56 protein-coding genes and 1 pseudogene (1 of these 57 only partly in view) are annotated in these 56,406 nt (G+C 55.5%); 32 read left to right on the top strand and 25 right to left on the bottom strand.

What is annotated here, in order from left to right:
- The 5 genes from tkt to FHS21_RS27805 all read left to right on the top strand — a co-directional run.
- Positions 1-1,863 carry the 3' portion of a transketolase gene (tkt, locus tag FHS21_RS27825; RefSeq protein WP_112524602.1) on the top strand. Its footprint begins 123 nt before the window's first position, so only the last 1,863 of its 1,986 coding nucleotides appear in the window; the start codon falls outside the window, past its left edge; it ends in the stop codon at positions 1,861-1,863.
- A 57-nt stretch (positions 1,864-1,920) separates the two neighbouring features.
- Complete coding sequence (gene gap, locus FHS21_RS27820) at positions 1,921-2,928, top strand: type I glyceraldehyde-3-phosphate dehydrogenase (protein WP_112524599.1); 1,008 nt, start codon at positions 1,921-1,923, stop codon at positions 2,926-2,928.
- Positions 2,929-3,169: 241 nt separating this feature from the next.
- Positions 3,170-4,366: a phosphoglycerate kinase gene (locus tag FHS21_RS27815; RefSeq protein WP_183665178.1), complete on the top strand. Its 1,197-nt coding sequence runs from the start codon at positions 3,170-3,172 to the stop codon at positions 4,364-4,366.
- A 174-nt stretch (positions 4,367-4,540) separates the two neighbouring features.
- Positions 4,541-5,566 carry a class I fructose-bisphosphate aldolase gene (locus FHS21_RS27810; protein WP_112524596.1) on the top strand — a complete coding sequence of 342 codons (1,026 nt, stop codon included), beginning with the start codon at positions 4,541-4,543 and terminating at the stop codon, positions 5,564-5,566.
- A gap of 162 nt (positions 5,567-5,728) precedes the next feature.
- A complete protein-coding gene (locus FHS21_RS27805) occupies positions 5,729-6,478 on the top strand; it encodes an SGNH/GDSL hydrolase family protein (RefSeq protein WP_112524593.1) in 750 nt (249 codons plus the stop codon).
- On the opposite strand, the gene FHS21_RS27800 is transcribed toward FHS21_RS27805, so the two are convergent.
- Positions 6,475-6,639, bottom strand: a complete 165-nt coding sequence (locus FHS21_RS27800; RefSeq protein ID WP_183665176.1) for a hypothetical protein — start codon at positions 6,637-6,639, stop codon at positions 6,475-6,477. The genes FHS21_RS27805 and FHS21_RS27800 overlap by 4 nt on opposite strands.
- 122 nt (positions 6,640-6,761) lie before the next feature.
- Between FHS21_RS27800 and FHS21_RS27795 the strand changes: the two genes are divergently transcribed.
- The 4 genes from FHS21_RS27795 to FHS21_RS27780 all read left to right on the top strand — a co-directional run bounded on the left by FHS21_RS27795 (position 6,762) and on the right by FHS21_RS27780 (position 10,376).
- On the top strand, positions 6,762-8,669 hold the full coding sequence (locus FHS21_RS27795; RefSeq protein WP_183665174.1) for a propionyl-CoA synthetase: 1,908 nt from the start codon (positions 6,762-6,764) through the stop codon (positions 8,667-8,669).
- Between the two features lie 82 nt (positions 8,670-8,751).
- On the top strand, positions 8,752-9,051 hold the full coding sequence (locus FHS21_RS31025) for a DUF1127 domain-containing protein (RefSeq protein WP_246411254.1): 300 nt from the start codon (positions 8,752-8,754) through the stop codon (positions 9,049-9,051).
- A 28-nt stretch (positions 9,052-9,079) separates the two neighbouring features.
- Entirely contained in the window at positions 9,080-9,679 is a 600-nt protein-coding gene (locus tag FHS21_RS27785; RefSeq protein WP_183665172.1) for a DJ-1/PfpI family protein, read from the top strand.
- Complete coding sequence (locus FHS21_RS27780) at positions 9,666-10,376, top strand: helix-turn-helix transcriptional regulator (protein ID WP_112524584.1); 711 nt, start codon at positions 9,666-9,668, stop codon at positions 10,374-10,376. Before FHS21_RS27785 ends, FHS21_RS27780 begins: the two co-directional genes overlap by 14 nt.
- A 51-nt stretch (positions 10,377-10,427) precedes the next feature.
- On the opposite strand, the gene FHS21_RS27775 is transcribed toward FHS21_RS27780, so the two are convergent.
- Positions 10,428-11,123: a DUF1013 domain-containing protein gene (locus FHS21_RS27775; RefSeq protein ID WP_112524581.1), complete on the bottom strand. Its 696-nt coding sequence runs from the start codon at positions 11,121-11,123 to the stop codon at positions 10,428-10,430.
- A gap of 228 nt (positions 11,124-11,351) precedes the next feature.
- Here FHS21_RS27775 and FHS21_RS27770 point away from each other — a divergent pair, with 228 nt between their 5' ends.
- Positions 11,352-13,550 (top strand): esterase-like activity of phytase family protein, encoded by a 2,199-nt coding sequence (locus FHS21_RS27770; RefSeq protein ID WP_183665170.1) that lies wholly within the window; start codon positions 11,352-11,354, stop codon positions 13,548-13,550.
- Between the two features lie 63 nt (positions 13,551-13,613).
- Here the strand turns inward: FHS21_RS27770 and FHS21_RS27765 are convergent, their stop codons facing one another.
- Complete coding sequence (locus tag FHS21_RS27765; protein ID WP_183665168.1) at positions 13,614-14,618, bottom strand: NAD(P)H-quinone oxidoreductase; 1,005 nt, start codon at positions 14,616-14,618, stop codon at positions 13,614-13,616.
- A 96-nt stretch (positions 14,619-14,714) separates the two neighbouring features.
- Here FHS21_RS27765 and FHS21_RS27760 point away from each other — a divergent pair, with 96 nt between their 5' ends.
- From FHS21_RS27760 to FHS21_RS27750, 3 genes are all read left to right on the top strand, one after another.
- Positions 14,715-14,900: a DUF1192 domain-containing protein gene (locus FHS21_RS27760; RefSeq protein WP_112524575.1), complete on the top strand. Its 186-nt coding sequence runs from the start codon at positions 14,715-14,717 to the stop codon at positions 14,898-14,900.
- 384 nt (positions 14,901-15,284) lie between these two features.
- The gene (locus FHS21_RS27755) at positions 15,285-16,526 is read left to right on the top strand and encodes an MFS transporter (protein ID WP_376772228.1); all 1,242 of its coding nucleotides are present in this window, start codon (positions 15,285-15,287) and stop codon (positions 16,524-16,526) included.
- 56 nt (positions 16,527-16,582) lie between these two features.
- Entirely contained in the window at positions 16,583-16,846 is a 264-nt protein-coding gene (locus FHS21_RS27750) for an ArsR/SmtB family transcription factor (RefSeq protein WP_112524569.1), read from the top strand.
- Positions 16,847-16,951: 105 nt separating this feature from the next.
- Here FHS21_RS27750 and FHS21_RS27745 read toward each other — a convergent pair whose 3' ends face one another.
- Entirely contained in the window at positions 16,952-17,131 is a 180-nt protein-coding gene (locus tag FHS21_RS27745; protein WP_112524566.1) for a YdcH family protein, read from the bottom strand.
- Positions 17,132-17,357: 226 nt separating this feature from the next.
- Here FHS21_RS27745 and FHS21_RS27740 point away from each other — a divergent pair, with 226 nt between their 5' ends.
- The 5 genes from FHS21_RS27740 (at position 17,358) to FHS21_RS27720 (ending at position 20,184) form a co-directional block, all read left to right on the top strand.
- Positions 17,358-17,561 carry a YdcH family protein gene (locus FHS21_RS27740; RefSeq protein WP_099997693.1) on the top strand — a complete coding sequence of 68 codons (204 nt, stop codon included), beginning with the start codon at positions 17,358-17,360 and terminating at the stop codon, positions 17,559-17,561.
- 89 nt (positions 17,562-17,650) lie between these two features.
- Positions 17,651-18,148 (top strand): 5-(carboxyamino)imidazole ribonucleotide mutase, encoded by a 498-nt coding sequence (gene purE / locus FHS21_RS27735; RefSeq protein WP_112524563.1) that lies wholly within the window; start codon positions 17,651-17,653, stop codon positions 18,146-18,148.
- Positions 18,149-18,150: 2 nt separating this feature from the next.
- On the top strand, positions 18,151-19,224 hold the full coding sequence (locus tag FHS21_RS27730; RefSeq protein ID WP_183665166.1) for a 5-(carboxyamino)imidazole ribonucleotide synthase: 1,074 nt from the start codon (positions 18,151-18,153) through the stop codon (positions 19,222-19,224).
- A 166-nt stretch (positions 19,225-19,390) separates the two neighbouring features.
- Positions 19,391-19,516, top strand: coding sequence for a type B 50S ribosomal protein L36 (gene ykgO / locus FHS21_RS27725; RefSeq protein ID WP_091880250.1), 126 nt, complete (start codon positions 19,391-19,393; stop codon positions 19,514-19,516).
- Positions 19,517-19,578: 62 nt separating this feature from the next.
- Entirely contained in the window at positions 19,579-20,184 is a 606-nt protein-coding gene (locus FHS21_RS27720) for a tetratricopeptide repeat protein (protein WP_112524557.1), read from the top strand.
- A gap of 273 nt (positions 20,185-20,457) precedes the next feature.
- On the opposite strand, the gene pyk is transcribed toward FHS21_RS27720, so the two are convergent.
- The gene (gene pyk / locus FHS21_RS27715; RefSeq protein WP_112524554.1) at positions 20,458-21,894 is read right to left on the bottom strand and encodes a pyruvate kinase; all 1,437 of its coding nucleotides are present in this window, start codon (positions 21,892-21,894) and stop codon (positions 20,458-20,460) included.
- Entirely contained in the window at positions 21,891-22,316 is a 426-nt protein-coding gene (locus FHS21_RS27710; protein ID WP_112524623.1) for a DUF1036 domain-containing protein, read from the bottom strand. Before FHS21_RS27710 ends, pyk begins: the two co-directional genes overlap by 4 nt.
- A gap of 380 nt (positions 22,317-22,696) precedes the next feature.
- Between FHS21_RS27710 and FHS21_RS27705 the strand changes: the two genes are divergently transcribed.
- Together FHS21_RS27705 and FHS21_RS27700 are read left to right on the top strand one after the other, a co-directional pair.
- Positions 22,697-23,002: a DUF1244 domain-containing protein gene (locus tag FHS21_RS27705; protein WP_183665164.1), complete on the top strand. Its 306-nt coding sequence runs from the start codon at positions 22,697-22,699 to the stop codon at positions 23,000-23,002.
- Between the two features lie 249 nt (positions 23,003-23,251).
- A complete protein-coding gene (locus FHS21_RS27700) occupies positions 23,252-23,518 on the top strand; it encodes a DUF2312 domain-containing protein (protein ID WP_376772227.1) in 267 nt (88 codons plus the stop codon).
- Positions 23,519-23,731: 213 nt separating this feature from the next.
- Here FHS21_RS27700 and FHS21_RS27695 read toward each other — a convergent pair whose 3' ends face one another.
- The 5 genes from FHS21_RS27695 to FHS21_RS31725 all read right to left on the bottom strand — a co-directional run bounded on the left by FHS21_RS27695 (position 23,732) and on the right by FHS21_RS31725 (position 30,161).
- Complete coding sequence (locus FHS21_RS27695) at positions 23,732-23,932, bottom strand: hypothetical protein (protein ID WP_183665160.1); 201 nt, start codon at positions 23,930-23,932, stop codon at positions 23,732-23,734.
- A gap of 196 nt (positions 23,933-24,128) precedes the next feature.
- The gene (locus tag FHS21_RS27690) at positions 24,129-26,486 is read right to left on the bottom strand and encodes a hypothetical protein (protein ID WP_183665158.1); all 2,358 of its coding nucleotides are present in this window, start codon (positions 26,484-26,486) and stop codon (positions 24,129-24,131) included.
- A complete protein-coding gene (locus FHS21_RS27685) occupies positions 26,464-27,966 on the bottom strand; it encodes a site-specific integrase (protein ID WP_183665156.1) in 1,503 nt (500 codons plus the stop codon). The genes FHS21_RS27690 and FHS21_RS27685 overlap by 23 nt, the downstream gene beginning before the upstream one ends.
- A complete protein-coding gene (locus FHS21_RS27680; protein ID WP_183665154.1) occupies positions 27,953-29,140 on the bottom strand; it encodes a tyrosine-type recombinase/integrase in 1,188 nt (395 codons plus the stop codon). Before FHS21_RS27680 ends, FHS21_RS27685 begins: the two co-directional genes overlap by 14 nt.
- 769 nt (positions 29,141-29,909) lie before the next feature.
- On the bottom strand, positions 29,910-30,161 hold the full coding sequence (locus FHS21_RS31725; protein WP_183665150.1) for a helix-turn-helix transcriptional regulator: 252 nt from the start codon (positions 30,159-30,161) through the stop codon (positions 29,910-29,912).
- 173 nt (positions 30,162-30,334) lie between these two features.
- Here FHS21_RS31725 and FHS21_RS27665 point away from each other — a divergent pair, with 173 nt between their 5' ends.
- The 5 genes from FHS21_RS27665 to groL all read left to right on the top strand — a co-directional run bounded on the left by FHS21_RS27665 (position 30,335) and on the right by groL (position 36,766).
- Positions 30,335-30,718 carry a DUF6634 family protein gene (locus tag FHS21_RS27665; RefSeq protein WP_183665148.1) on the top strand — a complete coding sequence of 128 codons (384 nt, stop codon included), beginning with the start codon at positions 30,335-30,337 and terminating at the stop codon, positions 30,716-30,718.
- 22 nt (positions 30,719-30,740) lie between these two features.
- Positions 30,741-33,332, top strand: a complete 2,592-nt coding sequence (locus FHS21_RS27660) for an AAA family ATPase (RefSeq protein WP_183665146.1) — start codon at positions 30,741-30,743, stop codon at positions 33,330-33,332.
- 223 nt (positions 33,333-33,555) lie between these two features.
- Positions 33,556-34,041, top strand: a complete 486-nt coding sequence (parS, locus tag FHS21_RS27655) for a type II RES/Xre toxin-antitoxin system antitoxin (RefSeq protein ID WP_183665144.1) — start codon at positions 33,556-33,558, stop codon at positions 34,039-34,041.
- A 734-nt stretch (positions 34,042-34,775) separates the two neighbouring features.
- The gene (locus tag FHS21_RS27650) at positions 34,776-35,069 is read left to right on the top strand and encodes a co-chaperone GroES (protein ID WP_183665142.1); all 294 of its coding nucleotides are present in this window, start codon (positions 34,776-34,778) and stop codon (positions 35,067-35,069) included.
- A gap of 71 nt (positions 35,070-35,140) precedes the next feature.
- On the top strand, positions 35,141-36,766 hold the full coding sequence (gene groL, locus FHS21_RS27645) for a chaperonin GroEL (RefSeq protein ID WP_183665140.1): 1,626 nt from the start codon (positions 35,141-35,143) through the stop codon (positions 36,764-36,766).
- Positions 36,767-37,105: 339 nt separating this feature from the next.
- On the opposite strand, the gene FHS21_RS27640 is transcribed toward groL, so the two are convergent.
- Positions 37,106-37,381 (bottom strand): hypothetical protein, encoded by a 276-nt coding sequence (locus tag FHS21_RS27640; protein ID WP_114432726.1) that lies wholly within the window; start codon positions 37,379-37,381, stop codon positions 37,106-37,108.
- A 166-nt stretch (positions 37,382-37,547) separates the two neighbouring features.
- Entirely contained in the window at positions 37,548-37,757 is a 210-nt protein-coding gene (locus FHS21_RS27635) for a cold-shock protein (protein WP_183665138.1), read from the bottom strand.
- Between the two features lie 552 nt (positions 37,758-38,309).
- Between FHS21_RS27635 and FHS21_RS27630 the strand changes: the two genes are divergently transcribed.
- From FHS21_RS27630 to FHS21_RS27620, 3 genes are all read left to right on the top strand, one after another.
- The gene (locus tag FHS21_RS27630; protein WP_183665136.1) at positions 38,310-38,681 is read left to right on the top strand and encodes a response regulator; all 372 of its coding nucleotides are present in this window, start codon (positions 38,310-38,312) and stop codon (positions 38,679-38,681) included.
- A gap of 156 nt (positions 38,682-38,837) precedes the next feature.
- Positions 38,838-40,280 carry an ATPase domain-containing protein gene (locus FHS21_RS27625; protein WP_183665183.1) on the top strand — a complete coding sequence of 481 codons (1,443 nt, stop codon included), beginning with the start codon at positions 38,838-38,840 and terminating at the stop codon, positions 40,278-40,280.
- Positions 40,280-41,320: a sensor histidine kinase gene (locus tag FHS21_RS27620; protein ID WP_183665134.1), complete on the top strand. Its 1,041-nt coding sequence runs from the start codon at positions 40,280-40,282 to the stop codon at positions 41,318-41,320. Before FHS21_RS27625 ends, FHS21_RS27620 begins: the two co-directional genes overlap by 1 nt.
- 752 nt (positions 41,321-42,072) lie before the next feature.
- On the opposite strand, the gene FHS21_RS27615 is transcribed toward FHS21_RS27620, so the two are convergent.
- Positions 42,073-42,387, bottom strand: coding sequence for a plasmid stabilization protein (locus FHS21_RS27615; RefSeq protein WP_183665132.1), 315 nt, complete (start codon positions 42,385-42,387; stop codon positions 42,073-42,075).
- Positions 42,388-42,635: 248 nt separating this feature from the next.
- Between FHS21_RS27615 and FHS21_RS31720 the strand changes: the two genes are divergently transcribed.
- Together FHS21_RS31720 and FHS21_RS31715 are read left to right on the top strand one after the other, a co-directional pair.
- The gene (locus tag FHS21_RS31720; protein WP_183665130.1) at positions 42,636-43,004 is read left to right on the top strand and encodes a con-10 family general stress protein; all 369 of its coding nucleotides are present in this window, start codon (positions 42,636-42,638) and stop codon (positions 43,002-43,004) included.
- A gap of 87 nt (positions 43,005-43,091) precedes the next feature.
- A pseudogene (locus tag FHS21_RS31715) lies at positions 43,092-43,561 on the top strand (DUF4142 domain-containing protein).
- A gap of 119 nt (positions 43,562-43,680) precedes the next feature.
- On the opposite strand, the gene FHS21_RS27605 reads toward FHS21_RS31715, so the two are convergent.
- Positions 43,681-44,430, bottom strand: a complete 750-nt coding sequence (locus FHS21_RS27605) for a sulfotransferase family 2 domain-containing protein (protein ID WP_183665128.1) — start codon at positions 44,428-44,430, stop codon at positions 43,681-43,683.
- Positions 44,431-45,111: 681 nt separating this feature from the next.
- On the opposite strand from FHS21_RS27605, the gene FHS21_RS27600 reads away from it, so the two are divergent.
- The gene (locus tag FHS21_RS27600; RefSeq protein ID WP_183665126.1) at positions 45,112-45,285 is read left to right on the top strand and encodes a hypothetical protein; all 174 of its coding nucleotides are present in this window, start codon (positions 45,112-45,114) and stop codon (positions 45,283-45,285) included.
- Between the two features lie 122 nt (positions 45,286-45,407).
- Here the strand turns inward: FHS21_RS27600 and FHS21_RS27595 are convergent, their stop codons facing one another.
- The 6 genes from FHS21_RS27595 to FHS21_RS27575 form a co-directional block, all read right to left on the bottom strand.
- The gene (locus tag FHS21_RS27595; protein WP_183665124.1) at positions 45,408-46,952 is read right to left on the bottom strand and encodes an arylsulfatase; all 1,545 of its coding nucleotides are present in this window, start codon (positions 46,950-46,952) and stop codon (positions 45,408-45,410) included.
- An 838-nt stretch (positions 46,953-47,790) separates the two neighbouring features.
- On the bottom strand, positions 47,791-48,102 hold the full coding sequence (locus FHS21_RS27590) for a DUF982 domain-containing protein (protein WP_183665122.1): 312 nt from the start codon (positions 48,100-48,102) through the stop codon (positions 47,791-47,793).
- Between the two features lie 241 nt (positions 48,103-48,343).
- Positions 48,344-48,466, bottom strand: a complete 123-nt coding sequence (locus FHS21_RS31275; protein WP_281386178.1) for a hypothetical protein — start codon at positions 48,464-48,466, stop codon at positions 48,344-48,346.
- Positions 48,467-48,690: 224 nt separating this feature from the next.
- Positions 48,691-48,939: a hypothetical protein gene (locus tag FHS21_RS27585; RefSeq protein ID WP_183665119.1), complete on the bottom strand. Its 249-nt coding sequence runs from the start codon at positions 48,937-48,939 to the stop codon at positions 48,691-48,693.
- 368 nt (positions 48,940-49,307) lie between these two features.
- The gene (locus tag FHS21_RS27580; protein WP_183665117.1) at positions 49,308-49,547 is read right to left on the bottom strand and encodes a hypothetical protein; all 240 of its coding nucleotides are present in this window, start codon (positions 49,545-49,547) and stop codon (positions 49,308-49,310) included.
- 127 nt (positions 49,548-49,674) lie between these two features.
- Positions 49,675-49,953, bottom strand: a complete 279-nt coding sequence (locus FHS21_RS27575) for a hypothetical protein (RefSeq protein WP_183665115.1) — start codon at positions 49,951-49,953, stop codon at positions 49,675-49,677.
- A 167-nt stretch (positions 49,954-50,120) separates the two neighbouring features.
- Between FHS21_RS27575 and FHS21_RS27570 the strand changes: the two genes are divergently transcribed.
- Positions 50,121-50,849, top strand: coding sequence for a Crp/Fnr family transcriptional regulator (locus FHS21_RS27570; protein WP_183665113.1), 729 nt, complete (start codon positions 50,121-50,123; stop codon positions 50,847-50,849).
- A gap of 214 nt (positions 50,850-51,063) precedes the next feature.
- Here FHS21_RS27570 and FHS21_RS27565 read toward each other — a convergent pair whose 3' ends face one another.
- The 4 genes from FHS21_RS27565 to FHS21_RS27550 all read right to left on the bottom strand — a co-directional run.
- Positions 51,064-52,890 (bottom strand): PAS domain-containing HWE histidine kinase family protein, encoded by a 1,827-nt coding sequence (locus FHS21_RS27565; RefSeq protein WP_376772226.1) that lies wholly within the window; start codon positions 52,888-52,890, stop codon positions 51,064-51,066.
- A gap of 1,128 nt (positions 52,891-54,018) precedes the next feature.
- Complete coding sequence (locus FHS21_RS27560) at positions 54,019-55,041, bottom strand: quinone oxidoreductase family protein (RefSeq protein WP_183665111.1); 1,023 nt, start codon at positions 55,039-55,041, stop codon at positions 54,019-54,021.
- Positions 55,034-56,119 carry a Gfo/Idh/MocA family protein gene (locus FHS21_RS27555; protein WP_183665109.1) on the bottom strand — a complete coding sequence of 362 codons (1,086 nt, stop codon included), beginning with the start codon at positions 56,117-56,119 and terminating at the stop codon, positions 55,034-55,036. Before FHS21_RS27555 ends, FHS21_RS27560 begins: the two co-directional genes overlap by 8 nt.
- Positions 56,116-56,406 (bottom strand): nuclear transport factor 2 family protein (locus FHS21_RS27550; RefSeq protein WP_183665108.1); only part of this gene is annotated, 291 nt, incomplete at its 5' end. The genes FHS21_RS27550 and FHS21_RS27555, both read right to left, overlap by 4 nt.

Below are 56,406 nucleotides of genomic sequence, written 5' to 3'. Positions count from 1 at the left end.
GTGCTTTTCACCCGCTTCCTCAAGTTCGATCCGAAGGCGCCGCATTGGCCCGACCGCGACCGTTTCGTGCTTTCGGCCGGCCATGGCTCGATGCTGCTCTATTCGCTTCTGTACCTCACGGGGTACGAAGACATGACCATCGAGCAGATCGAGAACTTCCGGCAGCTTGGCTCGCGTACGGCCGGTCATCCGGAATATGGCCATGCCGCCGGTATTGAAACCACGACAGGTCCTCTTGGACAAGGTTTGGGCAACTCCGTGGGCATGGCGCTTTCCGAGCGCATCATGAATGCGCATTTCGGCGACGATCTGGTCGACCATCATACCTATGTCATCGTTGGCGATGGCTGTTTGATGGAAGGCATCAGCCAGGAGGCGATCGCGCTTGCCGGTCATCTCAAGCTGAACAAATTGATCGTTTTCTGGGACCACAACAATATTTCGATCGACGGCCCGGTTACCCTCGCCGACAACACCGATCAATGTGCCCGCGTCGAAGCTTCAGGCTGGAATTCCATAAGCGTCGACGGTCACGATCAGGATGCGATTGCTGCTGCAATCGAGAAGGCACACAAGTCCGATAAGCCGACATTCATTGCATGCAAGACGACAATCGGTTTTGGTGCGCCGACGAAGGCTGGTACCAACAAGGTTCATGGGTCGCCGCTTGGGGCCGAAGAACTCGCCGGCGCGCGCAAGGCGCTGGGCTGGACGGCGGAGCCTTTCGTTGTCCCTGCCGATATTCTCAATGACTGGCGTGCCGCAGGTCAGCGTTCCAATGAGGAACACAAGGCCTGGGAAGAGCGCTTGGCCAAAGCCGATTCAACTATTCGTTCCGAGTGGGATCGCCGTTTGAGTGGTGATTTGCCGGATAATTTCGAAGCAACTATTTCGGCCTACAAAAAGAAGCTTTCCGAAGACAAGCCCAAGGTTGCGACCCGCAAGGCTTCCGAGATGGCGCTCGAAGTCATCAACGGAATTGTGCCCGAGACGATTGGCGGTTCCGCAGATCTGACAGGTTCCAACAATACCAAGACCAGCCAGACCAGCAACATCACTCCCGAGGACTACGGTCAGCGCTACGTGCATTATGGCATTCGCGAGCATGGGATGGCTGCAGCGATGAACGGTATCTCGCTGCACGGCGGCCTCATTCCCTATTCGGGGACGTTCCTGACGTTCTCCGATTACGCGCGCGGCGCCATGCGGCTTTCAAGCCTGATGGGCATTCGCGTTGTCTACGTGATGACACATGATTCAATTGGTCTTGGTGAAGACGGGCCGACACACCAGCCGGTCGAACACCTTGCCGCTCTGCGTGCCATCCCCAACAATTACGTTTTCCGCCCGGCCGACGTCGTTGAAACAGCGGAATGCTGGGAATTGGCACTCAAGTCGCGCAAAACGCCCTCGACAATCGCTTTGACCCGCCAGAACCTTCCGACGGTTCGCACCGAATATATTGCGGAGAATATGTGCGCCTATGGCGCCTATGAACTCGCAGCGGCAAGCGGCAAGGCCGAAGTCACCATCTTTGCGACAGGTTCGGAAGTCGAAATCGCTCTCAATGCCCGCACGCAGCTGGAAAAGGACGGCCATCCGACGCGGGTCGTTTCCGTTCCCTGCTTCGAACTTTTTGAACAGACGAGCGACGAGTACAAGCGCGTCATCCTTGGTGATGCGCCGGTGAAGATTGCGGTCGAAGCTGCCATCCGCATGGGCTGGGACAGGTTCATCGGTATCGATGGCATCTTTGTCGGGATGACCGGCTTTGGTGCCAGCGGCCCGATCGAAGCACTGTACGAGCACTTCGGTATCACTGCGGATCATATCGTCGCAGCGGCGGAAGCCAAGTTGAAATAATCCAGACCATTCCTGCATAATCCATTCAAGGGCCCCAAAACCCAGGGAGACATACAAATGACAGTTCGCGTTGCAATCAACGGATTTGGCCGCATCGGCCGCAACGTTCTTCGCGCCATTGTGGAATCCGGCCGCACCGATATTGAGGTCGTTGCGATCAATGATCTCGGACCGGTCGAGACCAACGCCCATTTGATGCGCTATGACAGCGTCCACGGCCGTTTCCCCGGAACCGTGACGGTTGATGGCGACACGATTGACGTGGGCCGTGGACCGATCAAGGTCACTGCCGTGCGCAACCCTGTCGAATTGCCGTGGAAAGAGCTCAATGTCGATATCGCGCTCGAATGCACCGGTATCTTTACTGCGCGTGACAAGGCCGCTGCTCATCTTGAAGCCGGTGCCAAGCGGGTTATCGTTTCGGCGCCCGCCGATGGTGCGGACCTGACCGTCGTCTTCGGCGTCAATGACCACAAACTGACGAAAGACCATATGGTCATTTCGAATGCTTCCTGTACGACGAACTGCCTTGCGCCGGTCGCCTACGTTCTCAACGAAGCCGTCGGTATCGATCATGGATTCATGACCACGATCCACAGCTACACCGGCGACCAGCCAACGCTCGATACGATGCACAAGGATCTCTATCGCGGCCGCGCTGCAGCCCTGTCGATGATCCCGACCTCGACCGGTGCGGCCAAGGCTGTGGGCCTCGTTCTTCCTGAACTCAATGGCAAGCTGGACGGTACTTCAATCCGCGTTCCGACCCCGAATGTTTCGGTTGTGGATTTCAAGTTCGTCGCCAAGAAGCCGACGACGGTTGCGGAGATCAATGATGCCGTCAAATCGGCTGCCAATGGCAAGCTCAAGGGTATCCTTGGCTATACAGACGAGCCGAATGTTTCGATCGACTTCAATCACGACCCGCATTCTTCTGTGTTCCATATCAGCCAGACCAAGGTTCTGGAGGGCACATTCGTGCGCGTTCTGTCCTGGTACGACAACGAGTGGGGCTTCTCGAACCGGATGGCTGATACGGCTGTGGCTTTCGGCAAGGTTATATAATTTATAGTGCGACAGTAGATGCCGATTATCTCTCCCCTTGTGGGAGAGAAAGCGATTTCAGCATCTTGAGCCTTTCGCTCAAGTGCTAGAAATCGCCAGAGAGGGGATTATTATTTGAACTACCCCCTCACTTGGATTTTCTAAGAATTTAGCAAAGCGGCTAAATCCAAGAAAATCCTTTCTCTCCCACAAGGGGAGAGATATGCACCGCACCAGCCATTTCCGCGACGAGGATAAAATCATGACTGTTTTCAAGACGCTAGACGATGCCGATGCCTCTGGAAAACGCGTGCTTGTGCGCGTTGATCTGAATGTCCCCGTAGCAAATGGCGAAGTAACCGATGCTACCCGCATCGAGCGGGTTGCGCCGACCATTCTGGAACTGTCGAAAAAGGGCGCGAAAGTCATCCTATTGGCCCATTTCGGCCGCCCGAAGGATGGTCCGACGCCGGAATTCTCGCTGAAGCCAATAGCACAGGCGGTGTCGAAGGTTATTGGTCACAGCGTTCAATTTGCCGAAGACAGCGTTGGCGACAAGGCTGCGGAAGCGGTTGCCAGATTGAAAAATGGCGACATTCTGCTTCTGGAAAACACCCGCTTCCACAAGGGAGAGGAAAAGAACGATCAGGCTTATGTGGAAGCTCTGGCCGCGCTGGGCGATATCTACGTGAATGACGCATTCTCGGCTGCTCACCGTGCGCATGCTTCAACCGAGGGGCTTGCGCGCGCGCTTCCCGCCTATGCGGGACGCACGATGGAGGCAGAACTTCAGGCGCTGGAGAAGGGCTTGGGCAATCCAAAACGCCCGGTCGTTGCCATTGTCGGCGGCGCCAAGGTATCTTCCAAGCTCGACCTTCTCGGCAACCTCGTTCAGAAGGTCGACGCGCTGGTTATTGGTGGCGGCATGGCCAATACGTTTCTCGCCGCGCAGGGCGTGAATGTGGGGAAATCCCTGTGCGAGCACGATCTTGCTGCGACAGCGCGGGAAATTATGGCCAAGGCGAATGCGGCCAATTGCACCATCATCCTGCCTGTCGATGCCATCGTCGCATGGCATTTTGCGGCTAATGCACCGTTCCATGCATATGGTCTTGATGCCATTCCAGATGACGGCATGATTCTCGATGTTGGCCCGCAATCGATCGAGCGTATCAAGGCTGCCATCGATGATGCTTCCACATTGGTGTGGAATGGGCCACTCGGCGCTTTCGAACTGCATCCGTTCGATCATGCCACGGTTGCCGCTGCACGTCATGTGGCCGCGCGGACGAAGACGGGCCACCTCGTGTCAGTCGCCGGCGGAGGTGATACCGTCGCTGCGCTCAATCATGCTGGCGTAGCAGACGACTTCAGCTATGTTTCGACCGCAGGAGGAGCATTTCTCGAATGGATGGAGGGCAAGCCTCTGCCTGGTGTGGATGCTCTGACAAAGCACTAGATATTTATCCCTATCGAGGATCAGTCGCCCGCTACGGTTAATGAACAACAGAAAATGTTATCTCTCTAAATCGGTTGAAAAAATTTCAATCGTTTCAATAAGTTGGTGTATAGTTCCGTTTGTCATTTGCTTCTGCTATGGCCCACGATGTGGGAAAATGGAGTGATATAACTGATGAGCGAACGCCTGGAAGATATCGCGATTGCAATGGTTGCCGACGGCAAGGGTCTGCTTGCTGCTGATGAAAGTACAGGAACAATCAAGAAGCGGTTCGACACGATCGGACTTGAATCAACCGCCGACAGCCGGCGGGATTATCGCGAAATGCTGTTCCGTTCAGATGAAGCGATGAAGGATTACATCTCCGGGGTCATTCTTTACGACGAGACCATTCGGCAAAGTGCCAAGGATGGCACGCCGTTCGTCAAACTTCTCCAAGCTGATGGCTGCATTCCCGGCATCAAGGTCGATGCGGGTGCAAAACCACTTGCCGGTTTTACCGATGAGACCATTACCGAAGGTCTCGACGGACTGCGCGAACGGCTTGGCGAATATTACAAGCTTGGTGCGCGCTTTGCCAAATGGCGCGGCGTGATCGGTATTGCCGACGGTATCCCGACCTGGGGTGCTGTCAAGCAGAACGCACAGGCACTGGCGCGCTATGCCGCGCTTTGCCAGGAGGCCGGTATCGTGCCGATCGTCGAGCCGGAAGTGCTGATGGATGGCAAGCCTGCGACGCATTCCATCGAACGCTGCTATGAAGTCACCGAATGGGTTCTGAAGACGGTTTTCGATGAACTCTATGATGCGCGCGTTGTGCTGGAAGGCATGATCCTGAAGCCAAACATGGTCATCGACGGCAAGAATGCCCGCAAGGCTTCGGTCGAGCAGGTGGCCGAACAAACCGTGCGGCTGTTGAAATCAACCGTCCCGGCGGCAGTTCCAGGCATCACATTCCTTTCAGGTGGCCAAAATGACGAGGAAGCCACTGCGCATCTTTCGGCGATGAATGCCAATTACACGCTGCCGTGGAAGCTCTCATTCTCTTATGGCCGTGCACTGCAGGCGGCTGCCTTGAGCGCCTGGAATGGTAAACCCGAGAACGTTGCAGCGGGCCAGAGGGCCTTTACCCACCGCGCGAAGATGAACAGTCTTGCCGCAATGGGCGGCTGGAAAAAAGACCTCGAGAAAGCAGCTTAAGCGTTTTTTATCCAAAAACGTATCTGATGGAGCCCGGGCTGGACAATCAGCCCGGGTTTTTTGCGCACCATTTGCCCGCCGGGATTTGTAACGGAAACATTTATGCGTGGAAATCCAATGTGTTATTGTAGCATAAATGGCAAGGGAGGTATTTGCCTGCTAATGAAACCTTCGCCGTTCCATCCGCTGGTCAGCTGGCTGCTCTACCCTGTTTACGCTTGGCAGGGCACGAGCGTGCGGCGGAAAACAGAGCGTATGCTGCCGCCAAGCAACCTGCCCATAGGTGAGATAGCTGGCAAGGATCCGGCAATCAGGCTGCTGGTGATTGGCGATTCTTCCGCTGCCGGTGTTGGTGTAACCGATGCATGGCAGGGCCTTTGCGTGCGGCTTGCGGTGCATCTGCAGGGGCGAACCGGGCGCAAGATCATCTGGCGCACCGCGGGCTTCAATTCGGCGACGTCCGGCCAATTGCGCGATCACGTCGTGCCTAATCTCGAGCGCGGCATGTGGACCCATATCGTGCTGACGACCGGTACCAACGACGCCAAGAATTTCCATTCGCTGCCGCGCTTCAAGCGCGAGTTTGGCGGGCTGCTCTATGCGCTCAAGGCGAAGTGGCCGGAAGCCCATATCGTCTGGTCGAAGGTCATCGATTTTCGTGATGTTCCGGCCATGCCGCCGCTGCTCGGCCGCATCCTTGAAGCAAGGGCGAGCGCAATCAACAGACTGGGAGAACGGCTGTGCCGCGAGCGCATGGCGATACCTGCGACGCGCCTGCCGATAGAGGGACCGGAAGGCTTTTCCAGCGATGGCTTCCATGCCTCGGCGCTTGGATATGATGCCTGGGCGAAACATCTGGTGCCCTATATTCTTAACCTGCCAGACATTGAGAGCCATTCGGTGGACACCTAATAGCCTGCATGTCCGAGCAGGACGAGCGCGAACATCGCAAGAATGGCACCAGCGGCTATCTTCCAGAAATCACCGCGTTTTTTCAATCCCGGCCAGCCCAATGGTTTGATGATGTGCAACGCCATCATCAGGATCAGCACCAGAGGCAGGATTTTGGTCATGAAGGCGTTTTACCTGCGCGGATGATCGGTAAGCCGAGCAGTGGTCGATCAATGTGCGATTGTCAATTCCACCTTTGACTCTGCGTGGCACATTAGGGATGCTCTGAGCCGGGAGGATACGGATGACATCGCGATATAATGAAATCTATCAGGAATGGCAGGCCGACCCGGAGGCATTCTGGGCTCATGCCGCCGTGGCGATCGATTGGATACGTCCATGGGAAAAGGTGTTCGATCCCGATGACGGACCCTATGGCCGCTGGTATGCGGGTGCTGAGTGCAACACTTGCTACAACGCCGTAGACCGCCATGTGGCGCAGGGGCGTGGCGATCAGCTTGCCCTCATACACGACAGTGCTGTGACCGGGACCCAGCGCAAGATCACCTATGCGGAGCTTTTGAGCGATATCAATGCGCTGGCAGCAGTTCTGACAGACAAGGGCGTCAAAAAGGGCGACCGCGTGATCATCTACATGGCCATGGTGCCGGAGGCGGTCACGGCAATGCTTGCCTGCGCTCGCATCGGGGCCGTGCATTCCGTGGTCTTTGGTGGCTTTGCCGCGCACGAGCTTGCCACGCGCATCGATGACGCCAAGCCGGTGATGATCATCGCAACTTCGTGCGGTCTCGAACCTGGGCGGGTCGTCGCCTACAAGCCGATGCTCGACAAGGCTATGGAGCAGGCTGCACACAAGGTCAGCGCCTGCCTGATTCTCGTTCGTCCGCAGCAGCCGCACGAGATGGTCGAGGGACGCGATTTCGACTATGCGGAGGCGGTTGCCGCTGCGACGGGACGTGAAGTGCCGTGCGCCACGCTGAAGGCGACGGACCCGCTGTATATTCTGTACACTTCCGGTACGACCGGCCAGCCCAAGGGCGTCGTGCGCGACAATGGCGGGCATCTGGTGGCGCTTGCCTGGTCCATGGGCGCGATCTATGACACAAGGCCGGGCGACGTGTTCTGGGCGGCTTCAGACATAGGATGGGCCGTGGGCCATTCCTATATCGCGTATGCACCTCTGTTCATCGGGGCAACGAGCATCGTCTATGAGGGCAAGCCGGTTGGAACGCCGGATGCGGGTACGTTCTGGCGCATTATCTCCGAGCACAAGGTCAGGGTTCTGTTCACAGCGCCGACCGCGTTCCGGGCCATCAAGAAGGAAGATCCAAAAGGCGAGTTTATCGGAAAGTATGATCTCTCGTCGTTGAAATACCTGTTCCTGGCTGGGGAGCGTGCCGACACGGACACGATCAATTGGGCGGAGGAAAAACTTGGCGTTCCGGTCATCGATCATTGGTGGCAGACAGAGAGCGGCTGGCCTATGGCCGCCAATCCCGCTGGGCTCGGGATGCTGCCGGTTAAATACGGTTCGCCGACAGTGCCGATGCCGGGTTACGACGTACAGGTGCTGGACGATGCAGGGCATCCGGTGAAACGCGGCGAACTTGGCAATATCGTCGTCAAGCTGCCACTGCCGCCCGCTTGCCTGCCGACGCTGTGGAATGCCGACCAGCGTTTTCGCGAGGCTTACACCAGCGAATTTCCTGGATATTACAAGACTGCCGATGCCGGCATCATCGATGAAGAGGGCTATGTCTACATCATGAGCCGCACCGACGACATCATCAATGTCGCCGGACATCGCCTGTCCACCGGCGCGATGGAGGAGGTGCTTTCAAGCCACCCGGACGTCGCCGAATGTGCTGTGATCGGCATTGCCGACCATCTGAAAGGGCAGGTGCCGTGTGGCTTCATCGTGCTCAAATCCGGTGTGACGCGGGACGAGACCGAGATCGAACAGGATTGCGTCGCATTGATTCGCGAGAAGATCGGTCCCATTGCGGCTTTCAAGACCGCACTTACGGCAAAGCGCCTGCCCAAAACGCGCTCCGGCAAGATCTTGCGGGGCACGATGCAGAAGATTGCCGATCAGGAGCCCTGGAACATGCCGGCCACGATCGATGATCCCGCGATCCTCGACGAGATCAAGTTGGTGCTCAATGCACGCGGCATCGGTGTCAAAAATTAATCCGCGCTCATGACATCCTCCTGACAGAAGGTTGTCAGGAGGGGTGTGAGATAGTGTCTCCGTAGTCAAAAGGAGACAGGATATGACTTACGTTGATTTTGGCATTGCCCGCACAGTAAGGCGTCTGCTTTCGGATTTCACAGCGTACCGTGAAGAAATGCGTACGGAGCGTCATATCAGTACGCTTCCCGAGCACATTCTGAAGGATATTGGCTGGCCGGATGCCTACGCCGAACGCCTCGCACGTCGAGACTCCATGAAAGAAAAAGAGGCTGGCACGGAAAGTGCCAGCTCCGACCTCGCTCCATGGCAACTTGGATGGCCGAAGGCTCGCCGGCCGAGAAAAGTCAGCAAATCGGGTTATTTCGGGCTAGAATGCTGAGATAATCGGCAAAATGGGAGCGAAAGATATGGAGCAGAAAAAGACGATCGGGTTCGTTTTCGTCGATAAATTCGCCGATTGGGAATTCGGATTGCTTTCAGGATCGGCGGTCGACTGGTTTGGCGCACGTACCGTAGCGCTGTCACCGTCGACCGGTCCGGTCAAATCCATTGGCGGTCTCAGACTGGTGCCAGATCGCGGTGTCGCGCCCGAAGAAAATGCCGACCTCGATGCGGTTGCAGTCATCGGCGCGGAGACCTGGCCGAGCGAGGATGCTCCTGACATTGCGCCTTTATTGAGCGCCACACTGGCACGCGGCGGTATCGTTGGCGGCATTTGCGGCGGGACGTTGGCATTGGCTCGCGCCGGGCTTTTTGAGGGGCGAAAACATACGAGCAATGGCGCCGGCTGGATCCAGTCAAAGATCGACGACTACCCGGGATCTTCACTTTACCAGGACGTTCCCCATGCGGTGCGGGACGCGCACATTGTCAGCGCTCCAGGATCTGCATCAGGTACCTTCACGACCAATTTCCTCGAAGCTCTTTACCCTGAAAAGGCCGGGCAGGTTGCGGAGATGCGCGAATTCATCGCCAGAGAGTATAGGACCGACAATGCGCAGGGCTGACCGTCTTTTCCAGATTGTGCAGAAGCTGCGTGGCGGGCGCCTGGTAACCGCGCGCCAGCTTGCCGAAAAGCTCGAAGTTTCCGAGCGCACGATCTATCGTGACATCGCCGACCTGCAATCGACCGGCGTGCCGATTGATGGCGAGGCCGGTGTCGGTTACATCCTGCGCGAGGGTTTCGATCTGCCGCCACTGATGTTTACGCGCGATGAAGTTGTGGCGCTCGTCGCCGGTGCGCGGCTGATTACAGCGTGGGGTGGTGCATCGATGGCCCGCGCTGCGGAAGAAGCGATCATCAAGATAGGCGCCGTTCTGCCGAAAGAGGAGCGCCCGCGCATTACGAATACCCATGTTCATTCGACCAGCTATAACATCAGTGACAACGACCGGGCACTCATCGATCTTGCGGAAAACGCCGCTGAACAATGCCGTATCCTGTCGATCACTTATACTGATCTCGACGGCAATGAGAGTGCTCGTGACATCCGGCCGCTTGGTTTGTGGTTCTGGGGCAAAGTGTGGACATTGATCAGCTGGTGCGAGCTGCGCAATGATTTTCGTACGTTCCGCATTGACCGGATCGCCAAGGTCGAGAAGATCGACCGGATTTTCCGCCAGGAGCGCGGCAAGACCCTGGCAGATTTCTATCGCCGTGTAGAGCTGAGCGAGACGCCGGACAACAAGGCTCGTGCGTCATAAAAAAAGCCCGGCATCGCCGGGCTTTTATCAATGGTTTTGTTTTTGTGAAGTCTATTCTTCGTCTTCGTTTTCCTGATGGCCTTTGAGCGACGACAGCTTGGCGAACACCTTGTCGGCGTCGAGCTCCTGGTCTTCTTCGCGGACCGTTGGCTGAATGTCTAGGTTTTCGGTTGCCGATGCGGGGAGCAGCGTATCGCCGCCTTCGCCTGGCTGCTGTACCGGCCGGCCGCGGGATGAGCGCTCCACCTCTATGTCGAGATCGATCTGCGAGGACAAGCCGAGCGTGACCGGATCCATCGGCTGAAGGTTATTCGAATTCCAGTGCGTACGATTGCGAATCTGTTCGATGGTGGATTTCGTCGTGCCGATCAGGCGAGAGATCTGCGCATCCTTCAATTCCGGGTGGTTGCGAACCAGCCACAGAATGGCATTCGGGCGATCCTGGCGCTTCGATAGCGGTGTGTAGCGCGGACCCTTGCGCTTGGTTTCCGGAACGCGAACCTTCGGCTCCAGAATTTTCAGCTTGTAGTTAGCATCAGCCTCGCCCTTGGCAATTTCCTCGCGCGACAGCTGGCCAGTAATCAGCGGATCAAGGCCCTTGATGCCCTGGGCGGATTCGCCATCGGCAATCGCCTTCACTTCGAGCGGATGCAGCTTGCAGAATGCAGCGATCTGATCGAAGGACAGCGCAGTATTGTCGACAAGCCAGACGGCCGTTGCCTTTGGCATTAGAAGCTGGGTGGCCATAGATATAGTCCTCTCGTTCGTCCGCTCCGGGGGCGCGGGACGTGGGTTCAACCACAATTTCCGGGAATTCGGCGCCTATATAGCGTTATTTTGTTCGATGAGCAAGAATCGGTTTCGATCACAACCGGGTACAACCGGGCGTTTCATCAAACTGTCACGAAACCGTCATTCCATTGCAATGCGGCTAGGCGAACCATCCTCCAACAAAAACAGGAGGTTTACAAAAACATGTCGCGCAAATCGCTCTATATTGGGCTCTGGACTGCCCTCGCAGCATCCGTTGCCATTCCAGCCGCTGCTGAGCCGGTTTTCAACCGTATTGCAAGTTTCCCTGTCGCCGACAATCTGCCGAAGGATGCGGACACGTCGAAGCCGACATCGTCGGAAATCATCACTGCATCGGAAGATGGCAAGACGCTGATCTATTCCGACAGCCCCCATGGTGCCATCGGCTTCGTCGACATCACCGATCCGGCCAAGCCGCTGGCGGGCGGGATCATCAAGGTCGAGGGCGAGCCGACGTCGGTTGCGACCGTTGGCGGAAATGTTCTGGCCGCTGTCAATACGTCCGAAAGCAAAGCCAAACCTTCAGGACGGCTCGACGTTATTGATATTGCCACACGCAAGGTCAACACGACCTGCGACCTCGGCGGACAGCCGGATTCGGTTGCGATCTCCCCCGACAAGACTTTTGCCGCCGTAGTCATCGAGAATGAGCGCGACGAAGAATTGAACGATGGCGAAATACCGCAGATGCCCTCGGGCAACCTCAAGATATTCTCGCTGAAAGACGGCGCCCCGGATTGCGCAACGATGAAAACGGTGGACTTGACCGGCCTTTCAGAGATTGCACCGTCGGACGCCGAACCGGAATTCGTTTCGATCAACAGTCAGAATCAGATTGCAGTGACCCTGCAGGAGAACAATCATATCGCTGTTGTCGATGCGGCGACCGGCAAGATCGTCAGCCATTTCTCCGCAGGTACCGTCGATCTGGACAAGATCGATGTGAAGAATGACGGAGCTTTCAAGTTCGACGGTAGCATGAAGGGTGTGCTGCGCGAGCCGGACACCGTCAAGTGGCTCGACAACGATCGCTTCGTTGTCGCCAATGAAGGCGACTACAAAGGTGGTTCGCGCAATTTCACCATCTTCACGAAGGACGGCAAGGTAGCCTACGAGTCCGGCCCTTCGCTCGAATACAAGATCGCGGAAGCTGGACATTATCCGGACAAGCGCAACAAAAAGGGTGTTGAACTCGAAGGAGCCGAATTCGCCAAGTTTGGCGATACGCCATATCTCTTCGTTGCCAGCGAACGCGGATCCATGGTCGGTGTTTACAAGGATACGGGTGCTGATCCGGAATTCGTTCAGCTTCTGCCCTCAGGCATTGGACCGGAAGGCGTTCTTGCGATCCCGTCGCGCAATCTTCTGATTACGGCGAATGAAACGGACCTCGTCGAAGACGGCGGTGCCCGGTCGCATGTCATGATCTATGAGCTCAAGGATCAGAAGCCCAATTATCCGCTCATCGTCTCTACAACGAAAGATGATGGAACGCCTGTCGGCTGGGGCGCGCTATCTGGTCTCGTCGGGGATCTGAAGGAATCTGGCAAGCTCTATGCCGTTTCGGATTCGATTTATTATTCCGCGCCGACAATCTATACGATCGATGCCAAGCAGACGCCGGCAAAAATCACCAACGCACTGGTGGTCAAACGCGGCGGCCAGGCAGCCCAGAAGCTTGATCTTGAAGGTATCACCACCGATGGCGACGGCGGTTTCTGGCTTGCCAACGAGGGCGATCAGGCGAAGCTTGTCCCGCATGCAATCCTCAATGTGAACGACAAGGGCGAAATCAAGAAAGAAATCGCGTTGCCGGACGACCTGCTGCCAAACCAGATTCGCTACGGTCTCGAAGGCATCACCCGTGTTGGCGAAGGCGATGACGCTGTGCTCTGGATGCCGATCCAGCGCGAATGGAAGGACGACGAAAAGGGTTTCGTCAAGCTCCTGCGCTATGACATCAAGAAGAAGGAATGGAGCGCGGTTTCCTATCCGCTCGACAAGACTGAAAAGGGCTGGGTGGGGCTGTCCGAAATCACTGCGCATGATGGCCAGCTTTACATCATCGAACGCGACAATCAGGTTGGTGCAAATGCCGTCAACAAGCGCTTGTATCGCGTGGCGCTTGACGGGCTGAAGCCTGCCAAGATCGGCGAAAAGCTTCCAGTGGTCGAGAAGACGCTGGCGCATGACTTCATGGGTGACCTCAAGGCCAGCAATGGCTATGTCGCCGAGAAGCTCGAGGGCTTTACTGTCGACTCCGAGGGTAATGGTTATGCGGTGACCGACAATGACGGTGTCGACGGCTCCTCCGGCGAAACCATGTTCTTTAGTATCGGCAAGGTTCAGGCCACGAACTGAGCCGGTTCTACCAGTCTTTCGCGTCCATCCTCCCGAACAGGAGGGTGGACGTTTTCTTTTTAATCAACTCACATCGAGCACGATCTTGCCGATATGGTGCCCGTCTTCGATGCGTTCATGGGCCCGCCAGGCTTCATGCAGCGGGTAGATCATGTCGATCACCGGCGCCACACGGCGCTCGATCAGCAGGGGCCATACTTTGAGCTCGAGTTCGCGTGCGATCCCCGCCTTGAACTCGACCGGACGGTTGCGAAGAGTGGACCCTGTATGGGTCAGACGCTTGACCATCAGCTTCGATATGTCCGTTGTGACTTTGGCGCCGTTCAGGAAGGCAATCTGAACGATACGGCCATCGAGTGCCGCGGCCTCATAATTACGTTCCGTATAATCGCCGCCCACCATATCGAGAGTGAGGTTGACACCCTTGCCGCCGGTCATCTCCTTGATCGCCTCGACGAAATCTTCATTACGATAATTGATAGCGCGGTCAGCGCCGAGCTTCTGACAGGCTTCGCATTTCTCGTCCGAACCTGCAGTGGTGATTACTGTGGCCCCGAAGGCCTTGGCCAGCTGGATTGCCGTGGTGCCTATTCCGGACGATCCGCCATGCACGAGAAAGGTTTCGCCGCTCTGCAAACCGCCGCGTTCGAACACGTTGTGCCAGACGGTGAAATAGGTTTCCGGAATTGCTGCGGCCTCAATGAAACCGTAGCCCGCAGGGATCGGCAATGCGTTGGTTTCATGGACCACACAATATTGGGCATAACCCCCGCCCGCAACGAGCGCTGTCACTCGCTCGCCCATGCGAAATCGCGTTACACCTTCGCCAACCGCGACGACATCGCCGGCGATTTCCAGACCAGGGATATCAGACGCACCGGCCGGCGGGGGATAAAACCCTTGCCGCTGCAGCACATCGGGCCGATTGACGCCGGCGGCACGTACCTTGATGAGAAGCTCGCCGGCTTTCGGCTCCGGAACGCCGCGCTCGCCCGGCTTCAGGACCAAGGGGCCGCCCGGCGCGGTGATTTCGATCGCCGTCATCGTCGTCGGAATTGTTTCGGCCATGGTTGATCTCCCTCTGGATTGATTCGCCGGAATGGTTTGCAATTCCAAGCAGTTGGGCTGTATCCTCCAACACTAGGACGACAAGTGGAGGAAATAATGTCACTTTTCGACGAAGAACCAAGGCGCAAGATCGTTCATGATATTGGGCAGGATCTGTCGCTATTATCGGTTGCCGAACTTGACGAGCGGATTGTTCTGCTGCGTTCCGAGATCACACGTCTTGAGGAAGAGCGGTCACGCAAGGGTGATAGCAAGGTCGCTGCTGAGGCCCTGTTCCGCTGAGGCCGATTAGAGCGGAGAACATTCAAATGGAACCAGTTCTGTTTCACGGATGGCGAGACAATCCACGCGGAAGGTGGCGAGGTCGATGTGTTTCCATCGTCCGACGCCACCTGACAAAGCGGTTGGCCGCCAGCCGGAAACCCGAAGGGCCGGCAAATTCGGGCCAAATCCATCGGGCTTCGGCATCGTCCGATGGAAAGGCATCGGCCTCGCCCAACCCCTTGACCTTGTCCACGAATTCCCTCCGGCAGAACGATTCCATTTGGACGTTCTCCGCTCTAAGTTTTGCGGGTGACCTAAAATCTCCGCATTGCTGATTGAGACGAAGTCATCACCAGCTTGCTCCAGGCTGGCTCCATTCCCCATTCGCTTGAAGGGTTTGCCGTGTTCCGTTCGTTCATTCAGGTCTTCGCGCTCCTCTGCGGCACCTCCTTCCTCGTTATGGCATCCGGTCTCCACGGGTTACTGTTGCCTTTGCGCGGCGGCGCGGAAGGTTTTTCGACGACGTCTCTCGGTCTTTTGGGAACAGCCTGGGCGGGTGGTTTCATCGCTTCCTGTCTGCTTGCGCCGCGGCTTGTGCGCCGTGTCGGGCACGTCCGTGCCTTCAGCGCCTTTGCGTCGATCGCCGCGATTGTGGCACTGCTTACGGGAATTCTCGTCGATTCGACCGCCTGGATCGTCCTTCGTGCTTTGACCGGCTTTGCCATGGCAGGCTCCTACATGGTGATCGAGAGCTGGCTGAACGAGCGCGCGACCAATGCCAATCGCGGGCAAATTTTCGGTCTCTACATGGTGGTGAATTTTGGTTCGATCACCGTCGGGCAGATGATGATCGGCTTCGGCGACGTGCATACGGGCACATTCTTCATGATGTCCGGCATTCTCTTTTGTCTGGCACTTATCCCGACCGCGATTTCCACGGCCAGCAGCCCGAAGCCACTGACCGAAGTGCAGCTCGATTTGAAGGCTCTCTATCGCAATTCGCCGGTGGCTTTCCTCGGCTGTATTCTGATCGGCATCGCCAATGGTGCGTTCGGAACGCTTGGCGCCGTCTATGGCGCGGCAACGGGCATATCAACCACCGAGATCGCTCTGATGATGAGCGCTTCGGTCATGGGCGGTGCGTTGATGCAGATCCCGGTTGGCCGCATGTCGGATCGGACGGACCGCCGCTATGTTCTCGCCATTGTCGGTGGTGCTGCGGCAGCGATTGGCCTTTTGATCTTTCTAATCGCGCCACACCACGCCTATGCCATTCTGGCGATGACCGCCATATATGGCGGTTTGGCCTATACGCTCTATCCCGTGGCAGTTGCCCATGCGAACGATTTTTCGGATCAGCAAAGTTTTGTCAAAGTCACGAGCGGGCTCCTGTTGCTTTACGGATTTGGCACGATGATAGGTCCCATTCTTGGAGCCTGGGCCATGGAAAGCGTTGCGCCTGAGGGTCTATTTGCCATAACGGCGCTGGCACATATTTCGATCATGGCTCACGCAATCATACGATCCAGAATGCGTGCACCTGTGCCGATCGAACTGCGCGACAATTTCCAGACGGTTCATTCCGAACGTGTGACGCCGGAAGGGGTGAGGCTGGATCCGCGTGCAGAGACATTGCCCGAATAGTTCGGTCGGCTACGAAATTCGTTGACATTGCCGCTGGTTTAAAATGACTATTCTGGATGGTCGAAACGGATGCCTTTGCAGCAATTTCTGATCCAAACCGCCGCTATCTGCTCGAGGAGCTCAGACGCGGACCAAAAACTGTGAACGAACTGGCGACAGGCCTGCCGATTTCCCGTCCCGCCGTCTCCCAACACCTCAAGGCGCTTCTGGACGCGCGGCTGGTATCAGTCAAAGCCGAAGGCACGCGGCGGATCTATGCTGTCGATGACAACGGGTTCTTTCATCTGAATCTCTGGCTCGACCAGTTCTGGATGCGCTGAAAAATAGAAAACCCGGCTCACCTATGCGGGAACCGGGTTTCTTCTAACTGCCAGTACGACGCTTCTTCAAGCTGTTGACTGGAATTCTGCGGTCCTTCCGGGTCGTTAGTGGTGAGTGACGACTGCTTTCAGTCTTTCAATCTGCTCTTTGAGCACCAGCTTGCGTCGTTTCATATTACTGATCGTCAGGTCGTCGGAGGCGGGACTTAACAGCGCGTCGGAAATTTCCTTTTCGAGCGCTCCATGCTTACGTTCAAGCGTTTCAAGATGAGACTCAATGGCCATCCGGCTTCTCCCTTGGTTGGTTTCGTCACGTATGCATGCTCTGCTTGCAAGGCAGCAAGTTTATGACAGAGCCGTGACACTGTGCCATCACTTTAAGCAATTGTCGAATTTGTTTCGTAGGATTTTCTTGTTCCTTGAAATATGATATGGCGACGTGCTGGCAAGGACAGGTTGTCCACAACCAGAGACGCGATTCTTTTTACAGCGAAATACCGGGAATCACTGCATGTCCGACCAGGATCAGGCTGACATTCGATTGGCAGTCGCAAGATTAAAACAGGAGCATCTCGATTTCGATGCCGCCATACAAGCAATGATCCAGGTTGGCTGCGACCAGCTTCGTATCCAGCGGATGAAAAAGAAGAAGCTCATCATCAAAGACAAGCTCATCGAGCTTGAAGACAAGATCACTCCCGATATTATCGCCTGACCTTAAACCTTGTTATTGCAGTTCCGTCGCCAGCTTGCGGCGGTCCGTCTTTTCCGTTAATTCCTCCCGACAGATTTACAGGATGCTCAATGGCTGACAAACGCGCCGATGTTGCAATCATCATGGGAAGCCAGTCGGATTGGGCAACCATGCGTCACACTGCCGAAACGCTGGACAGTCTCGGCATCTCTCATGACGACCGCATTGTTTCCGCGCACAGAACTCCTGACAGGCTTGTAAGCTTCGCCAAGGGGGCGCGTGAAGCCGGTTTCAAGGTGATTATCGCGGGTGCGGGTGGGGCTGCTCACTTGCCGGGGATGGCCGCATCGATGACGCCGTTGCCGGTGTTTGGCGTGCCGGTGGAATCGAAGGCGCTTTCCGGGCAGGATTCACTCCTGTCGATCGTGCAGATGCCAGCCGGCATCCCTGTTGGCACATTGGCGATCGGCCGAGCCGGCGCGGTCAATGCCGCTCTGCTGGCCGCTGCCGTTCTTAGCCTGAACGATGCCGCGTTGGCAAAGCGGCTGGATGATTTCCGCAAGGCACAAAGCGACAAGGTCGCGTTGAGACCTTCTGACGAGGCATAAGCATGATTTCTCCTGGATCAACGATCGGTATTGTCGGTGGTGGTCAGCTTGGTCGTATGCTCGCCATGGCGGCGGCTCGGCTCGGCTACAAAACGATCATTCTCGAACCACAGGAAAATTGCCCGGCGACGCAAGTCGCAAACGAACATATCGTTGCGGCCTATGACGATCGCAATGCGCTTGAACAACTTGCCGAACTCAGCGACGTCATCACCTATGAATTCGAAAATGTTCCTGTCGATTCGGCCGAAATACTCAGTGAAATCAAACCTGTGTTTCCATCGCCCCTCGCCTTGAAAGTCTCGCAAGACCGCGTCAGCGAAAAACGCTTTCTTAACAATGCAGGGATCCAGACGACACAATGGCTCAGTGTCGAGAACGAGGGCGATCTTGAAGCGGCTCTCTTGGCCTTCGGCGGCAAAGGCATCCTCAAGTCACGTCGTTTCGGCTATGACGGCAAGGGACAGGTCAAGTTTTCCGGTAAAAAAGGTGAGGACGCCAAAAAAGGATTCGCTGCCATTGGCAGTGTTCCCTCCATACTGGAAGCGCTGGTCGATTTTGTCTGTGAAATTTCCGTCATCGCGGCGCGGGATGAAGCCGGCAATATAAAGGTCTATGACATCACCGAGAACGTCCACAAGAATGGAATTCTTGCGACCTCGACGGTGCCCGTCTCTGTATCATCGACCGTAGCCGGCCTTGCCGCCGATGCAGCCCGTAAACTGTTGGAAGGCTTGAAGTATGTGGGCGTCGCCGGCATGGAATTCTTCGTGCTTGCCAATGGGACTGTACTGGCGAATGAGTTTGCCCCGCGCGTGCACAACTCCGGTCACTGGACTGAAGCGGCCTGCGTCGTATCGCAATTCGAACAGCATATCAGAGCAATCACGGGCCTGCCGCTCGGCGACACGAGGCGGCATTCCGATTGTGTCATGGAGAACCTGATCGGTGACGATATCGCAAAAGTTCCGGAAATCCTCAAGGAAACCGGCGCTGTTGTGCAACTCTATGGCAAGGCGGAAGCACGTCCCGGCCGCAAGATGGGCCATGTGACGCGGATCACGAAACGCCTCTAGCGATAAATAAATGCGTGATTCCCCGATGAATCATGCCATGAATCGTGAGCCGGGTGTTGACAATACAGGTAATCCTTGGCTATTTCCCCGCAACGTGTTTACGGCGCGCTTTTGAGGCGCGCTTTTTATTGGTGCCCGGTTTCGGGCGAAAGATACCGGTGCTGAAATGAAGATCAAGAACTCCCTTAAAGCCCTGAAGGGCCGTCATCGTGACAATCAGCTGGTCCGTCGCAAGGGCCGCATTTATATCATCAACAAGACTGCTCCGCGTTTCAAAGCGCGCCAGGGCTGATATTACCCGTCTCACGGTTATTTGCATTTGACGTTTCGCTGATACGGATTACCATTCGTATCATGCGGAACGTTGTTGTATTTTCAGCTGTTTTTTTACTTGGCTTGCCGGCAATTGCCACCGCGCAGGATCAACTGGCGCCACCGCAACAGGCCGCCTTGCCCAATCAGACACTGGCTGAAAAGCGTGCCGCAAGATTGGATGACCTGTTTGCATCGCTCAAGCGCGAGAGTAATGAGGTTAAGGCGGCGCGCATTGCCTCACAGATACAGGCGCAATGGCAGAATTCCGGTAGTCCCACGATCGACCTGATGATGGGCTGGGCCGCTAAGGCCATGGAAGAAAAGAAGTATTCGGTCGCGCTGGATTTTCTGGACCAGGTCGTCGTGATGAAGCCGGACTATGCCGAGGGCTGGAACAGACGCGCAACCCTGAATTTTCTTGTGAACGACTACGGGCGGTCCATGGCGGATATCCAGAAGACACTGGCGCTTGAACCACGGCATTTCGGAGCCATGGCCGGCATGGCGGCGATCCTCAAGGATACCGGCCGCAAGGAGGCCGCATTGCAGGCTTTCGAGCGCGTTCTGACGGTCTATCCGATGATGCGCGAGGCGCAGAAGCAGGCGGGTGAACTGGCCGATGAACTGACCGGCCAGCGCACGTAGTGCACGTCGCCACAACCAATTTTCCTGCATAAGTAGAAAAACGTGCGCCAGAATCGATGATTCTTGCATCGGAATCGGTGGTTCTTGCGTAGGAATCGGATCATTGCGTTCCATTTGTCCATTGGAACGCAATGAAACTCTACTGCGGCGGGCATCTGCCCCGATTTTCTGCGCTTCCGGTGCTCACGTACTATAAGTACGCTGCGCTCGTCGCAAGGGCGACCCCAAAAACCACGCCATATGCCTCACCGCAGCGACTTTCAAGACCGACAGTTAGATGCCCGTCAGCCCGTCCGATCCGATATAGGCGATGCGCAACATATTGGTCGAACCGGGCGTACGCAGCGGCACGCCGGCCGAGATAATGATGCGATCCCCTGGATTGCCGAACTCTTCCTGGTAGGCGATGTGACAGGCGCGATCGACCATGTCGTCGAGGTCGCTGGCATCTTCAGTTACAACGCAGTGCAATCCCCAGACGAGAGAGAGCTTGCGCGCCGTTTCGACGACAGGTGACAGGGCGATGATCGGCAATAGAGGCCGCTCGCGTGCTGCGCGCAGTCCGGTTGTGCCGGATGCAGTGTAGGTCACGATGGCCGATAGGTTGAGCGTTTCGGCGATCTGGCGGGCGGCCAGCGAAATCGCATCGGCGCCCGTCGCGTTCGGCTCGGGACGCTGGGCGTGAATGATGCCCGGGTAGTTCGGATCGCGCTCGACCTCTTCGGCGATGCGCGCCATGGTCGCTACGGCTTCGACCGGATAGGCGCCGGCGGCGGATTCGGCCGAAAGCATGACCGCATCGGCGCCTTCGAATACGGCTGTCGCAACGTCGGAAACCTCGGCTCTCGTCGGAACGGCTGCTGTGATCATCGATTCCAGCATCTGCGTAGCGACGACGACTGGCTTGCCGGCTCTGCGGCAGGCACGGATGATCTGCTTCTGGATACCGGGAACCGTCTCCAGTGGCATTTCAACACCAAGATCGCCGCGGGCAACCATGAGCGCGTCAGAGAGCTCGATGATCTCCTCGAGGCGGGTGACGGCCTGCGGCTTTTCGATCTTCGACAGCAAGGCAACGCGGCCGCGCGAGATCTTGCGTACTTCGGCAAGATCCTCCGGCCGCTGGATAAATGACAGGGCAACCCAGTCGACTTCCTCCTGCAGGACCGCATCGAGGTCGCGACGGTCCTTTTCGGTGAGGGCGCTGACGCCGAGCGTCGTATCGGGCAGGCTGACGCCCTTCTTGTCGGAAATCTTCGTTCCGGAAACGACTCGGCAGCGAATGTGCTTGCCGTCGGAAGCTTCCGCCACCAGCGCGAGCTTGCCATCATCGATCAAAAGGCGATGACCCGGCTCAACGGCTTCGAGAATTTCCGGATGGGGCAGGAATACGCGGGTATTGTCGCCCGGCGTGTCATTGTCGTCGAGCGTGAAGGTCTGCCCTGCAACGAGGTCGGCCTTGCCATCCTTGAATTTGCCAACGCGCAGCTTCGGTCCCTGCAGGTCGGCGAGAATGCCGATCGGCCGCCCCAGTTCCTTTTCGACATTGCGCAGGCGGCGCACGAGTTCCCGCATCAGGTCATGACTGGCATGGCTCATGTTGATGCGGAATACGTCCGCGCCGGCTTCGAACAGCTTGCGGATCATGGCTTCTTCGGAGGAAGCGGGACCCAGTGTGGCTAGAATTTTGACCTTGCGGCGACGTCTCATGGAGCGGGGGTATCCGTTACAATTGGAGAGGAGGGGGGATTTTCTTCCGTAAGCTGGACCATCCAGCTCGTCTGCTCGCCGGTATCGTATTCCTGGAATCCGGAGCGCTGGAAACCGCGCGCGAAACAGTCATTGATACCAGTAATCTTGAATTGGTTTTCGGCGACGCACATGTTCACCCTGCCATCCCAGCGCCCGCCACTCTGCGCGTCTTCGGCGTAGAGATAATAATAGCGCGAAGTCAGCGGTCCGACCACAAGCGTTGTGCAGGAGGAAGCATTGACGTGCCACCAGCCTTCGGTGACCCAGCCGGATTTGGCCCGGTAACCGAGCGCGACGCCGACGAGATTTTGTGTTGTGTTGCAGACGCGAAAATCAGCATGGGCCTTCTCGGGTGCAAAAAAACTGCCCGCAATGAAAATGAATAAAAAAGCCGCTAGAAAGCTGCCCAATCGCGTCCGCTGATGCAGTTCAGCGTGGAATATAGACCACTTGCGCAATATTGCCTCCGTACATCGTGGTCACCCTTTTCGGCAGTTTCTTGTGCATTGTCAACGCAACCACGTAGAGTTCCTGCAACACTAAGACAAAAGAATGATGCCTGTGGTGAGAGCAATGCTGTGAAAGACAAAAAACAACCCTTGTTCGGTTTGAAAGACCTTCGTTGATTGCGAATTTCCCGTTGTCGTCACCTTCACGGCAATCAGCAAAAAGCAGCTGTTCTTGACGCAATGAATCGCTACTCCAATATGTATGGAGCCAGGCATCTGGCCCCGAACTAGACCCGATCGAGGACGTTTAAATGAGCAATCTTACTGACGACCAGCGCATTGCGCTCGAAGCCGCCGTTTTTCGCCGGCTTGTGGAGCATTTGCGAACCCGCAGCGATGTGCAGAATATCGACCTGATGAATCTGGCGGGATTCTGCCGCAACTGTCTGTCGAACTGGTATCGCGAAGCGGCTGAAGCGTCCGGCGAAGAGCTTCCCAAGGAAGAATCGCGCGAAATCATCTATGGCGAACCCTATGCGGAATGGCAGGCCAAGCATCAGCGTGAGGCCAGCGATGCGCAGAAAGCGGCTTTTGAGACGAACAAGCCCGCACATTGAGGGGGCGCTGTGCGTGGTTCGACAAGCTCACCATGAGGGAGGTAGCGATTGCAGATTGCAATACCCATCATCAACGGTGCAGAATCCCGGTCCCGCTTTGACACAACCTCCCTCATGGTGAGCTTGTCGAACCACGCATAACCAGACGGATCCGACTCAATTGTCTTGACTCACCATGCACTGGTCGGGCATCGGAACCCCTCGCGCGGCCGGTCTTGAGTCGCAAAATGAATTTTTACGGAGCGAGAGATGAGCATGGATGATTTGGCAGCACAGGGTGGCGTTGAAGGTGTGGCTGCGGCAGAGCTTCGGCAGTTCATCGAGCGCATCGAGCGTCTGGAAGAGGAAAAGACAACGCTCCAGGACGACATCAAGGAAGTGATGGCCGAGGCCAAGGGCCGCGGTTACGATACCAAGATCATCCGCACGATCGTCCGTCTGCGCAAGAAGGACGCCAACGAGCGCAAGGAAGAAGAAGCGATCCTTGAATTGTATATGAATGCGCTTGGCATGTGAGGCTAGTTTCAGAATGTTGCGTTTTGCCTGATCGTATTTAAAGCAAGCGCTCTGTCATCAGCTCGCCCAACTTGCAGAGACTTCAGTTTCGTTGCCGGTCGGCGAGCGGCGTCGGGTCGACTGCACAAGCGGGGCCGAGCACACGGACCTTGGCCGGAGGCGGGGCGTTCTAAACGGTTATTCGCGGTGGGGGCTGTTGTTGTCAGGCGGTAATTAGGGGGCCGCGTCACGGACAAGTTCGTCGATTTCCGCTGTCACATGTTCATACCCGAGGAAAAGCTCTCGCCACGCTTCAGCTCCTCCCTGGCGGCCGACGGCGATGATCATCGCTTTATGAGCGACTAGCAGAAGCTGAATTCTGTGCTCGAGGTTGGCGATGGTCTCGGCCTGTTGGGCAATCCGCATCAGAAGCAAGGACCGGGACTCCTTGTTTGCATACACGTCAGATTGCTGAAGTATGTATCGGTCCAACAAATCCCTACGCTTAACATCTCGTGTAATCGTCGATACGTTAACGCCAACTTCTCGCGCGATTGACCGGGCAGTAATTTTTTTTCTGGTCCGGATATATAATTCCAAGGCGACAGTGAGGCGCGCTTCGGTCAAGCGGCTAGACATCTTGAATGGTCTGGTCGTCGTTGTTCAGGATACAGTCCGATAGATCGCTGCCATCGGGAAAGATCTTCGCTCCAGGGGCGACGGCGATACCCTTCATGACGTTCGCGAGCTTACGGTCAATCTCCCTGAGCTGGTTCGAGCGGCCGATTGAAGTCAGGGGGCTGTTGACGACCGCGTCGCGCGCCTTCGTGAGCTTGCGTTCTATTTGTAACCAATTGGACTGATGCTCCGGATTTTCTGACTTTGCCAGATGGCAGCAACCGTTAAAGCATTCCAGATGTGTGGGACATGCGTCGATGATGAACGAATTGATGCAATAGCCATAGGGCGTGGCGTGGAACCCGTCCGCCTCTACTGCAAGAAAATCGATAGCTGCGTCCTCACCTTCAAGGCGCTGGACGCGTTTAAAATCATCCACGAGTGGTCCCGTTACGCGGCCGGACTTGATGAGTTTTAGTGCTTCTTGAGCTTTGGGAGGTGTTCTTGCCTTCACATCTTCGGGCAGTTCGATCGCGTTGAGATCCTCCGCGAGGCTACGGTGATCATAGACCCCGCTCTGGGATATGGACCGCCTGCCGAATTGCTTTGTTATGATTGCGTCCGCCAGCCCCAGGCGGAAGAGCTCGCTGTTTATCAGATGGCGGGTACCATGAGTCTTTGTAAGCGTCAGCTCCCTGTCTTCCTCGGTGCGGCCATATCGGCTGAATATGTTCATGGGACGATGCCCGAATGCACACCGGTGATCATGGGGATTGACTACCCCGATGGCAAAGTAGCTGTTCACATCCAGGATGTTTCCGTTGCGTTCTTCGGTTAGAGGTACCTTCGGCACGAGAAACAACTGTTCGTGCGGGTACAGCGAACGACCCCCGCTTAGCGCATGGGGTATGGTATCAGGGAGCTTGCGACGCATGGCTTTCCGAATCGCTTCCTCCAGTTCCCCAATCTGCGCAAATGCATCGATCCAAGTGACTGGTCCAGTCCAAGGGGATCCATCCGCATGTCTTGCCGGGAAGCTTTTGCCTCCTGATCCCGACGAACGGGTACCAAACTGGAAGAAGAAGTTAGTCAGGTATTTGCGGAATTTCTCTTCAGTCCGTTGTTGTGTGAGCGAGAGTTCGTGCAATATTGTCGGGTTGAACGTTTCGCGGTACCTCCTTTCCAGATCGGTGTTGAGGACGCCATCATACAACCTTAAGTCACCGCTTAGGCGCGGATAAATCTCCGACACCGGGACGAGATCGCCGGGAGCATACTCCGGAAGGAGCCTTCCAGTCTCTGTCTGTGCTTTCAGCCGCGCTCTGAGCGGCCCTGTTAAGCGCAGGACAAACTCCATAGTTTCTTCAATTATTTCCTCAAAAATCGTCGGCACCGGCTGTGTTGCCTCATACAGCACTCGGCTATCCTCGCGTTTCCCCCGACTCTTGGCTGCAAAATACCGGATAGAAAGTGACCTATCCATGCCGCCATACGTACTGGGCCGATTGCCGGAATACGAGATATAATTTCGTTCGATGCGCCAGTCGACGGGGATTGTACAGCTCTCACCGACCCTAAGCCCTTGGCATATTCTCAGCTTATGTTGGGCGAATCTGATGGCATCCGTAAATGTGCGGGGATGCTCAGTAAAAACAATTCGGACGGATTCCCAATAAGACCGTTCGTCAGGCAGTTTCGCCGCATTTTTGCGTTCTTCGAGCCGGTGGCGCATCTCGTCCGGCTCTCTCAGCGAGCCACCGAACGATGCAGTGTTCACTGAGCGTTTCTCGCCTGCGAGTGCGATCGGCAGAAGCGGCACACAATCACCCAAAAGATTCAAATCAAACACATGTGACACTGTAGTCTCAAGGCAAATGCGGTGGGACTTTGCCAGCCTTTTCGCGACATCAAGAGCGAAACGAACTTGTGTCGCGTTGATTTTCCACGGCTCGGTGGCTTTGCAACAAGCCATTAGTATACGTAATGGCCGAATGCGCCTGTCCGTTAGAGTTTTTGCATGATTTTTTTTGATTAACACCCAGTCGACCGCGACTGCTTTGATCAGATCATGCCATTCGGTTTCAATCTCCAGCAGGGACGGCTGAGCCGCGTTCTGATACTCACCTCTGCAATTGTGTTGCATCAACTCGATGGCGGCGGGCCAAGGACCCAACTGACGCAACTTCCCCTTAAATGTAGAAGGCTCGCCCAGCAAAATCTCAAAATCCCAGATATCCTCAGGATTAACCGTTCCAAACTCGTCGGTTCGCATATGCCAATCGAGCCCCCTTTGGAGGGCGACAGCCTTCGCCGTAGCCACAAACTGGACAAAGTTCTTGTTGCGCGCTTTAGGCATTATCCTTGATTTCATTTATAATCTGCTCCGCTGACGCAATCGTGTGTCGAAGCTGGTTGTAAGCGGCGCTACCTGCTTCTCCTTTGGAGAAATCGTAAAACGCCCTCACCACTGGACGAAGCGTTGCACAGACCTCTTCATGGATGTCGATGTCATTCACCGGCAGAAACTTGTTACATCCGTAGCACGACAGCACGGGGTGCTTGCCGCACAACACTTGCCCAAGCTGGCATGCGCCAATCCCTGCAATTGGCACACCGTGCACCACGTCGGCGATCTGGTTACTTTCCCGCATCGCCACAAGTTTGTTGGTATCCAAGAACTTTGTGCGATGGACCTTTGCGATCTCGGTATAAATTGAGGATGCCATCAGGGCGCGGTTGAGATGCTCGGCTTGCGCGGGCGAACTAGAGAAATAGACGTTACCCGTTCGAGTGTGGGAATGCATCAAGTACTCAGCTAGCTCTTCGTGGGAGGCTCCACTGTCTACCATTCGTTGTGCAGCAGTGTGTCGCAAGTCATTGGCATTGCGTTGCCGGCCAAGTATCGTCGCGCAAAGGTCCCTAATTTCACGTCCGACCTTAGTCGGAGTCAGGCCAAAATAGTGCTTGCTGCGGCTGACGTCGAGGGATTCCGAATACCGGGCGAAAAGTATTGCCCATTCACGCTTTACGCGGCGCACGGCGTAAGCGATTGTTCGATGGTCCCGTTGTTTCTCCCATTTAAATCGGATGTGAACGATGGGATGATTTTCGCTGCTTTCCCGCACTACAACGTCGTGGGTTTCGATCTTAGCGATTTGGATTGGGCGTGCTGCGAACTGGTACGAACAGAGGAGGATGCATGCAGGCCGTAATGTGTCCCATGGCAGATCGGCACGCTGACATTCGAGGCTTAGATCATCAAAATAATTGACGATTGCCAACTGTTCGAAGTCTGTGAGAAACGGTTTGCCGGAACGAACGGAGGCATAAAGGTCGGCCTTTGGATAGGAAAAGCTCGAGATGAAGGGTTTTTGCTCCGGGCTTAAGCAACCCAGACGTTTGCTGCAAAGAAAGAACAGGTATGCTTTCAACCCCTTGGCAGAAAAGTCGCCCTCTATCATCGCGGGCAATAAGAAATTGTGCCAGTAGTCTCGCAATTCCATCGGCTCAAGGCTGAATGGTGCCAACATCGCCTGGGGCCCCACGGCGGCAACCGACAGAAACAGGCTGTAGTGACCCATTGAGACAGTTGCCGGCGCATACCTTGACAGAGACCATGCAATTGAATGGCAGGCCAGGCTACGTACAGAGGTAGGAAATGCCCAGAAATTAAGTTTATGTTGTTGGCCGTTATAAATCAGCGTCCACGTATAAGGGTCAACCATGGTATTCAGCTTGCGTTGAACATTTTCGAATTTGTCGAAATAGCGAAGTTCGGCAGGTATTTGTGCTGTCTTCGACAATTGCTCCGCGGCCTCAGCTGCCGCCTTACGCAGATCAAAAGTCCACATAGTCTTGGCCCCGCAGCCGCCTCACATTGTCGTCGAATCGCTCTGACCATTTGACGTCCAAAGTCTCGAAATACGCCTTCGCATAATATCGGGGCATCTCGGACTTCTTTGACCAGCCGAAGAATCCTCGCAATCTGTCAATAGCTACATCAAGGGGGTCTCCATCTTTGACAAAGGCCGCCAGGCGATTCACTGCCGCTGTGTGCCTAAAATGGTGCGGGGTAACGCTTTTTACCCGCCGGCGGTCGGCCAAATCCTTCACGGCCTCAGGTGACAGATTGTCGGAAATCGTCTTTATAATGAGATTGATCATTGACTTGGAAATGGGTTTGCTTTTTTGCGAAGCAAAAAGGAAACTGTGGCGCTGCCGGCCACGGAAATTTGTTATGTAGGTCTCAATCTCTTGAGCCAGCTTGGATGGAACCGGTATTTGTCTTATTGACTGAACAGTCTTGATTTTTGGTTTTGATTCTCGCGTTTCGCCGACAGCGCTCGCGTCTTCATGGATGTTGATCCAATAGCGAATTTGTCCTGACTCGGGATCGCGTCCTCGCTTGAGAGACTGTAACGTTAACAGACAAACTTCGCTCCGCCGCAAACCGAGTTCCAAAAAAATGTTTACAAGGGTGCTGTTCCGGTAGGCATTGTCTCTACTACGAAAGGGATTTCTTGAGGATTTTGTATCGACGAGCTGCAATATATCTTTGACCACAAGCTTCGGCATAGCCCGCAAATCGCTAGGTTTCATTTGCCTGTTGGGTTTGCCGTCGCAATCGGTGACATCTATATCCGCGAATATCTTCGACATCGCGTTCCGGGCACCTAGCTGGGACGCAACGTGCCTCAAGTAGGCAGTTATACGTTGCCACCTTTCATTGGAGCCGGAGCCGGAATGACGTAGCTCGATAAAGATACCTTGGAGAATTGGTCTCAGGCGATCGAAATCTAAGCTCGTTATAAATGCATCGAGGCAATCAATTCCTGTTCGTTGTTCAACAGAACGATATAGAAACTCCATGTCGGCAAAGTATTTTTGCAATGTAGATTCTGCTTTACTGCTTCCATAGAGTTCTCTCCAGGCAATCGGCCAGTATCGCGGTAAGCCGTTTTTATTAAGCAGAAGGGCTCCAGCAAGGGCCTTGGGAAATTTCGATTCAGGCAGAGTATCTCGCATGACTTCCTCCATGCTGACTTCAGTCCTTGGATCTTCGGGTCTTGTGTGCCAGAAGGGCGGCGTATCGGTCGGTAGTGTTCACGTGCAACTTGCACTCGGTGCACTGTCGGAAATCGGTAGAATCTTCGATATCATCTGTCGGGGAATTGACGCACTGCCCAGTTGGCACATCTTTCGCCAGGTAAGCGTGGCCGACGTCGTCGGCGCTCATGAAACGTATATATCGTCGTAGGAGCATCAACGAAATCGAAGCAGAGCGTCGGGGCATTTTCTTCCCTCCATCGGTCCGCTCAGAGTCATACGAGGAAGGGTTTTTGTGTGCTGGGTAATCGACCTGTTTGGTCGCAAAATCGAAGCTTTGGCATCTCTTCGATTGGTTTTTTCAATTTTATCGACAAGCGAATGGAGATGCACGCGGACCAGCTAAGAATCCTATTGCCCCTTAACCGGATCATTGAGGCAGAAAAAATGGGCGTCGGTCCCGAGTCCGAGCTGATAGCACATCGAGCCTGCCGGCTAGGCCATCGGAGAGGTTCTCACTCGATCAAATGGAAATCTGTTTGGCGGATGGATTAGCAAGGCGCATTATCAATCCAGGCAACGGGGTCCGCGGTCGGTGGTAGAATGAACTCGTTCCGTCTTCTTATGCTAGCTTGCTGATCGTTATCGATCGCACCCTGATTATGTGCCGACTGATCTTATGGTCCCAAGTTGATTCGGACCAAGCTCGGCAAATGTCCGTCAGAGACCATGTATCGCCCTTTACTCTTTATTGCCTGCTTTCCGCAGGTGGCCGGAGAGGTAACCGAAATCCGGGACCATCCGTTCCATCGGCCGCGAGGAATTTGATACCTTTTTTCTCGAGTCCTCCCTGAACACGCCTCGCGGATTCAATGAGTCCATCCCCCTTTTCAACTCTATACACCGTCCGCGTGCTTACACCGCTCAGCTCTGCGAGCTTCCTTTGGCTGAGATCGAGCGCAACGCGAGCGGCGCGAAGAAGGTGAAAAGGAGGTTCCATTCTTCAGTACTGTCATGAAGAGTGCGGAAACTCCATTTATGTCAACAATTAGCGTACCATCAGATAGGTCAATCCTTCCATAGGATAGACCTAGCGTAAATTACGATAGTATGAGATCTTATGAACCGAATCACTTGCTGGAAATTTGGTCGCCCCCTCTCTGGGGCCTCAACTTGGTCGAGAATTTATTTGAACGAAAGGATTCAGCAATGCTTCTATTCGGACGTGAAAGAGGTGACACGGATATGAATGCCGTTGGACGGGAAATCCAACGATATGAGCAACTGATCGACGATTTGTGGAGGGTTACACTCGCGCCCCTCTGTAAGAGCCTGAACTCAATTGAAGCTCCCTTGCTTGACTATTGGCAGCTCGCAAGCAGAACCGTGCCCTGCCTGATGGGGCTTTCCACTGGCCACCCAAAGCTCACCGGTGAAGGCAGGCCGATCATCACGTCTGATCTAGTGCTCTTTTCAGAAAGTGCCAGTTTGGCCCGGACCCAGTCGCGCTGGTATCGGCTGGGCCGAAAAATCGACGACGGTGGACCGCTTCAGTAATTCCAGTTCTCAAGGATTCGAAATGGAAAACCGATTGTTCCGAAACTTGATGGAACGCTTGCGCCACGAGGCCTGGCGACGGTCAGTCAAGGTCGCGATCGATGCCGAGTTTGTCCAAGAGGAGGAAAAATGCATTGAAGGATTCACAGTGCGTGTCTTCCATTCCTGCACCGCTGTTCCCGAAGTGCAGATGCGCAAGTTCGAATACCTGATTAGTAGCTTCAATGCCAATCAAAATAAGTCGGTGGCTCCCCCGAATATTGACGATGGTGAAACACCAGATGGTCAAGCCTGGTCGGGCACTTGGATGGCGCCCGACACCGGAACTGAAAAACTTACCGGTCACCGCCCGGGGTCGCAGGGTCGGGATGCTCAAACTGCCAATATGTCGACAATGGTGAGGCCGAGCGCATCGCAGCCGGAATACGGTTTGACCGGTCAATACGCTTCCCTCCTTCATCGCATTCGCTGTGCGGGACGACTGCTGAGTCCAGTCGATGTCGCAACGTTGCTTCTTGTTGTCCAAGCGATCGAAAAGCTAGATCTGCCTTTCAACGATCTTCCCGCCATGCTTTCAGAACCGGGGCTGATCGCCAGCGTGTTCGGCGGCGTCGAAGGATTCGAGCGAAGTTTCATGTCGCTGCTGAAACGCGGGATTTTCGGGCCACCCTCGGTCGTGACTTTCGATGGAACCACAATAGGCAAGCGCGGCGAGTTCGTGTTCCCCAAAGAGGTCGCAAACAAGCGGGTGGTGATCACGTTCCTTGGCAGTGAAACCGATCCGAAATATGCGGAATTGGCCGACTGGCAACTTGGAAGGGCCGCAGAACTTGGCGTACCAGTCCTTGGCGTGACGGAAGAAAAAGCGCTACTACCGGAACGCATGCTGCCGGCTTCGCGCCTGTGTTTGGCGACCGGTCCAATCACGTCCTCCATTGTCCACGACACGATTGGCTTCGTATTGGGGACGCCGACACCTGAGACACTAGGCGACGGGCCTTGCGCATCGTTGACATTATCCGATCTGGCGCTGGCGATCCGCCCGGGCATTGCACCCGATCGTGCATTGGCAATCTTGAAAGAACTTGCCCTTTCCAGAGCAGGCGACGGCTCGTTGAAATCAGATTCATCGGGGACTTCGGGACCTTCGCAAATCCCGAAAACCGGACAAGTATTCACGGGCAACCACAGAAAGCCAATCCATTCCGGATCGGAGATCATTCAACCCCAGCTAGGATCAGACGCAAGCGATGCCGTTCCCACCATCGAAACCTTGGCCGGATACGGTGACGCGAAAACCTGGGCAATGAATCTGAAGGAGGACCTCGACCATTGGCAAGCAGGACAAGTTCCCTGGACTGATTTGTTGTCAAGGATTCTCCTGTGCGGACCACCGGGAACAGGAAAGACACTCTTCGCCAAGGCGTTGACCAATTCTCTTGGCGTTCCACTCTATGCGACGTCGGTCGGCATCTGGCTGGAAGCGGGACATCTCGGCGACGTGCTGGAGCGAATGCGGGCAGCGTTTGCCGAGGCAAAAGCCGCCGCGCCTTGCATTCTCTTCATCGACGAAACCGATGGCATTGGCGGCCGCCGATCCGGCGATAAGGATTCATCCGATTTTTGGAATAATGTCATTACCCGGTTGCTTGAGCTTCTCGACGGGACGGTGAAATCCACGGGCGTCATTATTGTCGGGGCGACGAACAAACCGGACGCGATCGACCCAGCCTTGCTTCGGTCGGGTCGGCTAGAAAAACAATTCGATATTTCGCTGCCCGACATTGACGCGCTCGCCGAAATCGTCCGCTTTCATTTGGCTGCCGAGGTCTCTAGTGAAACAGAAAACATCCCCGGCAAGCGTGTCAGAGGAAGCCCGAAAACCGAAAAACCGGATCACGAGAAGGAATTCATTCGGCGTCTGGCAACGATATCCAGTGGAATGACGGGGGCGGATATCGAACGAATTGTCCGCGAAGCAAGAGGGGTGGCGCGACGAGACAAGCGGCGGCTTTCGCTCGCCGATGTGGAGGCCACCATCGTCAAAAACAAACCAAAACGGAAACTGGCGTTGCAGCAGATTTCTGCCGTCCATGAAGCGGGACATGCGATTGCCTGTCACGCCTTCGGTAACAGGACGATCACCTCAATCACCCTTAATGGTAAGGATGGCAGGGCTTATGTAATAGCAAACGACAACTGCACGGAGGATGGGACCGTCCAATCGATCTGTGATGACATAGTCTCCTGCTTGGCAGGACGCGCGGCTGAGGAGGTGATCCTGGGCCATGTAGGTCGCGGGTCGGGTGGCGGCCTCGAAAGTGATTTGGCAAAGGCCACGGAAATGGCCTGTTCCCTGGAAACGTCTTATGGCTGCAATTCGGAACACCCGCTGCTTTATCTCGGCTCAATCGAGCCCTTCACTTTGCTGGCCGGTCGCCAGGACATCGCGTTTGCCGTGAACGAGCGTCTTGAAGCTTGTTACGAGATCGCCAAAGACTTGATCGGACGGAACAGGGATGCTGTGAAGGGACTGGCCGACATGCTTCTTGCGCATGAAACCCTGGAAGGCGCGATCCTGCGCAAGACGCTTGATGGTTTGGTAGTTTCCTGACGTCCGACTGTGAGGCAATCCCTGCGGACGTGGTAGTCGATTACGTTCGACGTGATGATTTTCCTCTCCGGAAGCCGGAACTGCACCATTGAAGTCGTAATTGTCTAATGCCGATCAACCCGGCCCAATTCTTTAACCACAATATCGTGGCCAATGTTCGAAGCGGCGGACCGTTGAGATTGCAAGCAGTCCTATAACAGACGGTCAGATGATGGAGGGACTGATGGCAGCCTTCGGAAGGAATCCACCTGACAGTGACCGCGCTGTGGAACTGCGCCGTGCGACAGAACTGCTTGGCGGCAACAAGGTGTTACAACACTCCCTGGAAAATATGCTTAACGTCCATGAAATGCTCCTGCAGGGACTGCCTATTTCAGCTCTGACCCATTTGATCGACAATCTTTCAGCCATCCACAAATCAGTCGTCCTGGAAAAGGTTGTCGGAATGGGTTTGCGGACGTTTCAGCGGCGCAGGGATTCGCCTTGGAAACCGCTGAACCAAGCGCAGAGTGGTCGCGCATGGAAGTTCGCCATGATCCTTGTCAAAGCGACAGCTATATTTGGATCGCAGGCTGCAGCGGAGAACTGGATGCAACAGCCAGCATCTGGCTTAAACCAACGATGTCCCATTGATCTGCTGGCCACTGTAGCAGGCGTAGAGATCGTCGAAGGATTCCTCGAGCGGCTGCAATATGATGTGTACGCCTGACCCGGGCTGCCGGTTCACGTAAATTGCTCCGATGCTGTGGAGTTATAATAATCCATCGCACGCGCTGATACGTCATTTTTGACCGGGTCGGACATGGGCGGCGGTATAGCGCAAGACCGAGCGGCAGGACGAAGACAGGTCCGCCTCGCGCACGTCGAGCGGACGACGCGATCGAGTCGCCGAAAAATCTCAAAGGGGTCCCTTCATCAACACCCTGCAAGCGGAAGACAAGGCCAAATCTTAGGTGACAAAACGCTGTTTGATCGTAAGCGGTGTCCCGGTCGCACCTTGCTTTAGGCCGTTTCGAAGATTGCCCCCATGACGGGAGGGCCTGCTTCGCGCCAAAGTCCCCGTGGCGTCGATCGCGATCAGAGACCGGTTTGGGGCCGGCAGCGGACCATCCGGTTTTGGGATCGAACTCTACGGAAAGCGACGTTCGGCCGCGTGCCCGAAATCGGCCTTCGTGATGAAGATAGCCAACGGCTGAGGTCAGCCATGTGAATCGGGACCTGTCCGAGTTCAGGATGAGGTTGATCGACTGATCTGGGGAGAAAACCGTTTCAGACTTCGTCAGATATCTTCGGCCTCGTTTGCGCAGATGGCCAACGAGTCATCATATTATCACCCACGTAGACAAAAGACCGCCGAGGTTTTTTAGCACTCCTATCATTCGAGTGCCAATGAGGGTATGAAGGCATGTGAGCCACATTGTCTGGCTGCAGAAAGAGTTCCCCATGAAATTCCGGCCACTTCACGACCGCGTTGTCATTCGACGCGCTGAAGGCGATATCAAATCCAAGGGCGGGATCATTATTCCCGACACTGCCAAGGAAAAGCCGCAGGAAGGCACAGTAATTGCGGTGGGACCGGGAGCCCGTGATGAAAGCGGCGCCCTGATCGCACTCGATGTCAAGGCAGGCGATGCCGTTCTGTTCGGCAAATGGTCCGGTGCCGAAGTCAAGATTGACGGCGACGATCTCCTGATCATGAAGGAGACGGACATCATGGGCATCGTCGAGACCCTGTAGGCGGAACGAAGAATGCCCTTACGGGCAATTGCCGCACTTCTCAATTTCAAGAACGAACTGGACGAACAAGCATGTCTGCCAAAGAAATCAAATTTTCCACCGACGCCCGCGACCGGATCCTTAGTGGCGTCGAGATACTGAACAACGCCGTCAAGGTGACGCTTGGCCCAAAGGGACGCAATGTCATCATTGACCGCTCTTTTGGTGCGCCGCGCATTACCAAAGACGGCGTAACTGTCGCCAAGGAAATCGAGCTTGCCGACAAGTTCGAGAACATGGGCGCACAGATGATCCGCGAAGTCGCGTCAAAGACAAATGATCTCGCCGGTGACGGAACCACCACAGCGACGGTGTTGGCCGCCTCCATTTTGCGTGAGGGTGCAAAGCTAGTTGCGGCCGGATTGAACCCCATGGATCTAAAGCGAGGCATCGATCTTGCCGTGGCTGCTGTTGTCACCGACATTCAGGCGCGGGCGAAGAAGGTCAAAACTTCGGAAGAGATTGCTCAGGTCGGAACAATCGCCGCCAATGGCGATGCCACTGTTGGTGAGATGATTGCCAAGGCCATGAAGAAGGTCGGCAATGAGGGTGTTATTACCGTTGAAGAGGCAAAGACCGCCGACACCGAACTCGAAGTTGTCGAAGGGATGCAGTTCGATCGCGGTTATCTCTCGCCCTATTTTGTTACCAATGCCGAAAAGATGCGGGTCGAACTGGAGGACGCCTATATTCTCCTTCACGAAAAGAAGCTCGGCAATCTGCAGGCGTTGCTGCCGATCCTCGAAGCGGTGGTACAGAGCGGCAAACCGCTTTTGATTATCTCCGAGGATGTTGAAGGCGAAGCTTTGGCGACCCTTGTCGTGAACAAGTTGCGCGGAGGTCTCAAAGTCGCAGCGGTCAAGGCTCCGGGGTTTGGTGATCGTCGCAAGGCGATGCTGGAGGACATTGCGATCCTTACCGGTGGTCAGCTGATCTCCGAAGATCTAGGCATCAAGCTTGAGAATGTCACGATCGACATGCTCGGACGGGCAAAACGCCTCCTCATCGACAAGGAAGCCACCACGATCGTCGAGGGTGCAGGCGACAAGGCCGCCATCGCAGCGCGGGTCCAACAGATCAAAGCGCAGATCGAGGAAACCACTTCAGACTATGACAAGGAAAAGCTGCAGGAGCGACTGGCAAAACTTGCCGGTGGTGTTGCCGTGATCCGTGTGGGTGGTGCAACCGAAACCGAGGTCAAGGAAAAGAAGGACCGTATTGACGATGCGCTGAACGCCACGCGTGCTGCGGTGGAAGAGGGCGTTGTTCCAGGCGGCGGTGTCGCGCTGTTGCGTGCCAAGGCATCATTGGCTGCCCTTACCGGAGCAAATGCCGACGTGACCGCCGGTATTTCGATTGTACTGCAAGCGCTTGAAGCGCCCATCCGACAGATAGCCGAAAATTCTGGTGTCGAAGGTTCGATCGTTGTCGGCAAACTTTTGGACAGCAAGAAACCCAATCAGGGGTTCAACGCGCAGACCGAACTTTATGTCGATATGATTGAGGCTGGCATCGTCGATCCGGCTAAAGTAGTCCGCACAGCCCTTCAGGATGCCGGCTCGATTGCCGGGCTTTTGATCACAGCGGAAGCCATGATCGCCGATATTTCTCCATCGGAAGCACTCGGAATGAATGACGCAAGAAGTACCGGATACTAAATCCCAGTTCTCCCGGTATCATGACATCGCGTCAAATCTTTTGGCGCGATGTTTGCCCACTACAAACATCGGGATTGAATTTCCTCGAAGCTCGAATAAAGCGGTTTAGTCTAGGAGTGAGCCTTCCTCATGGTGCTACGACAGAGCCAAGAATTCGTCCGATTTGGGGTGCGTTCATAGCGTCGAAAACTCGGCACTAGAGGCGCCGACGGCATTTTGCGGCAGCGACGATCGCGCCATCCATTCCGCCGAGAAAAGACACAGCGGTATCGATCAAGGTCCATCATGGTTCCTGCATTCGTATGCGGCGGCACGCCGGGTACGCACGTTAGCCGCAGGCTATGCACGATCGAAGGTAAAGGAGGTGAGCAGAGTGGTGACGAAGTTACTCGCTTTTTCTTTGACCAGCACCTCTGTCCATTCGTTTGTCCCTCGCAGCATGAGACCCGAGTAAATGCTGTCGACCGCTGCCTCCTCGATGCGCTTTATATGCGACTTGAACACAGCTTCATCGCCCGTTTTGTACATATCCCGCACGACCATCCGTAGGATTTCCTGAATGGCAATCTGCCAGGCCGTGTTGATCGCCTGGAGCTCATTGCTCTGCTCTGTCATTCAAATCTCCGAATATGCGCCGGCTGGCCGCGAGCAATGTTATCCGGCTCGGAGGCTTCCGACAGTTCGTGAACATAAAAAAAGGCCAGGCAGATGCCTGACCCACTTGGTTAACTTACCTTCCACAGTACCAGTATACCCGTGGCCAAGGGAAAGCGGTTACCGATTATACAGCCTGCAGATTACAGGCGGACATTTTACCCGACTTACTGTCGCGCTCCAGCTCGTAGCCGATCTTCTGGCCCTCGACAATTTCACGCATACCGGCGCGCTCGACCGCAGAGATATGAACGAACGCATCGGTGCCGCCGTCGTCAGGCTGGATAAAGCCGAAGCCTTTGGTGGAATTGAACCATTTAACTGTGCCAGTGGTCATAACAAACCCTTTCATAACAATTGCAACGACCGCCAACATAAGCTTGGCGGATGATGATCTCGATTTTTGAAGGAAGTTCGTCCAGGGCACGTTGCCAGCGCGCGATAACAAAAGTCAAACTAGCAAATATCGACACTACATATGTACCCCTCCACATACCAAGATGTCAATGCGGTGCGCCGACCGGTCGCGGTGTCGCTGTCAGCATCATAAGGTTGGGGGGATGGTCGCCTTCTCCCGCGCACAACGGTCGCGAAGAAGCGCGCATCGTTCAAGGCGAACCGATGCTTCGCTTTTGCATCTTTGTCGTCCCAAGATTTTCAGGAGGGCGCTTGCAGGGTCGGTGCACTGAATTTGCAGGCGAGCAGGGCAGGACAGGACAGGTGAAAATATTCGTTCTACGCAAGAGTTTGCGCCATTCCACGCTTGCGGCCGTGGTCGCTCGATACCGTGCTTTGGTCCACGATTTATTTTCTTCGGATCGATTTGAGAGCGCACGCGTTGGAAAGCAACCTGCGATGAGATGGACAGCCGCTACGAAAGGGACTTCGTATGAAGGAAAACTCGATCACAGTCCTCATTGTAGAAGACGAGGTAATCGTCCGCATGGATATCGCCCACGCTTTGGAAGCCGCCGGCTTTAGCGTGTTGGAAGCGGGAGATGCCGACGAGGCAATCGCTATCCTGAGTGAACGCGATGACATCCAGGTGCTGTTCACCGATATCGACATGCCCGGAAGCATGGATGGACTGAAACTCGCGGCCGCGGTGCGGGACAGGTGGCCACCCATAAAGATCATCGTTACCTCGGGACATAGGGAGATGTCCGACGACACACTTCCGGTCGAGGGCCGATTTTTCGGAAAGCCTTACCACCACAAACACATCATAAAGGCCGTACGAGAGATGGGAATGATGAATTAATGGAGGTGGCTGTATAGCGACTTGAGGGTCGTGTGAATGCGGATGCCGTCGATCGCGATGTTGACGATGGTCAATGTGGAATATAAAGCGGAAGCGTTTGCAGCAGCCGTCTGGCGTCTCCCCTCACTTGATTTCAACCAAATGGATTCGATCGACATGGTCACGCGTAAAAAACAATCTGTCGTGAAAGCCGGCATTGCCGGGCTGGATGAAATCCTCCGAGGCGGCTTGCCTTCTTCCAATTTTTATATCCTGCAAGGTGCTCCCGGATCGGGCAAGACCACAGCAGCGCTACAGTTCCTGCTCGCGGGCGTCGAGGCCGGGGAACGCTGCCTTTACGTCAGTCTCTCTCAGACCGCGGCAGAGCTTGAATCGATCGCCATTTCTCACGGCTGGAGCCTCAAGGGTATCAGAGTTGAGGAGTTGTCGGCGTCCGATGCTGTGAATGGCGCTTCAGATCAAACGATCTTTCAAACCACGGAGCTCCGGCTCGACGAAACCCGGAAAGCCGTTGAGCAGGCAATTGAAGATCACAAGCCCCACAGGCTTGTCTATGACTCGCTTCTGGAAATCCGCCTCATCACAGGAGATTCCCCGCGCTTTAGACGAGAACTGTTGGGTTTTAAGTCTTTCCTGGCGCAGCGGCAGGTGGTGGCCTTGCTACTGGATACACAGACGAACGGCTCAGTTGAGCGCAGCGGCGAGGAGGTCGAGGGGATTGCCCATGGTGTCATCCGCTTCGACAAATCGCTCGAGGAATATGGCGGGGTCCGTCGCCGGGTCGAGGTAAGCAAGATGCGCGGCGTTCCCGTTGCCGACGGCTATCATGATATGGCAATACGGGAAGGAGAGGGGGTTATCATCTACCCAAGGATAATTCCCGGCGCCGCATCCGAAACAGTCAAACCGCAGCTGATCAAGTCGGGCGTTACAGCCCTCGATGAAATGTTTGGCGGCGGACAGGAGTCGGGAACGACGACGCTTGTGATCGGCCAGTCGGGGACCGGCAAATCCACCATGTCATCGCTCTACGCGACAGCTGCATTGAAACGGGGCGAGAGCGTTGCGCTCTTTCTGTTTGAGGAAAGATTGGAAACGTTTTTCCGGCGTTCCGAGGGACTTGGCATGGACCTGCGCCAGTTCCACAAGGATGGCCAACTGATCATACGGGATTTCAATCCCAACGAAATATCGCCCGGCGAATTTGGCAAGATCGCGCAAGAGGTGGTCACCAGGGAAAAGTCGCGCGTTGTGGTGATCGACAGCTTCACCGGATATCTGAATTCACTGCCGCACCGCGAGAAGGCCGTGCGCGATATCCAGTCTTTGCTGAAATATCTCGCCCGATCGGGCGTACTGACCATGTTGATCGTCGCGCAACACGGTTTGCTCGGGCAAAATGTTGGCATTGACGTCGATGTCAGCTTCCTTGGAGACACTGTCCTGCTTCTCAGAATTTCCGAGCACGAAGGAAAGCTCAGACGCAGCATCACGGTCGTCAAGAAGCGGCACGGCCCACATGACCTGGACGTCAGGGAGCTCTTGATTGAGAGCTCTGGTGTTACCGTTGTAGCGTACAACCCGCTGCCAGAGGCGTAATGGACGCCGGCAATCACGGCGAACTTGACTGGGTGCTTGTCCTGGCACCCTACAGGAAAGACGCAGCCTATATCGAGATGTTGCTCGTGGAGCATGGCATGGTCGTCAGGGCCTGTGCCGATACGGATGATCTGGTGCGGAAGCTTCCGGAATCGCCCGGCGTGATCATTGCCACCCACGAGTCCCTGAATCCTCCGACGATCGAGGCCATCGCAAACCATTTGACCACACAACCAAACTGGTCGGACTTGCCAATTTTCGTGCTGTTGGACCGATCAGCACAGCAGTCGCGAATCCGAGCGGAATTGGACAGGCGATGGCCACGGTCACGCCAGCTGTTCATTCAAAGACCCGTCGCTTCCCTGGAGCTTGTGAGCGGCATTCAGTCTGCTCTCCTTGTCCGGTTGCGCCAGCGGGAAGTCAGAGACTCCATCGAGCGGGAAAGGGAGCTTCGGCTCGAACTCAACCACCGCGTCAAGAATATCCTGGCCAGCGTGACATCGATTTTTCGCATGACCCGTCGCGGTGCGGACACGATCGATGCTCTCACCGCAGATTTTGAAGGCCGGCTGGGGGCGCTAGCCAGCGTCCACTCCGCAGTATTCGAAGCAGGAGGCGATGCCGTTGCACTGAGAGGCATAGTGAACCTCACCCTGGAGCCTTATCGTGCCGATGGGACGAACAGGTTTTATGTCGAAGGGCCTGATCTCATGCTCACCCGAGAGGCTGGGACCACGTTAGCTCTCTGCCTACATGAACTTGTCACCAATGCTCTGAAGTATGGTGCGCTGTCCACTGCAGAAGGACAGATACGGGTGATATGGAAAGTATCTGCCTCCGAGCAGCCGATGTTAAGGCTTGAGTGGGTGGAGATGGGTGGAATCACTGTGACTGCGCCCACCCGAGTCGGTTATGGCACCCGCTACATCCGCTCGGCGCTGACGGCTGTGTTTGGAGAAAAGCCGATCGTAACTTTTGAGCCTGGCGGAATGCGGTGCGTTGTCAGTGGACCGCTTTCGAAAGTCTCCCAAAGAGACTGAACCCGTGCCTCCCCCGACGTACCGCCTCGCGGTTGCGATTTTTTGCGAGAGCTCACGTTTCATCACCTTGGAGCGTGCGACGGTCTCTGTACATGGCACGTTGTGATTGGCTGCGTTGTCTCGCTGGCACTATCCATTTCGTCAACGTAGCACCTCGACTTCGGCGTAATGTACACAGTCTACAAAGCATATCTGGGTGTTTTGCCAAATGTGGCTGGCGTCTCGTTTTGGCGCAACCGCGACCTCAGCGTGGTCGTCGGCAATGTCTGCTTTCAGGCGGTGGCAAAACTCACCCAACGGCCGACATGCGGGCGCGAAGCGGTCAGTCGCGCCACAATCGCCAAACGCCAGCTTCGGGGCCGATTCCGGTCAGGCAGCTTTCAAGAACCGCCCTGCGAAAGCAGACGTTTAAGTCGGCTGCCGTGATGTCTGGGTCTGGCGTACTTGCAGCACCTCAAAAGGCATTGCCACTGCAGCAGTCGGATTCGAACTGCCGCTTTGCCCCAATTCAAGTCTGAGGAATTGCGAAAATAGCGGCATGCCGCCGCACCCACCATATTCGAGGGCATCATTCACCCCCGTCGTTTTCGCGGTGTTTATATTTTTCGCCGTATCGCCGTATCGCATTATAGACCGCTTGGCCCAAAGGGGGTCATAGATGCGGCAATTTCGCTGGTCTCGCCCAATGGCATAATGGGCTTACCACCCATTGCGCAAAGTCTAGGCACCAACGCTTAGCAACATCTGGCACGCTAGTGCCCAGCGTGTTCTGCGTTCCGCTTGCGGGTCGCTGCAGCTTTTTTCGCCGAAGCCGATCGTTGAGCTGCAGATCGGCTGGATGCAGCTGCTCCGCCTTTACGACCACCTTTCTCGGAAGACTCGTGGGTGTCCTTCTTGCCGCGTCCTGAACCTGATTTGTTGCCGCCTCCGCTCTCCTTGTTGACCGTCGCCCAGGCGCGCCGTTCCGCTTCCGAATCCGAAACGCCGCGTTTTTCATAGCCTTCGGCAATGTGATCTGCTTTGCGCTCCTGCTTGTCGGTATATTTGGATTTGTCGCCTCTTGGCATGGTCGCCTCCTGCATTTGGGGTGGTGCCCTAGAGAAAGCGCGCTTGCTATTTTTGTTCCGTCATCGCTGCCCTTTATCGTTATGCAGCGACGGGTGAACACAGTCCGACTTTCAAACTTTAAGCGCGACGAGCCTTGTTTTGTCATCTACCGCACAGTTTTAAAATTACAAAAATTTCAGGGAACCATTGCGGCAAAAACCTGTTTGTGCGGGCAACGGGGTTAACCTGAAACCAATGGAGGAAAGTTATGCCGAACAACAACAATCGCGAACAGCAGGGTGGCGGTTCAGACCGCGGATTTGCGTCGATGGATGATGACAAACAGCGGGAAATCGCCAGTGAAGGCGGACAGCAGTCTGGTGGTAATTTCAAGAACGATCCGCAGCGGGCAGCCGAGGCCGGCAGAAGCGGTGGCCAGCAGTCCGGTGGCAGCTTCGAGAATGATCCCGATCGGGCGGCTGAAGCTGGCCGTCAGGGCGGACAGCAGTCCGGCGGAAACCGCAGCGGCGGCCAACAGTCGGCTGAAACCGACGAAAGCAGCCAGCAACGCGGTGGAAATTTTGCAGATGATCCGGAGCGAGCGCGTGAAGCGGGTCGAAAAGGTGGTCAGAGCTGAAACTAACGGTAAGTTTGCGGCCGGATTCGCCCGGCCGCAAACCTCTCCAAAGAGTGCGAACATGAACAGTTTGTCTAAACTGCCGCCGTGCTGATACTTTCCTCACCTGCGGTTGCCCAGTCCGCCACGGAAAAGCCAGGAGTGAATTCGTTGATCGGTGTAGCGCCGACCACGGAAGCCTTTGTTTGGCAGGTGGCGCAAGCGATATGTTTGAGATCGAGTCCAACAAGCTTGCTGCAGAACGAGCTGACGCGCCCACAAACGCATTCGCGAAGAAATGATTGCCGACCACCAAAAGACAACCGATGAGGTGAAGCAAATTAATTCAAATTGGACAAGTCAAAGTGACACCGCCGACATCCATGTCGGACTCGTAAAAGCAAATGCGGGAAAAGTTGAACGGTCTGCAGGCAACGATTTCAACGAACAGTATCATTCTGGCAGGTGTCGGCGCACAAGGATGCTGTTGATCTCTTCAAACGCTCTGGAGACGGCGGAGAAAACGGTGAATTTAATGCTTGGGCGGCAAAACGCGGCCGGCCCTGGAATACCATTAATCCATGAGCGTCTTATACTCGGGCTTCAGCCACTCCACAAAAGCCGTTCGCCCCAATCCTTTGCGGTCGATAACTGTTACGATCTGGTGCTTTAACGCAACGTATAAAGTCGAGCTTCTTCAATCGTCAAATCTATAGCCGAAGTGATCGATCTCGCGTTCGCAATGGCGATGCACCATATTGCGTGTTTCTGCATCGTAGAATTCGCGGAAATCATATTTCTGAGCAACCTTGGCCGCACCGAGCTTCGGTTGAGATATATTGAGTTGATCACACAATGAGTTGAAATCGGTCGCAAGGGTCTCGTGGCGTCCTATAAAGTCGACCGCTACGCGATCATTGATGGTGTAAATCGGCCAAGAATCCATCAGATGATGCCAAGCCGCGAACGAACCCCTCCTCTCCGTCATATTCCGCACAAAGACCGAAAAGGGATCGCGGGTCTCAGCGGACTTCCTAGTCAGGTAAATGTACATTGAAACTATCTTTTTATAAGGATTGCGAATGAAGGTGAACTTATAGTGGCTCGTCCAGGCTTTCTCATCGAACGATCGAACTTGTTCCGCGCTCGGATGATCTACAATCGGTCCAAAATCCCCTTGATATCGCTTGTTTTGCAGGCCGATTGCACGCTTTGACCATTTTGCGTTGATTGCCAGCGCCGCCGGAATGCTCGCCATACGTTGAGTCTGTACAGCATCGAAACGCGCCCTTAAATTTGGGAACGCGCCTATGTCGGCACGCTCCTTTTCCGATCCCAGAAGGATATCAAATGGTCCCAAATGCGGGACAAGAGCCATGTTGATGGAACTTCCTGCCGTCTTCGGACAATGAAGAAAGGTGAATTTGTGTCGGTATGAAATAATCACGGCACCCCTTCGCTATTCTAGGCGGCGTTGATTTTCACTCCGTACTATTGATGAGAACCCCTGCGCCGCGCACGCGGCATAACTGAATGCTGTGCTAACCCGCCCCAAGCTAGCAATTCTGCGAATATATACTAATTGGAGAGCCGGATCGACCTTGCGTTGCTCTATCGGTGTGGAAAATAGGAAATTGTTTCGTAATCGCCAGGAGTCAGCTCTCTGAAAACCGGTTTAATCTGCCATGCGACTCAACTACCGTCCGATCAAATCTCTCTTCAAGAATCGGTCGAAAATGAACGAACCTCGGAAAAGGTACAGGCCCAAGCGGGACAAGCGCGATACTGCAACCAGGGTCGCCGGTTATGTCTCCAGTTTGAAATCCAACAATCCGAAACTGACGCCTCGGGAGATCGCCAACCTGTTGGAAATTTCTCCATTTCACCCACCAGAAGGTCTGCGCTGGTCGGCAATTGCGGTAACGAGATTATTGAGCCATCGCGCCGAGTGACACAAAATCGATAATCGGGGGCTCGCCGCGAGGTATCGAGGCAATTAACGCCAAGACCAGGATGGGAAGCGTAATCCAAAGAAGATCATAGGCCGCGGCTGTCACAGGACTTTCTCCTCAATGACGATAGGGAACCCTTCGGCGCAGGAGATGTTCCTTGGTCAAAGGAAATCAGCATGACCGATGCCAAAGGTCAATTCGCCAAGACACAGCATGGGGGCGACAGCGACGGAGTTTCCAGTGCAAATCCACGCGTGCTGTCTGGCAAGAAAGATGGCGATGCGACATTCAAGTCGGATGCGAAGGAGAACGAGAAGGACCGCCGAGCTCCTAGCAAGTCAAGACGTTAGGTCGGTGCTAGTTCATCAACTGATTGGCCATTGAGGCCCAAAATCCAGAAATGTTGCAATTTCGTCATCATGACCGCGTGCTTTCCGAACGGAAATAAAGAGGCTCGGCGGTGCGAGCTTCATCAGTTCTTCCTGCCCCCCTCCTGTAACGCCTGCAATGCCTTCTCCACGCTAAGCGAACCGGAGACCTGGCTGGGCGGATAGTCCTTGAAGGTGGAGAGGAACTTACTCATGACCATAGTGGCGGGCATCATGACCCACAGTTTCTTGCCCCACCATTCGCCGTAGGACGTCGACTCGGTTTGGTATCGCTCCCACGGATCGACGCGCAGGTTGGTCACGAGCGGGACGTTAGTCGAGTCCTCCTTGCCGGAGAACAGGTTGCCGACAATAGTCTTGAAGGTGATCTTCCACTCGTTGTAACGCACCGCCATAAGGTCGGCGTTGTCGCTGAAATAGAAGAACTCCCGGCGCGGACTTTCGGCGACCTTGCCTTCTAAGAATGGTTTGAAGTTGTAGCCATCGAGATGGTTCCTGAAGGTCTTCTCGCCCACCTGATAGCCGGTGAGCAACTTCTCTTTCAGATCAGGATCGCCGCCAGCGGCCGCGACGAGCGTTGGCATCCAATCTTCGGCGGACATAATGTCGTTGATGATGGTGCCCGGCTTGATGACACCAGGCCACTTGGCGAGCATCGGCACGCGGAAACCGCCTTCGTAGACCGTGCCCTTCTCGCCGCGGAACGGATGGTTGCCGCCATCGGGCCAGCTGAAGATTTCCGCCCCGTTGTCGCTGGTGAACATCACGATCGTGTTGTCGGCGATGCCGAGTTCGTCCAGCTTGGCGAGCAGCTCGCCCACGACCCAGTCCAGCTCGGCCATCGCATCGGCAAACAGGCCGAAGCCAGTCTTGCCGTCCCACTGCTTGGAGAGATGCGTAAAGGAGTGGCACCGCGTGGAGTTGTGCCAGAGGAAAAACGGCTTATCCGATTTAACCGAGCGGTCGATGAAGTCGCACGACCGCCTCACCAGATCGGCATCGATGTCTTCCATGCTCACCTTGGCAGCGGGATCCATTCCCGGATGCGGCGGCAGGGGTCCTGCGTCCGTGATCTTCTGCTTGCCGACGCGGCCCCAGCGCGGATCCTCTGCTGGATCGTCGACGTCGGTCGCAACACTGTGGACGATATTGCGAGGCCCGAACCTTTCGCGGAATCTCTCGTCCTTCGGATACTGCGGATCGTATGGCTCTTCCATCGCATTGAGGTGGTAGAGGATCCCGTGGAACTCGTCGAAACCATGGACGGTGGGTAGGTATTCGTTCCGGTCCCCCAGATGGTTCTTGCCGATCTGCGCCGTCGCGTAGCCAAGTGGCTTGAGGAATTCCGCGATTGTTGGATCGGAATCCTGCAGGCCCTGTTTCGCCGCGGGCAGGCCGACTTTCAAAAGCCCCGTGCGAAACGGCGTCTGTCCGGTGATGAACGCTGCGCGTCCAGCCGTACAGGATTGTTGACCATAGTAATCGGTGAATAGCGCGCCCTCGCGTGCGAGGCGGTCGATGTTCGGTGTGTCGCCGCCCATCATGCCACGGTGATAGGCACTGATGTTCCAGATGCCTACGTCGTCGGCCATGATCATGATAATGTTCGGCTTGATTGAGGCGGGCATTGGCCACTCCTATTGATCGCGACAAACCGCTTGCATAAGTCAAGTTTAACTCACATGACCGGGCGCCACTACGGCAATATTTTCCGTAAATCGAACGGTCGTCAAGACCTTCGCCATGGCTTGCTACGGTGACACCTTGTGAGTTTTCCTGTAGGCGGGAGCTTTGGCTAATCGAAATAGTTGCCAGCTTCCTTGGCCGCCTGGGTGAATGCAAAGCGTGCCGATCCGGGGGAGCCTGTATGTTTAACAAAAGGGAAGCTCGAACCTCCGGAACGCATATCACCGGAGGCTCGGTTATCCGGGGAGGATAAATCCGCCGAGCCTCCGTCTAGCGGTGGATGCCAGACCAAAATACTAAACTCTAATGAATCGTCTTGGGCAAGCCCGATGTCCCGACCCGCCGAAACACAATACGAAAGCAGGCCGGGTGCCGACCCACTATGGTCAGCATTCAAAGCGTGCGCTTGCGGGGCTAACAAAAGGAAAAATCCCAGCCTCCGGAACGCAAATTACCGGAGGCCGGGCCTATCTGGCCTGACGTGAAAAAGAAGCTACACTTCTTCATCAGACCATTTGCTGAAACGGGGGTTTCTGCGGCCGCAAATTGTCTGCCAGCAGACAGTTTGAGTCAATATGGTCAAAAGGTGAGCCAAAAAATGATGGCGAGGTACTGCGGGGCCGCAGAAAGAGGCTCGGCGAAGAAAATTGCGTGGCGGCTACCTCGACGCCGAGCCCGTGCCACCGGGGGTGTATGGCACTTAGAACCTTCCTAACGCTGTCCTGAATAATACTCCTTCTGCGGACGCCTGCAACGGTATGTCCTGTGGTAGACAGATGCTTAGGACCGACGCCGCCCTTTAGCTTTGTGCCACCTTGTCGGCTTGCCTGTGGGCGGTCCACGTTCCGGCTCATCCACATAGTTGCCTCCTTCCTTCGCGGCTTGGATGAACACAAAACGTGCGGCACCAGGTGAGAGGTTTTCTTCAGGACAGGATAGTAGTGCATGCTTCGCAGCGGACAGGACTTCGCCCTCTTCAACTGGCCAGTTCGTCAAGATTTGTTCTGCAGCCTGTAGCGCCGAAGTGATGACGCGCATCCTGCCAGGATGGCTGGTCAAGATGCGCACTTCTTTGAAGGGTTTTTCTTCCATCAGCGCGGAACGGCCAAAATTGGGACTCAGTTCCGCAATCTGAGGTAGTCAATATTTACTATCTGGATCAGTTCAAGGAGCGGAGACTCCCGAGGTCTCCAGATGTAAGACCCATCCAATCGCGATGGCGATGGCAAGCCCAACTAAGAACACCAGACCGTAGAGGTAGTAGGGCATCTCCTTCCGCCCATCTTCCGGATCATCCTCGAAATTCGTCCGCATAGGATCATTCCTTGAGAATTCACCATAAGTGACCAGCATAGCTTGCTGTCAGGAGCAGCATCAAAACTGATAAAATGCCGCCAATGCAGAACGACAGGACACTCGGGCGACCTTCGGGATCGTCATCGAAATCCATTCGCATTGCGTAATCCTTTTCGAATGATCTGACCATCTCGCATTTCGAACACGCCGTGGTCGCCGCCTTGAGCGTAAAAATCGGCCTCCAACTCACCCCACGTACCCATATATTCTCCGCAAGAGCTGCAAACGATTGGTGTACTCAGCGCCAAATCTTGGGTGAACGTTAGGTAGATCGCTTGGCACTTTGGGCATTCGAGTTTGTCGTCGAGGCGTTGACTAACATCGTTAGGCATGAAGCGGCCTTGCCGCGCCTCGCAGCGACGCAATATTAGCGATCAACATTTCCTGATTGGCAGCTGCTCGGGCAATGATTTCTGCGTCGCGGAGACCCTGGTCGAACAGCGTCATCACCCTTCGCGCGAGACGATCCGTGTCTTGGGCCCTGTGCAGCTTTCGGGTGGCCTTCAAAAGCGCACTCTCCATCACATCCCAGTCTTCGCTGTAATAGATAAGATTCCTGTAATGACGGGACATAATTCCCTCCCGCGCTTGGTTATGGCGGGAGCACATGGTATCTCTCAATCGCAGCGCGCCACTACTAGGTCCAGCGACAAAGACATTAAAAAACTCATTCTGGGGGCGCGTCAATGCTATGTCTGCCAGAGGACGGTTCGCACCATGGAACGAACTTGCTCTGGGTGTGTTTAACCCGCAAGAGCGGGGTGGCCAGTGGCATCACGAAAATCTGACTCAGTGGCAACCGCCAATCGGTTAAAGCGCGGTATGAAGAGCCACGAGTTTCAGGCGGCAATGACGTCTGGCCACCTTCCCATCGCGACGGATGCGAAGTTTCAGCATCTGCTCGCTAGACTTGAACAAGCGGAGATCGACCAGGCACGGTATTAGGCCTTCGTACCACCTTCCAGTGAGCTTGCGGCCTTGCGTGTCTCTCGTTTGGAATCGCGCCAGCCCTTTAGGTAAGCCGCAGCGCGCGGCTTATTCTCCTGGCGCCACTTCCGGGCTCTTGCCGCTGCTTTCCCTTTCTGCTCGGGAGTGGGAGGATTGACGGCCCGCCATTTACGCTGCCTTGCTGCCGCCCTGGCATTACTCTTGGCCTTGGTCGTATCATCGCCTTTTGTCATGCTTCCGCATCGCCCTTATGGTCGTCGCAATACCACTCGAGCCCGTAGCGCGTGTCAAATCCGAACGATCCCCAAGACTTGCAACACACAGGAGCGAAGCCAAAAACGGCCGTTGTAACATCCTATTTCAAATGACAGTTCCCCACGCCTCGTTCCAAAGCGCGAGATCGTCGATAATGATGACAATCTCGCGAAAACCGTAATTGTCTTTGACGTCAATGGCCCGTTCGAGTGCCAGGGGCACAGGTGTGGCATAGAAATAGTCGCCTTTGTCGGTAAGGGTATTTTCGGGCCACTCGACTTCGGCGAGCGGCCGGCCGTCTTTTTGGATAACCCGTATGCATACCGCATCAAGGGGTATATCATCCTCCTTGAGGAGCCTGCGATATGTGGCGTTTCGATCCATCCTGACCTCAGGCGCAGCAGCTCCGTTTTAACCGACATTCTCCGAGTGGCCTACATTCCCGGATTGTCCTCTGGAGGACATACCATTGTTCTCGATTTTTATCTTGATACTTATAGTTTTTTTGAAAGCGCTGGATCGTCAGTTTGTTCCTCGCGGGAAGGAGCAACATGACCTTGGTTCAATCCGCTGTTCAAAACAAACTCCTTAGATTGTTGTCACCGGCTGATTTCCAGCTGCTTGTCGAGGATCTCGAATACGTAACATTTTCGCTGCGGGATCCAATCGAGAGTCCGGGGGAACCTGTTGATGCCGCGCTGTTTATCGAGGACGGCATAGCATCGATTGTAGCAAAAAGCCCTTCCGGCGGCGATATCGAAATTGCTTTGGTCGGCGTGGATGGCATGACGGGGACCTCGCTCGTGCTCGGCAGCACCAGCGCGCCGCTCTCCGTCTATATCCAGCTTCCAGGTGCCGGCCATCGGATTGCTGCCGGCAAATTGCAGGCTGCGTTAGAGCAAAGCCGGTCGCTCCAGAAGGTGCTTCTTCTCTACGTACAGACGATGATCGTCCAAACCGCCACGACCGCTCTGGTCAACGCTCAGGCCGAAGCCCGGACGAGATTGGCTCGATGGCTGCTGATGGTGCATGACCGTACCTCCGGTCATGATCTATACCTAACCCATGAGTTCATGGCGGTAATGCTGGGTATGCGGCGGCCTTGGGTAACAGAAACCCTGCATTCACTTGAAGCCGAAGGCCATATCCGCGCCACCCGTGGCAAGGTTGCTATTGTTGATCGCACTGGTTTGATGGCCGAAGCTAACGGATTTTACGGTGAAGCCGAGCGCGAATATGAAAAACTGCTCGGCGAAAGGCTGTCGCGACAACAGCGATAAGACGCCAGAATGCCCAACGTGACGGCGCAGTCAGCGCGAATGACCGTTATTGTCCCAAATATGTCGTCGCGTCAGACAAATGCGGTGGCTGCTTTCGGGAAGAGGAAACAACGGTTTGTATGACCGACAAGAGGGCATAAGCGGAAATGATTTCCGTTGTGAGCGGCTGGCCGCCACCACCGAATGGAGGGCCGACCTTCCATGCGATTGACGGTTAGTTGTTATCGGCCGCCCACTCAGCGCTCAGCGACGCCTGGACATGACATCGAAATCCGGAAGGAGCGTAGATCATCTCAACCTGGCCGCCGTGCTCTGCCGACAAGAGCCCCTGGATCAATCGCGAGCCAAATCCTCTGCGTGTCGGCGAAGCGACGGGAGGTCCTCCGCTTTCGACCCAGTCCAACACCAGCTTCCGTTCTCCGGTCCGCACCACCGACCAAGCGACGCTCACCTGTCCAGTATCCGTCGACAACGGTCCATATTTTGCAGCGTTGGTGGAGAGTTCATGTAGGATGAGTGACAGTGCGACGACCAGTTTCGGCGGAGCGGAAATTTCGGGACCTTCGATTTTAAAACGATCGGAGGGGTAAGGCGCGACTGCTTCGCGGATGAGGCGTTCCAAACTGGCACTCTGCCAGTCGCCATGGGTGAGGAGATCGTGCGCTCGCGCCAGCGATTGCAAACGCGCCTCGAATGTGGCGCTGGCGAGTTCGAGGTCGGTCGCCTTGCCAAAGGTCTGCCTCGCAATGGCAGTGACGGTCGCCAACACATTTTTGACGCGGTGGTTCAGTTCGGCAATGAGAACGTTTTTCGTTCGCTCGGCTTCAATGCGCACGCTGATGTCTCGGGCATTTTTCGAAGCCCCAACGATCCGGCCATAAGCATCGTAGATGGGCGAAACGGATAACGAAACGTGAACCTCGCGGCCGCTCTTGTGACGTCGGACGGTATCGTGCGGATCAACTCGCTCCCCAGCCTTGATGCGGTCGATGATACGTCTTTCCTCATCGACCCGATCCTTCGGTATGAGGATGGTAACGGACTTGCCCAGAACTTCTTCAGCCATGTATCCGTAGACCTTCTCCGCCCCGCGGTTCCAATCCGTTATCATCATGTTTAGGTCGATTCCAAGGATGGCATCTTCCGACGATGAGATTATCGCTGCCAAGCGTCGTTCGACTTCTAGTGCACGACGACGTGCGGTGATATCGACGACCACCGCGACGGCTTCCCGGACACTGCCATCGGTGTCTTTCACTGCTGAGACATGGTTGGAAACCCAGATCGGAGAGCCGTCTTTCCTTACATAGCGCTTTTCAATCACGAAGCTCTTGCCCTCCAAACCAACGTTCCGAACTTGCGCCATGTCCTCGGGCAGATCTTGAGGGTGGGTTATGTCCTGCAGGGTTAGCGTCAGCAGTTCCTCTCGCGTATAGCCGACAATTTGGCAAAACCCTGGATTTACGAACGATAGGTGTCCTTGCAAATCAGTTTGGATAACACCAACCATCGTGTGCTCGATCATTGAGCGTAGGCGCTCCTCGCTTCTGCGGAGCGCGACCTCGTACCCCACCCGATCGGTCGTCTCTTTGACGATACAGAAAACCGCGAGCACTTTTCCATCGGCGTCAAAGATTGGCGAATAGGAAATGTCGAAATACACCGTTTCCGGCACCGGACGCTCTATGTAGAATGGTCTATCCTTTGCCGTAACAGTTTCGCCGTTCTCGAGTACGCGGCGAAGCATCGGCTCGAGGTCTTCCCAAAGCTCGGCCCAGTTTTCCTTCGCGGGTCTTCCGAGGGCGGCGGGGTGTTTAGTGCCAATGCTGGGGGAATAGGCATCGTTGTAGATCGCAACGAAATCCGGGCCGCAAAATATGACAATCTGCGCATGGGACGGCAACGCAAGATCAACTGCGCACTTCAGCGGGATCGGCCACGAGGATATTGGACCGAGGCTTGTGGTCGCCCAGTCGTAGTCGCGAATGAGCATCGCCATGTTGTTGTCTTCGCGTGTCACATCTGTGCGGTCGTGGAGCATCCTGCCTCCGTGGGTCTATTTATCTGAGGGATAGACCCCTCGGAAGTCAATAATCAAACGATCCCACATCGGCCACAACGAGCACGGGGAACCCTTCTGACCATCTGCCCCGCGAACCGGCGCGACAAGTACCTATCGGTCTTCATGCGAGAGCGGTGACAGCGGCCCACTAAGGCTGCAACTCCCAGAAGGTGGCCGTTTCTTGGCCAACCAGTGAGCCCCAACTCTGTTAACTCGCGTGCGTTTAGCTTCATACCTTCGTTGACAGTGCGGATGATACCCAAACTCGGCGACACTGTGGAGGCCGCGCTTGATCGACCATTCGAATAAGTGACCGCTTTTGGCAAAGTCAGGCGCTCTCTGAAACGGCGAAAATGAAGGCGCGAAGCGGTCAGTCGCGCTACAATCGCCAAACGTCAGATTCGGGGCCGATTCCAGACTGTCCGCTGCTAAGACACCCAACATGAGAAGCGGACATCAGAGTTCGTGCCGCCAAGGTCTAGGATTGGCCCCGAATTGACATTCTTCCAGTCAGGGCTTGCGTCCGCTCATGGCGATAGCAGACAATACCGATGAACTCATCGACCTTCCGGGATATCATCTTATCTCAATGTTCGTGGCCATCGGAAAGCCTATTGCTGATGCGTGGCCGCGCGGCGGGCAGTTGCCTATCGAGGAGGTGCTTGTGAGGGGCAGCTTCCAGCGAAAAGCCGTGGGTTTATTGCACCTTAGATCAACGCGGCTCGGTAAGGGCAGCTCCGAGCATTTGGGGCATCAGGTAGTCTCCTTAGGTTCAACCTGACGGCGTCGAGATCGATGCCACCCATCGGGGTAGGAGTTGCGCCTATTTCCTGGCGCGCCATACGAAATGATCTTCAAATCCGTCCTCACTTTGTCCTCTCGCCACGCGGCCTTACTTACTGTTCCCCGGCGATGTCGAAATCAGGTTCACGCAACTTCAGGGGTCCGATAGCAACGCTAGGCTTTCGTGCTGTTCCTCCAGGTGTTCGCCGAGGGCTCGTTTATGCTCTTGGATTAAAGCCGGAGATACGAAACCGCCCCGAAGCCACGCGCCCCTCCGATGCGGCACGTGACCATTCAGGCCGAAACAGGTCTCCGGAAAGAAGTTCAGAGTCTCAGAACCACCCGCCCGATAGTCTCTCCTGCCTCCAACGCTCGGTGCGCCTCACCAACGCCGTCGAACGAGACGACGCGGTCGATGTGGGCACGCAATTTGTTCGTGTCGACCAGGTTGGCGATGGCGTCGAGTACCGCGACCTGCCTGAGCCTGTTTCTGTGATCCCGGGCTATCTGCGGCAGACCGATGTTGACGAACGAGACGTCGAGGTTTTTCCATTCCGCCAGCGCGTTGCCGCCGCTGGGCCAGTCAGAGACGACGGTGTTCACTAGCCGGCCGTAAGGCGCGACGTGTTCGAAGCTTCGAGCGAAGTTCTCATGCCCGACGAAGTCGAACACAACGGCAGCGCCATCCTTGCCACTCCAAGATCTCAGCTTCTCGTTTACGTCCTCGCTCCGATAGCGGATCGCGATTTCGGCACCCATCCCCAGAACGAACTCCGCTTTTACTTCATTCGACACCGTGGTGGCTGTCCGCGCACCGATATTCGCAAGATACTGAATGGCGATATGGCCGAGGCCACCAGCCCCACCGTGCACGAGAACATGGTCGCCAGACTTAACGTTTCCTTTGTCGAAAACAGCTTCCCATGCAGTCAGGCCGACGACGGGCAGCGCCGCGGCCTGAACGAAGTCCACGCTCGCCGGCTTCCTCGAGACGTACGCTCCGTGGATTACCTTGTATTCGGCGTAGCTGCCGGGATTGCCCGGATACCCGCCGTCTATGTACCAGACTTCGTCTCCGATCGAGATTCCGTCGACCGCATCGCCAATATCCTCGATCACGCCCACGCCATCGATGCCGAGGATCGTGGGCGATCCTGTCGCGGCATATGGGTCATGGCGCTGTCCGCTCTTCCGGTTCTGCCAATCCGCCGGGTTTACCCCGGCGGCGGTGACCCTGACGAGGACATCGGAAGGCCGCTCGATCTTCGGTCTGGCTATTTCTCGGACCTGCAAGACTTCAGGCCCGCCGGGGGCGAACATCACCAGTGCTCGCATGGTCTCAGACATCGCGTGCCACTCCGCCGCTCTGCTCGATCGCGTTGATCAGGCGGTGTAGTTTGACCGCGTCTTGGAACGTTGGACTGTGCCGCGTGCCGGATGTCATGTCTGAAGCGAAGAGTTCGTAGAGCCTCCTCACGTTGCCCGTGAGGACGTTGTCTTCAGGACCGAAGTCGTCAGGCACGGAGATCGGGTGAAGCATCTCGTCCGCTTGCGCCCCCATGAGCTTGAACCCGCCCAGGCCCACGTAGCCAACGGGACTTGTGAGCAACAAGTCGCCTCTGCTGCCATTGATCTCCACATGGAAATTGGTCGCACGCGACAAGCCGCCGCGGAAATGGCTTGTCACCACGCCGCCGGAGGTTAACTTGCCAGTGAAGGCGATCTGATCGGCGACGTCGAGCGGAACGACTTCCTTGCTCTCGATCATCTTTATAGTCGGTCGGCGACTGACCAACGTCCCCGACACGCTGAGAAAGTCCTCGTCGAGCGCGAACAGCAAGGCATCGATAGTGTGGGCGAACGGCACATGCAGCATGCTCGCGCCTTTGGACCGGTCCAGCGTGTATCGGAATGCCTCCTCCATCTCTTCCCCCCAGGTGATTCCCGAGCCGATGATCGACGCCGAAAGCACCTCGCCGAGAAAGCCCTGCTTGATCAGCTTGCGGATGTGCCGGAGTGTGGGGTTCGCTCGGGTTTGAAGGCCGATCATCGAGGAGACGCCTTTTTGCGTGGCGAGCGCATTCATTGTCTGAGCGTCCCGGAGATTTATGCCGAGCGGCCATTCGGAGAATACCGACTTCCCAGCCTCAAGCGCGGCGGTCACGAGTTGAAGGTGTTCCGGAACCCTGACGGTGACCACGACGAGGTCCACGTCAGGATGATGCACAAGCTCTTCCGTCGACGAGACCGCGTGGTCGAAGCCAAACTTCTTTGCGGATGCTCTGGCGGTTTCAATCCGGCTATGGCTTAGCGCAGACAGGCGGTACTGCGGTAGCTCCCGCAGTGCGGGCACATGAGCGGTCGACGCCCATCCCCGGTCGGGGTGAACGCCGATAATGCCGACTCTGATCGGTGGGTGGGTCATTGGACCAGCTCCTTCGGCATGATTTCAAGAATGGTTCGACGGAGCTCAAGTTTGGCGATCTGCCATTGCCCGTCCTCTAACACCCAGGTTTCGTAGTAGTGCCCGTAACCGTGCATACTGGAAGGACGTGTATCATCGCCGGGAGGGAAAACGAGATAGTCTTCCATCGACCAGATCGCGGCCACCTCGTTGTCGGACACTCTCTCCATTTCAGCATTGTGGACTTGATGGATCGTCCGCGCACCTTCAAGGTAACGGGCGCTCGTCGTCACGAACTCGTCGACCGA

The sequence above is a fragment of the Phyllobacterium trifolii genome (assembly GCF_014192095.1).
Classification (GTDB): domain Bacteria; phylum Pseudomonadota; class Alphaproteobacteria; order Rhizobiales; family Rhizobiaceae; genus Phyllobacterium; species Phyllobacterium trifolii.
This window is presented reverse-complemented; position numbering and strand designations above follow the sequence as displayed.

Coding starts and splice junctions, on each gene's coding strand:
- FHS21_RS27680 (WP_183665154.1), bottom strand. CDS start 29,140: ATGCGAGATACTCTGCCTGAATCGAAATTTCCCAAGGCCCTTGCTGGA.
- FHS21_RS27580 (WP_183665117.1), bottom strand. CDS start 49,547: ATGACAAAAGGCGATGATACGACCAAGGCCAAGAGTAATGCCAGGGCG.
- FHS21_RS27800 (WP_183665176.1), bottom strand. CDS start 6,639: ATGACCAAAATCCTGCCTCTGGTGCTGATCCTGATGATGGCGTTGCAC.
- FHS21_RS31725 (WP_183665150.1), bottom strand. CDS start 30,161: ATGGAACCTCCTTTTCACCTTCTTCGCGCCGCTCGCGTTGCGCTCGAT.
- FHS21_RS27625 (WP_183665183.1), top strand. CDS start 38,838: ATGGTCACGCGTAAAAAACAATCTGTCGTGAAAGCCGGCATTGCCGGG.
- FHS21_RS27565 (WP_376772226.1), bottom strand. CDS start 52,890: ATGCTCCACGACCGCACAGATGTGACACGCGAAGACAACAACATGGCG.
- FHS21_RS27620 (WP_183665134.1), top strand. CDS start 40,280: ATGGACGCCGGCAATCACGGCGAACTTGACTGGGTGCTTGTCCTGGCA.
- FHS21_RS27810 (WP_112524596.1), top strand. CDS start 4,541: ATGAGCGAACGCCTGGAAGATATCGCGATTGCAATGGTTGCCGACGGC.
- FHS21_RS27650 (WP_183665142.1), top strand. CDS start 34,776: ATGAAATTCCGGCCACTTCACGACCGCGTTGTCATTCGACGCGCTGAA.
- FHS21_RS27590 (WP_183665122.1), bottom strand. CDS start 48,102: ATGGAAGAAAAACCCTTCAAAGAAGTGCGCATCTTGACCAGCCATCCT.
- ykgO (WP_091880250.1), top strand. CDS start 19,391: ATGAAGATCAAGAACTCCCTTAAAGCCCTGAAGGGCCGTCATCGTGAC.
- FHS21_RS27720 (WP_112524557.1), top strand. CDS start 19,579: ATGCGGAACGTTGTTGTATTTTCAGCTGTTTTTTTACTTGGCTTGCCG.
- FHS21_RS27585 (WP_183665119.1), bottom strand. CDS start 48,939: ATGTCCCGTCATTACAGGAATCTTATCTATTACAGCGAAGACTGGGAT.
- FHS21_RS31025 (WP_246411254.1), top strand. CDS start 8,752: ATGACTTACGTTGATTTTGGCATTGCCCGCACAGTAAGGCGTCTGCTT.
- FHS21_RS27570 (WP_183665113.1), top strand. CDS start 50,121: ATGACCTTGGTTCAATCCGCTGTTCAAAACAAACTCCTTAGATTGTTG.
- FHS21_RS27630 (WP_183665136.1), top strand. CDS start 38,310: ATGAAGGAAAACTCGATCACAGTCCTCATTGTAGAAGACGAGGTAATC.
- FHS21_RS27560 (WP_183665111.1), bottom strand. CDS start 55,041: ATGTCTGAGACCATGCGAGCACTGGTGATGTTCGCCCCCGGCGGGCCT.
- FHS21_RS27740 (WP_099997693.1), top strand. CDS start 17,358: ATGTCCGACCAGGATCAGGCTGACATTCGATTGGCAGTCGCAAGATTA.
- FHS21_RS27780 (WP_112524584.1), top strand. CDS start 9,666: ATGCGCAGGGCTGACCGTCTTTTCCAGATTGTGCAGAAGCTGCGTGGC.
- FHS21_RS27555 (WP_183665109.1), bottom strand. CDS start 56,119: ATGACCCACCCACCGATCAGAGTCGGCATTATCGGCGTTCACCCCGAC.
- FHS21_RS27750 (WP_112524569.1), top strand. CDS start 16,583: ATGGTCGAAACGGATGCCTTTGCAGCAATTTCTGATCCAAACCGCCGC.
- FHS21_RS31720 (WP_183665130.1), top strand. CDS start 42,636: ATGCCGAACAACAACAATCGCGAACAGCAGGGTGGCGGTTCAGACCGC.
- FHS21_RS27640 (WP_114432726.1), bottom strand. CDS start 37,381: ATGACAGAGCAGAGCAATGAGCTCCAGGCGATCAACACGGCCTGGCAG.
- FHS21_RS27815 (WP_183665178.1), top strand. CDS start 3,170: ATGACTGTTTTCAAGACGCTAGACGATGCCGATGCCTCTGGAAAACGC.
- gap (WP_112524599.1), top strand. CDS start 1,921: ATGACAGTTCGCGTTGCAATCAACGGATTTGGCCGCATCGGCCGCAAC.
- FHS21_RS27805 (WP_112524593.1), top strand. CDS start 5,729: ATGAAACCTTCGCCGTTCCATCCGCTGGTCAGCTGGCTGCTCTACCCT.
- FHS21_RS27785 (WP_183665172.1), top strand. CDS start 9,080: ATGGAGCAGAAAAAGACGATCGGGTTCGTTTTCGTCGATAAATTCGCC.
- FHS21_RS27745 (WP_112524566.1), bottom strand. CDS start 17,131: ATGGCCATTGAGTCTCATCTTGAAACGCTTGAACGTAAGCATGGAGCG.
- pyk (WP_112524554.1), bottom strand. CDS start 21,894: ATGAGACGTCGCCGCAAGGTCAAAATTCTAGCCACACTGGGTCCCGCT.
- FHS21_RS27765 (WP_183665168.1), bottom strand. CDS start 14,618: ATGGCCGAAACAATTCCGACGACGATGACGGCGATCGAAATCACCGCG.
- purE (WP_112524563.1), top strand. CDS start 17,651: ATGGCTGACAAACGCGCCGATGTTGCAATCATCATGGGAAGCCAGTCG.
- FHS21_RS27690 (WP_183665158.1), bottom strand. CDS start 26,486: ATGAAATCAAGGATAATGCCTAAAGCGCGCAACAAGAACTTTGTCCAG.
- FHS21_RS27635 (WP_183665138.1), bottom strand. CDS start 37,757: ATGACCACTGGCACAGTTAAATGGTTCAATTCCACCAAAGGCTTCGGC.
- FHS21_RS27705 (WP_183665164.1), top strand. CDS start 22,697: ATGAGCAATCTTACTGACGACCAGCGCATTGCGCTCGAAGCCGCCGTT.
- FHS21_RS31275 (WP_281386178.1), bottom strand. CDS start 48,466: ATGCGAATGGATTTCGATGACGATCCCGAAGGTCGCCCGAGTGTCCTG.
- FHS21_RS27700 (WP_376772227.1), top strand. CDS start 23,252: ATGAGCATGGATGATTTGGCAGCACAGGGTGGCGTTGAAGGTGTGGCT.
- FHS21_RS27775 (WP_112524581.1), bottom strand. CDS start 11,123: ATGGCCACCCAGCTTCTAATGCCAAAGGCAACGGCCGTCTGGCTTGTC.
- FHS21_RS27615 (WP_183665132.1), bottom strand. CDS start 42,387: ATGCCAAGAGGCGACAAATCCAAATATACCGACAAGCAGGAGCGCAAA.
- groL (WP_183665140.1), top strand. CDS start 35,141: ATGTCTGCCAAAGAAATCAAATTTTCCACCGACGCCCGCGACCGGATC.
- FHS21_RS27660 (WP_183665146.1), top strand. CDS start 30,741: ATGGAAAACCGATTGTTCCGAAACTTGATGGAACGCTTGCGCCACGAG.
- FHS21_RS27795 (WP_183665174.1), top strand. CDS start 6,762: ATGACATCGCGATATAATGAAATCTATCAGGAATGGCAGGCCGACCCG.
- FHS21_RS27595 (WP_183665124.1), bottom strand. CDS start 46,952: ATGCCCGCCTCAATCAAGCCGAACATTATCATGATCATGGCCGACGAC.
- FHS21_RS27600 (WP_183665126.1), top strand. CDS start 45,112: ATGACCGATGCCAAAGGTCAATTCGCCAAGACACAGCATGGGGGCGAC.
- FHS21_RS27575 (WP_183665115.1), bottom strand. CDS start 49,953: ATGGATCGAAACGCCACATATCGCAGGCTCCTCAAGGAGGATGATATA.
- FHS21_RS27770 (WP_183665170.1), top strand. CDS start 11,352: ATGTCGCGCAAATCGCTCTATATTGGGCTCTGGACTGCCCTCGCAGCA.
- FHS21_RS27685 (WP_183665156.1), bottom strand. CDS start 27,966: ATGTGGACTTTTGATCTGCGTAAGGCGGCAGCTGAGGCCGCGGAGCAA.
- FHS21_RS27760 (WP_112524575.1), top strand. CDS start 14,715: ATGTCACTTTTCGACGAAGAACCAAGGCGCAAGATCGTTCATGATATT.
- parS (WP_183665144.1), top strand. CDS start 33,556: ATGGCAGCCTTCGGAAGGAATCCACCTGACAGTGACCGCGCTGTGGAA.
- FHS21_RS27730 (WP_183665166.1), top strand. CDS start 18,151: ATGATTTCTCCTGGATCAACGATCGGTATTGTCGGTGGTGGTCAGCTT.